The 57,393-nt window shown below is 72.6% G+C and carries 49 protein-coding genes and 1 pseudogene; 7 read left to right on the plus strand and 43 right to left on the minus strand.

Annotated features, from left to right (window positions below):
* Window positions 1-587: 587 nt before the first annotated feature.
* From ACFU9E_RS30885 to ACFU9E_RS30925, 9 genes are all read right to left on the minus strand, one after another.
* Window positions 588-2,111, minus strand: coding sequence for a CoA-acylating methylmalonate-semialdehyde dehydrogenase (locus ACFU9E_RS30885; protein ID WP_380682723.1), 1,524 nt, complete (start codon window positions 2,109-2,111; stop codon window positions 588-590).
* Between the two features lie 246 nt (window positions 2,112-2,357).
* Window positions 2,358-3,137, minus strand: coding sequence for a hypothetical protein (locus ACFU9E_RS30890; RefSeq protein ID WP_380682725.1), 780 nt, complete (start codon window positions 3,135-3,137; stop codon window positions 2,358-2,360).
* A gap of 43 nt (window positions 3,138-3,180) precedes the next feature.
* Window positions 3,181-3,612, minus strand: coding sequence for a bifunctional DNA primase/polymerase (locus ACFU9E_RS30895; protein ID WP_380682726.1), 432 nt, complete (start codon window positions 3,610-3,612; stop codon window positions 3,181-3,183).
* Between the two features lie 152 nt (window positions 3,613-3,764).
* Entirely contained in the window at window positions 3,765-5,159 is a 1,395-nt protein-coding gene (locus tag ACFU9E_RS30900) for an NAD(P)/FAD-dependent oxidoreductase (RefSeq protein WP_380682727.1), read from the minus strand.
* Between the two features lie 80 nt (window positions 5,160-5,239).
* Window positions 5,240-6,043, minus strand: a complete 804-nt coding sequence (locus ACFU9E_RS30905) for an ABC transporter permease (RefSeq protein WP_380682728.1) — start codon at window positions 6,041-6,043, stop codon at window positions 5,240-5,242.
* Window positions 6,043-6,972 carry an ABC transporter permease gene (locus ACFU9E_RS30910; RefSeq protein ID WP_380682729.1) on the minus strand — a complete coding sequence of 310 codons (930 nt, stop codon included), beginning with the start codon at window positions 6,970-6,972 and terminating at the stop codon, window positions 6,043-6,045. Before ACFU9E_RS30910 ends, ACFU9E_RS30905 begins: the two co-directional genes overlap by 1 nt.
* Window positions 6,969-8,111 (minus strand): ABC transporter ATP-binding protein, encoded by a 1,143-nt coding sequence (locus ACFU9E_RS30915; protein ID WP_380682730.1) that lies wholly within the window; start codon window positions 8,109-8,111, stop codon window positions 6,969-6,971. The genes ACFU9E_RS30910 and ACFU9E_RS30915 overlap by 4 nt, the downstream gene beginning before the upstream one ends.
* Window positions 8,112-8,150: 39 nt before the next feature.
* The gene (locus ACFU9E_RS30920; RefSeq protein WP_380682731.1) at window positions 8,151-9,407 is read right to left on the minus strand and encodes a PotD/PotF family extracellular solute-binding protein; all 1,257 of its coding nucleotides are present in this window, start codon (window positions 9,405-9,407) and stop codon (window positions 8,151-8,153) included.
* A gap of 51 nt (window positions 9,408-9,458) precedes the next feature.
* Window positions 9,459-10,970, minus strand: a complete 1,512-nt coding sequence (locus ACFU9E_RS30925; RefSeq protein WP_380682732.1) for a gamma-aminobutyraldehyde dehydrogenase — start codon at window positions 10,968-10,970, stop codon at window positions 9,459-9,461.
* A gap of 354 nt (window positions 10,971-11,324) precedes the next feature.
* Between ACFU9E_RS30925 and ACFU9E_RS30930 the strand changes: the two genes are divergently transcribed.
* Window positions 11,325-12,974: a PucR family transcriptional regulator gene (locus tag ACFU9E_RS30930; RefSeq protein WP_380682733.1), complete on the plus strand. Its 1,650-nt coding sequence runs from the start codon at window positions 11,325-11,327 to the stop codon at window positions 12,972-12,974.
* Window positions 12,975-12,995: 21 nt separating this feature from the next.
* Here the strand turns inward: ACFU9E_RS30930 and ACFU9E_RS30935 are convergent, their stop codons facing one another.
* From ACFU9E_RS30935 to ACFU9E_RS30945, 3 genes are all read right to left on the minus strand, one after another.
* Window positions 12,996-14,198 carry a spermidine/putrescine ABC transporter substrate-binding protein gene (locus ACFU9E_RS30935; protein ID WP_380682734.1) on the minus strand — a complete coding sequence of 401 codons (1,203 nt, stop codon included), beginning with the start codon at window positions 14,196-14,198 and terminating at the stop codon, window positions 12,996-12,998.
* Window positions 14,199-14,269: 71 nt separating this feature from the next.
* A complete protein-coding gene (locus ACFU9E_RS30940) occupies window positions 14,270-15,628 on the minus strand; it encodes an aspartate aminotransferase family protein (protein ID WP_380682735.1) in 1,359 nt (452 codons plus the stop codon).
* A 180-nt stretch (window positions 15,629-15,808) separates the two neighbouring features.
* A complete protein-coding gene (locus ACFU9E_RS30945; protein ID WP_380682736.1) occupies window positions 15,809-17,302 on the minus strand; it encodes a gamma-aminobutyraldehyde dehydrogenase in 1,494 nt (497 codons plus the stop codon).
* A gap of 253 nt (window positions 17,303-17,555) precedes the next feature.
* Between ACFU9E_RS30945 and ACFU9E_RS30950 the strand changes: the two genes are divergently transcribed.
* The 4 genes from ACFU9E_RS30950 to ACFU9E_RS30965 all read left to right on the plus strand — a co-directional run bounded on the left by ACFU9E_RS30950 (window position 17,556) and on the right by ACFU9E_RS30965 (window position 21,587).
* A complete protein-coding gene (locus ACFU9E_RS30950; RefSeq protein WP_030243538.1) occupies window positions 17,556-18,029 on the plus strand; it encodes an Lrp/AsnC family transcriptional regulator in 474 nt (157 codons plus the stop codon).
* Window positions 18,026-19,420 (plus strand): aspartate aminotransferase family protein, encoded by a 1,395-nt coding sequence (locus ACFU9E_RS30955; protein ID WP_355369595.1) that lies wholly within the window; start codon window positions 18,026-18,028, stop codon window positions 19,418-19,420. The genes ACFU9E_RS30950 and ACFU9E_RS30955 overlap by 4 nt, the downstream gene beginning before the upstream one ends.
* A gap of 238 nt (window positions 19,421-19,658) precedes the next feature.
* Entirely contained in the window at window positions 19,659-20,423 is a 765-nt protein-coding gene (locus tag ACFU9E_RS30960) for an ABC transporter ATP-binding protein (RefSeq protein WP_380682737.1), read from the plus strand.
* A gap of 12 nt (window positions 20,424-20,435) precedes the next feature.
* Window positions 20,436-21,587, plus strand: coding sequence for a hypothetical protein (locus ACFU9E_RS30965; RefSeq protein WP_380682738.1), 1,152 nt, complete (start codon window positions 20,436-20,438; stop codon window positions 21,585-21,587).
* A gap of 46 nt (window positions 21,588-21,633) precedes the next feature.
* Here ACFU9E_RS30965 and rlmN read toward each other — a convergent pair whose 3' ends face one another.
* From rlmN to rpsB, 6 genes are all read right to left on the minus strand, one after another.
* Window positions 21,634-22,734 carry a 23S rRNA (adenine(2503)-C(2))-methyltransferase RlmN gene (rlmN, locus tag ACFU9E_RS30970; protein ID WP_380690387.1) on the minus strand — a complete coding sequence of 367 codons (1,101 nt, stop codon included), beginning with the start codon at window positions 22,732-22,734 and terminating at the stop codon, window positions 21,634-21,636.
* A 77-nt stretch (window positions 22,735-22,811) separates the two neighbouring features.
* Window positions 22,812-23,954 (minus strand): phosphatidate cytidylyltransferase, encoded by a 1,143-nt coding sequence (locus ACFU9E_RS30975; protein ID WP_380682009.1) that lies wholly within the window; start codon window positions 23,952-23,954, stop codon window positions 22,812-22,814.
* 251 nt (window positions 23,955-24,205) lie between these two features.
* Window positions 24,206-24,763, minus strand: a complete 558-nt coding sequence (gene frr, locus ACFU9E_RS30980; protein WP_355369605.1) for a ribosome recycling factor — start codon at window positions 24,761-24,763, stop codon at window positions 24,206-24,208.
* A gap of 97 nt (window positions 24,764-24,860) precedes the next feature.
* Entirely contained in the window at window positions 24,861-25,625 is a 765-nt protein-coding gene (gene pyrH, locus ACFU9E_RS30985) for a UMP kinase (protein ID WP_355369607.1), read from the minus strand.
* A gap of 261 nt (window positions 25,626-25,886) precedes the next feature.
* Window positions 25,887-26,726 carry a translation elongation factor Ts gene (gene tsf / locus ACFU9E_RS30990; RefSeq protein ID WP_355369609.1) on the minus strand — a complete coding sequence of 280 codons (840 nt, stop codon included), beginning with the start codon at window positions 26,724-26,726 and terminating at the stop codon, window positions 25,887-25,889.
* 129 nt (window positions 26,727-26,855) lie between these two features.
* Complete coding sequence (gene rpsB / locus ACFU9E_RS30995) at window positions 26,856-27,725, minus strand: 30S ribosomal protein S2 (protein WP_380682008.1); 870 nt, start codon at window positions 27,723-27,725, stop codon at window positions 26,856-26,858.
* Between the two features lie 515 nt (window positions 27,726-28,240).
* Between rpsB and ACFU9E_RS31000 the strand changes: the two are divergent.
* Window positions 28,241-28,927 (plus strand): annotated as a pseudogene (locus tag ACFU9E_RS31000) (murein hydrolase activator EnvC family protein); the annotation flags it as partial.
* An 88-nt stretch (window positions 28,928-29,015) separates the two neighbouring features.
* Here ACFU9E_RS31000 and ACFU9E_RS31005 read toward each other — a convergent pair.
* The 18 genes from ACFU9E_RS31005 to proS form a co-directional block, all read right to left on the minus strand.
* Entirely contained in the window at window positions 29,016-29,588 is a 573-nt protein-coding gene (locus ACFU9E_RS31005) for a TetR/AcrR family transcriptional regulator (RefSeq protein WP_380682013.1), read from the minus strand.
* 162 nt (window positions 29,589-29,750) lie between these two features.
* Window positions 29,751-30,656 carry an RNA polymerase sigma factor WhiG gene (gene whiG, locus ACFU9E_RS31010; RefSeq protein WP_380682012.1) on the minus strand — a complete coding sequence of 302 codons (906 nt, stop codon included), beginning with the start codon at window positions 30,654-30,656 and terminating at the stop codon, window positions 29,751-29,753.
* Between the two features lie 393 nt (window positions 30,657-31,049).
* Window positions 31,050-32,318, minus strand: coding sequence for a DNA-processing protein DprA (gene dprA / locus ACFU9E_RS31015; RefSeq protein WP_380682007.1), 1,269 nt, complete (start codon window positions 32,316-32,318; stop codon window positions 31,050-31,052).
* Window positions 32,315-34,042: a YifB family Mg chelatase-like AAA ATPase gene (locus tag ACFU9E_RS31020; RefSeq protein ID WP_380682006.1), complete on the minus strand. Its 1,728-nt coding sequence runs from the start codon at window positions 34,040-34,042 to the stop codon at window positions 32,315-32,317. The genes dprA and ACFU9E_RS31020 overlap by 4 nt, the downstream gene beginning before the upstream one ends.
* A 1-nt stretch (window position 34,043) precedes the next feature.
* Window positions 34,044-34,415, minus strand: a complete 372-nt coding sequence (locus ACFU9E_RS31025; protein ID WP_380682011.1) for a YraN family protein — start codon at window positions 34,413-34,415, stop codon at window positions 34,044-34,046.
* A 348-nt stretch (window positions 34,416-34,763) separates the two neighbouring features.
* The gene (locus ACFU9E_RS31030) at window positions 34,764-35,090 is read right to left on the minus strand and encodes a DUF2469 domain-containing protein (protein ID WP_030056781.1); all 327 of its coding nucleotides are present in this window, start codon (window positions 35,088-35,090) and stop codon (window positions 34,764-34,766) included.
* A gap of 55 nt (window positions 35,091-35,145) precedes the next feature.
* Window positions 35,146-35,619: an NUDIX hydrolase gene (locus ACFU9E_RS31035; protein ID WP_380682005.1), complete on the minus strand. Its 474-nt coding sequence runs from the start codon at window positions 35,617-35,619 to the stop codon at window positions 35,146-35,148.
* A gap of 118 nt (window positions 35,620-35,737) precedes the next feature.
* Window positions 35,738-36,487 (minus strand): signal peptidase I, encoded by a 750-nt coding sequence (gene lepB, locus ACFU9E_RS31040; RefSeq protein WP_380682004.1) that lies wholly within the window; start codon window positions 36,485-36,487, stop codon window positions 35,738-35,740.
* A 148-nt stretch (window positions 36,488-36,635) separates the two neighbouring features.
* Complete coding sequence (gene lepB / locus ACFU9E_RS31045) at window positions 36,636-37,640, minus strand: signal peptidase I (RefSeq protein WP_380682003.1); 1,005 nt, start codon at window positions 37,638-37,640, stop codon at window positions 36,636-36,638.
* Window positions 37,641-37,888: 248 nt separating this feature from the next.
* Complete coding sequence (lepB, locus tag ACFU9E_RS31050; RefSeq protein ID WP_380682002.1) at window positions 37,889-38,788, minus strand: signal peptidase I; 900 nt, start codon at window positions 38,786-38,788, stop codon at window positions 37,889-37,891.
* Between the two features lie 94 nt (window positions 38,789-38,882).
* Window positions 38,883-39,785 carry a signal peptidase I gene (gene lepB, locus ACFU9E_RS31055; protein WP_380715526.1) on the minus strand — a complete coding sequence of 301 codons (903 nt, stop codon included), beginning with the start codon at window positions 39,783-39,785 and terminating at the stop codon, window positions 38,883-38,885.
* Window positions 39,786-39,862: 77 nt separating this feature from the next.
* Complete coding sequence (rplS, locus tag ACFU9E_RS31060) at window positions 39,863-40,213, minus strand: 50S ribosomal protein L19 (protein WP_063347674.1); 351 nt, start codon at window positions 40,211-40,213, stop codon at window positions 39,863-39,865.
* A 153-nt stretch (window positions 40,214-40,366) separates the two neighbouring features.
* Entirely contained in the window at window positions 40,367-41,185 is an 819-nt protein-coding gene (trmD, locus tag ACFU9E_RS31065) for a tRNA (guanosine(37)-N1)-methyltransferase TrmD (RefSeq protein ID WP_380682010.1), read from the minus strand.
* 74 nt (window positions 41,186-41,259) lie between these two features.
* Window positions 41,260-41,880 carry a ribosome maturation factor RimM gene (rimM, locus tag ACFU9E_RS31070; RefSeq protein ID WP_380682000.1) on the minus strand — a complete coding sequence of 207 codons (621 nt, stop codon included), beginning with the start codon at window positions 41,878-41,880 and terminating at the stop codon, window positions 41,260-41,262.
* 173 nt (window positions 41,881-42,053) lie between these two features.
* Window positions 42,054-42,293, minus strand: a complete 240-nt coding sequence (locus ACFU9E_RS31075) for an RNA-binding protein (RefSeq protein ID WP_030056773.1) — start codon at window positions 42,291-42,293, stop codon at window positions 42,054-42,056.
* A 2-nt stretch (window positions 42,294-42,295) separates the two neighbouring features.
* Complete coding sequence (rpsP, locus tag ACFU9E_RS31080) at window positions 42,296-42,724, minus strand: 30S ribosomal protein S16 (protein WP_344337896.1); 429 nt, start codon at window positions 42,722-42,724, stop codon at window positions 42,296-42,298.
* 382 nt (window positions 42,725-43,106) lie between these two features.
* Window positions 43,107-43,685 (minus strand): hypothetical protein, encoded by a 579-nt coding sequence (locus ACFU9E_RS31085; RefSeq protein ID WP_030306744.1) that lies wholly within the window; start codon window positions 43,683-43,685, stop codon window positions 43,107-43,109.
* A gap of 448 nt (window positions 43,686-44,133) precedes the next feature.
* Window positions 44,134-45,546, minus strand: a complete 1,413-nt coding sequence (gene proS, locus ACFU9E_RS31090; RefSeq protein ID WP_380681999.1) for a proline--tRNA ligase — start codon at window positions 45,544-45,546, stop codon at window positions 44,134-44,136.
* Window positions 45,547-45,744: 198 nt separating this feature from the next.
* On the opposite strand from proS, the gene ACFU9E_RS31095 reads away from it, so the two are divergent.
* Window positions 45,745-46,581: an SAM-dependent methyltransferase gene (locus ACFU9E_RS31095; RefSeq protein WP_380681998.1), complete on the plus strand. Its 837-nt coding sequence runs from the start codon at window positions 45,745-45,747 to the stop codon at window positions 46,579-46,581.
* Between the two features lie 200 nt (window positions 46,582-46,781).
* Here ACFU9E_RS31095 and ftsH read toward each other — a convergent pair whose 3' ends face one another.
* The 7 genes from ftsH to ACFU9E_RS31130 form a co-directional block, all read right to left on the minus strand.
* Window positions 46,782-48,701: an ATP-dependent zinc metalloprotease FtsH gene (gene ftsH / locus ACFU9E_RS31100; RefSeq protein ID WP_380681997.1), complete on the minus strand. Its 1,920-nt coding sequence runs from the start codon at window positions 48,699-48,701 to the stop codon at window positions 46,782-46,784.
* 67 nt (window positions 48,702-48,768) lie between these two features.
* Window positions 48,769-49,308: a GNAT family N-acetyltransferase gene (locus tag ACFU9E_RS31105; RefSeq protein WP_380681996.1), complete on the minus strand. Its 540-nt coding sequence runs from the start codon at window positions 49,306-49,308 to the stop codon at window positions 48,769-48,771.
* A gap of 127 nt (window positions 49,309-49,435) precedes the next feature.
* The gene (ffh, locus tag ACFU9E_RS31110; RefSeq protein WP_380715533.1) at window positions 49,436-51,001 is read right to left on the minus strand and encodes a signal recognition particle protein; all 1,566 of its coding nucleotides are present in this window, start codon (window positions 50,999-51,001) and stop codon (window positions 49,436-49,438) included.
* A gap of 156 nt (window positions 51,002-51,157) precedes the next feature.
* Window positions 51,158-53,713 (minus strand): [protein-PII] uridylyltransferase, encoded by a 2,556-nt coding sequence (locus tag ACFU9E_RS31115; protein WP_380715528.1) that lies wholly within the window; start codon window positions 53,711-53,713, stop codon window positions 51,158-51,160.
* A gap of 12 nt (window positions 53,714-53,725) precedes the next feature.
* A complete protein-coding gene (locus tag ACFU9E_RS31120; protein WP_355369639.1) occupies window positions 53,726-54,064 on the minus strand; it encodes a P-II family nitrogen regulator in 339 nt (112 codons plus the stop codon).
* Window positions 54,061-55,452 (minus strand): ammonium transporter, encoded by a 1,392-nt coding sequence (locus ACFU9E_RS31125; protein WP_380682754.1) that lies wholly within the window; start codon window positions 55,450-55,452, stop codon window positions 54,061-54,063. The genes ACFU9E_RS31120 and ACFU9E_RS31125 overlap by 4 nt, the downstream gene beginning before the upstream one ends.
* 221 nt (window positions 55,453-55,673) lie before the next feature.
* A complete protein-coding gene (locus tag ACFU9E_RS31130) occupies window positions 55,674-57,128 on the minus strand; it encodes a hypothetical protein (RefSeq protein WP_380682753.1) in 1,455 nt (484 codons plus the stop codon).
* Window positions 57,129-57,393: the final 265 nt, after the last annotated feature.

Here is a 57,393-nt window from a genome sequence, read left to right on the forward strand (position 1 = left end):
CCCGCGGTGAGCGGCACGGCAACCACCGGAATAGGGCGGTCCCGCGCACTGCGTCCTCGCTAGTGTTATTTCAAAAGGAATCTCCAACCCCAGAACAAGTCCGAGGCCGGGGATGTCAACATATCTGGCGTTGACTTTTGGCACGCTGTTGAGTTCTCAAGGAAAGGACGCTTCCTTCAGGCGGCTTTCACACCGGCCCTCCGGGCGCTTCGTTCTTTCGTGTTTCCAGCTTACCAGATGTTTTCCGTGCCGTTCCCGGCGCTTCCTTCATCCAACTCGCTGATGTCTTCTGCGGCTTGACGCCCCGTCCGACGTTTCAAACTCTAGCCGATCACCGCTCCGAAAAGCGAATCCGGCCGCAATTCCCGAAAATGCACACGCCGAATAAACCCCGTGCCGGGGAGGCTTGGACATTTCCAGAGGATTGGCCGCTCCGGGACCGTCCGCGCCGATGCGTGTCCGGTGCTCCCTGCCGAGCGACTAGGGAACACTACGCCGGTTCTCGGCCGAAGGCAAACGTCAGGGAAACTTCCGGGCATGCCGCAGGCCGGCCCGCGCACCCGCGGACCGGCCTGCGTCGCCCCGACTCAGCTGTTGGTCGGGAAGCCGAGGTTGATCCCGCCGTGCGACGGGTCCAGCCAGCGCTGGGTGACCGCCTTGCCGCGGGTGAAGAACTGCACGCCGTCCTGGCCGTACGCGTGGGTGTCGCCGAACAGCGAGGCCTTCCAGCCGCCGAAGGAGTAGTAGGCGACCGGGACCGGGATCGGCACGTTGATGCCGACCATGCCCACCTCCACCTCGTACTGGAAGCGCCGGGCCGCACCGCCGTCGTTGGTGAAGATGGCGGTGCCGTTGCCGTACGGGTTGGCGTTGATGAGGGCGAGGCCCTCCTCGTAGGAGGCGACCCGCACCACGGAGAGGACCGGGCCGAAGATCTCGTCGGTGTAGACGGACATGCCGGGCTTCACGTGGTCGAACAGCGTGGGGCCGAGCCAGAAGCCGTCCGCGGTCGGCGTGCCGTCGCGGTCCTCGGCGGTGACCGGGTGCTTGCGGCCGTCGACGGCCAGCTCGGCGCCGTCGGCGAGGCCGGACTCCACGTAGGAGGTGACCTTGTCCCGGTGCTGACCGGTGACCAGCGGGCCCATCTCCGACTCGCCGTTGCAGCCAGGGCCGACGGTGAGGGTGGCCATCCGCTGCTTGATCTTCTCCACCAGCTCGTCGCCGATCGGGTCGACGGCGACCAGGACCGAGACGGCCATGCAGCGCTCGCCGGCCGCGCCGAAGCCCGCGTTGACGGCGGCGTCGGCACTGAGGTCGAGGTCGGCGTCGGGCAGGACCAGCATGTGGTTCTTGGCACCGCCGAGGGCCTGCACGCGCTTGCCGTAGCGGGTGCCGGTCTCGTAGACGTAGCGGGCGATCGGGGTGGAGCCGACAAAGCTGACCGACTTGATGTCGGGGTGCTCCAGCAGGCGGTCGACCGCGACCTTGTCACCGTGCACGACGTTGAAGACGCCGTCGGGCAGGCCGGCCTCCTTCCACAGCTCGGCGAGGAAGTTGGCGGCGGACGGGTCCTTCTCGGAGGGCTTGACGACCACGGTGTTGCCGGCCGCGATGGCGATCGGGAAGAACCACATCGGCACCATGGCCGGGAAGTTGAACGGCGAGATGATCGCGACCGGGCCGAGCGGCTGGCGGATCGAGTAGACGTCGACGCCGGTCGAGGCCTGCTCGGTGTAGCCGCCCTTGAGCAGTTGCGGGATGCCGCAGGCGTACTCGACGACCTCCAGGCCGCGGGCGATCTCGCCGAGCGCGTCCGAGTGCACCTTGCCGTGCTCGGCGACGATGATCGAGGCCAGCTCGTCCTTGCGGGCGTTGAGCAGCTCGCGGAACGAGAAGAGCACCGTGGCGCGCTTGGCGACCGAGGCGGTGCGCCACTCGGTGAAGGCCGAGGCGGCGGCGGCGACCGCCTGGTCGACCTCGACGACCTCCGCGAAGTCGACCTGGCCCGTGACCCGGCCGGTGGCCGGGTCGAAGATGTCACCGCGGCGGGGCGCGGCACCGGCGGTGGCGACCGGCCGGCCGCCGATCCAGTGGGTGATGTGCTTGCTCAAGGTCCGTCTGCCTCCGAAGTCGGGGCGGCCTGACGCCACCGGTCCCTGGTGTGACACCACCCGTCCGGGAACGGGCGGCGGGGTCACGGGGCTACCGCGCTCACGGTCCAGTCTGCTGGCCGCTGCGGGCGGTCTCAACGAACAGGCTGACGGGGATCGGGGATTCAGCCTTACAGGTCGTCGGACGAGTCCGTCCTTCGGGTGGCAGGCGTCGGGTGACGGACGTCCTGGTGGCCGAGCGGACGCTCAGGCCTCCTCCTGGTCCTCCAGGTAGGGATCGTGCAGGCCGTCCGCCGCCTCCTGCGTCTCCAGCAGGTCCAGCCGGAGGTCCTGGGCCCAGGCCAGTGCCCACCGCTTCAGGTCGTCGACCTCCCCGGCGGGCAGACCGCGCGCCCGGAACCGGCCGTCGGCGGCCTCGGCCAGCGTCTCCAGCCGCTCGGCGAGCGCGGTGGGCTGGAACTCGGCGTCCAGCCCGGTGGCCAGGGCGAGCAGTTCGCCCTCGCGGTAGCAGGCGGTGAGCGCGTGCACGTCGATCAGGTCGCGGGGCAGGGCGCGGTCGACGAGCAGCGCGGTGGAGAGGGCGGCGGCGTCCTCCAGGGCGACGACGGCCAGAGCGACGACGGCCACCGTCGGCGGGGTGTCGGACGGTCCGCCGAGGTCGGTCCGGACCGGGAGGTGGCCCAGCGGCTCCTTGCGCAGCTCGACGGTGTGCGCCCGTCCGCCCAGGACGAGCCGCACCGAGAGCTGTTCCAGCCGGGGCGTGCCGGGGCGCTCCACGACCCCGCCGCCCGCCGCGCGGTAGGCGGCGGCCAGCTCGGCGGCGGCCTGCGGCAGGTCGGTGGCACCGGCGGCCACCAGGGTGAGTCCGTCCTGGTCGCAGGCCCGGACGCCGTAAGCGCGCAGCGCGTGGCCGCCGGCCAGGGCGAGCCCGTGCCGGTCGCACACCGGCCGGGCCAGCTCGGCGAGGCGCAGCTGGGCCGGGCCCGGGTGGAGGGACGCGCCGACGGCGTCCGGGGCGGTGGTCACCCCTCCAGTCTGGCGCGCCGCGCGCGAAGGCGCGGCCGGACGGTCACCGGTCGCCGAGTGCGGCGGCGGCCTCGTGCAGGGCGAGCTCCAGGAGGACCGGGTCGCTGAGCCGTCCGGTGCCGTCGGGCGGGACGAGCCAGCGCACGCCCCCGCCGCGGCGGTCGGGGTGGGGCACGACGACCCAGGTGCCCTCCCCCGCACAGCGCACGCCGGTGCCGATCCAGCGGGCGGCGGTGCCGGCGGGCACCAGGAAGCCGATGTGCTCGTCGCCGAAGTCGGCGAGGACCGGCCCGCAGGCGCCGGCGCCGAGGAGGTCGACGGCCGGCCGGCCGAGTCGGGCGGGGACGGAGAGGACGTCCCAGCGCCGCCCGGCCGGGAGCAGCACCAGCCCGAGGCCGGTGCGCTCCCACTGCTCCCGGAAGGCCGCCGGGTCGGGTGCGGCCTGGGTCAGCCAGTCCAGTCCGGTGATCTCCATGTGCTGTCCCCGCTCTGCGCGTCGGTGCGTTCGGTGGCGGCGGAACGCGTGGAGACCCGCCGTCACCAACGAGAGGGGGACGGCGGGTCTCTCTTACACGCTTCGCGCCGCCGTCGACCCGTTCGGGGCAGCGGCCGGGGAAGCGGCGGGAATCAGCTGTCGAAGCCGAGCCCCATCCGGTCCAGGGTGCGGAGCCAGAGGTTGCGCCGCCCGCCGGTCCGGTCGGAGTGCTCCAGCGAGCGGGTGGTGATCCCGATGCCGGCCCAGCGGACCGGCTCGGGCGGGAACGGCAGCGGCTTGCGGCGGACCATCTCCAGTTCGGTGCGCTCGGTGCGCTCCCCCGCGAGCAGGTCGAGCATGACCTCGGCGCCGAACCGGGTGGCGCCGACGCCGAGGCCGGTGAAGCCGGCGGCGTAGGCGACCTTGCCGCGGTGGGCGGTGTCGAAGAAGGCGGAGAACCTGCTGCAGGTGTCGATCGCGCCGCCCCAGGCGTTGGTGAAGCGCAGGCCCTCCAGCTGCGGGAAGCAGTGGAAGAAGTTCCGCGCCAGGGTGCGGAAGGTCTCCGGCCGCTGGTCGTACTCGTGCCGGAGGTGTCCGCCGAAGTGGTAGACGGCGTCGTAGCCGCCCCAGAGGATCCGGTTGTCGGCGGAGAGCCGGAAGTAGTGGAACTTGTTGGCGCTGTCGCTGAGTCCCTGGCGGCCCTGCCAGCCGATGGCCGCGAGCTGCTCGGTGGTCAGCGGCTCGGTCATCAGCGCGTAGTCGTACACCGGGACGATGTACGGCCGGACGCGCTTGAGCAGGGACGGGAAGGCGTTGGTGCCGAGCGCCACCTTGCCGGCCAGGACCCGGCCGTAGGGGGTGCGCACGGCCATGCCGGCGCCGTGCTCGCTCAGGGCGGTGGCCGGGGTGTGCTCGAAGATCCGCACGCCCTGGGCCAGGCAGGCCTGCTTGAGGCCCCAGGCGAGCTTGGCGGGGTGGACCATGGCCACGCCGTCCTTGTCCCAGATCCCGCCGAGGAAGGTCGGCGAGTCGACCTGGGCGCGCAGTTCGTCGCGGTCGAGCACGGTGATGTCGAGGCCGTAGCGGGCGACGGCCTCGGCCACCTCGTGCAGTTCGTCGAGCTGGTGCGGCTGGGTGGCGATGTCGATCTCGCCGGTGCGCTCCCACTCGGCGTCGATGCCGTAGCGCTCCAGGGTGGCCCCGATGCCGTCCAGGTTGGCGGCGCCGAGGCGTTCCAGCTGTCCGAGTTCGGAGGGCCAGCGCTGCAGGCCGTTGCCGAAGCCGTGGGTCAGGCTGGCCGCGCAGAATCCGCCGTTGCGCCCCGACGCGGCCCACCCCGCCTCCTTGCCCTCGACCAGGACGACGTCCAGTGAGGGGTCGCGCTCCTTGGCGATGAGCGCGGTCCAGAGGCCGGAGTAGCCGCCGCCGACGACCAGCAGGTCGCAGGTGGTGTCGCCGACCAGGGCGGGCAGTGCCGCCGGCCGGCCCGGGTCCTCCAGCCAGAAGGGGGTGGGCCTGGCGTCACTGAGTGCGCGGGCGGAATCCATGCATTATCAGCCACTTTCTACACATTGGTGATGGTGGTCGGCCGCCTCCCGACGGTACGCCGGGCGGGCGGCCGGGTGGGTCAGGCGGTGGCCTTGCGGCGGTTCCCGAGCCACTGGCCGCCGATGGTGAGCGCGACGGCGGCGATGAACATCGCGGTGCCGATGACGTTCACCTGGACCGGGATGCCGCGCTGCGAGGCGCCCCAGACGAACATCGGGAAGGTGACCGTGGTCGGACCCGAGTTGAACTGGGTGATGATGAAGTCGTCGAAGGAGAGCGCGAAGCTGAGCAGCGCGCCGGCCGCGATGCCGGGGGCGGCGAGCGGCAGGGTGACCCGCAGGAAGGTCTGCACGGGGGTGGCGTAGAGGTCCTGGGCGGCCTGTTCGAGCCTCGGGTCCATGCTCATCACGCGGGCCTTGACCGCCGTCACCACGAAGCTGAGGCAGAACATGATGTGCGCGATGAGGATGGTGGTGAAGCCGAACGGGATGCGCATGTTGAGGAAGAGGGTGCCCAGCGAGGCGGCCATCACGACCTCGGGCATGGCCATCGGCAGGAAGATCATCGCGCTGGTGGCAGCCTTGCCGCGGAAGCGGTAGCGGGCCAGGGCGAAGGCGACCATGGTGCCGAGCACGGTGGCGCCGATGGTGGCGGCGACCGCGATCCGCAGGCTGAGCGAGAGCGACTGGCACATGTCGGCCACGCCGCAGGGGTCGGTCCAGGCGTCGGTGGAGAACTCGTTCCACTCGTAGTTGAACTTGCCGACCGGCTTGTTGAACGAGAAGGCCAGCACGACGAGGTTGGGCAGCACCAGGTAGGCGAGGGCCAGCAGGCCGGCCAGCACCACCAGGTTGCGGCGGATCCAGGCGATCACTCGGGACATCAGACCAGTTCCTCCGTCCCGGCCTTGCGCATGTAGACCGTCACGATGCCCAGGATCAGGGCCATCAGGATGAAGCTCAGCGCCGCCGCGGTGGGGTAGTCGAGCACGTTCAGGAACTGCTTCTGGATGCCGTTGCCGACCATCTGCTCACTCGGCGAGCCCAGCAGCTGGGCGTTGATGTAGTCGCCGGAGGCGGGGATGAAGGTGAGCAGGGTGCCGGCGACCACCCCGGGCAGCGAGATCGGGAAGGTCACCTTGCGGAAGGTGGTGAACGGACGGGCGTAGAGGTCGCCGGCGGCCTCGTGCAGGCGCGGGTCGATCCGCTCCAGCGAGGTGTACAGCGGCAGGATCATGAACGGCAGGAAGTTGTAGGTGAGGCCGCAGACCACGGCGAGCGGGGTGGCGAGCACCCGGTCCCCCTCGGTGAGGCCGAGGGCGGAGGTGACGTCGAGGACGTGCAGGGCGTCGAGCGCGCCGACCACCGGGCCGCCGTCCGAGAGGATGGTCTTCCAGGCGAGGGTGCGGATCAGGAAGCTGGTGAAGAACGGCGCGATGACCAGGATCAGCATGACGTTGCGCCAGCGCCTGCTCACCTTGAAGGCGATGGTGTAGGCGAGCGGGTAGCCGATGGCGAGGCAGAGCACGGTGGCGGTGGCGGCGTAGCCGAACGAGCGCACGAAGTGCCACTTGTACTCGACCAGGGCGTCCCAGTAGGTGGCGAGGTGCCAGGTGACGCGGAAGCCGTCCTCCAGCGAGCCGGTCTGGAGCGAGGTCGAGCCCTGGTAGACCAACGGCACCGCGAAGAAGACGACCAGCCAGGCTATGCCGGGCAGCAGCAGCCAGTACGGGGTGAGCCGGCGCCGGGGCTTGGGCTCCGCCGCGGGGAGGGGGACGACCCGGGGTGGCGCGGCCGGGGTGGTGGCGGTCATGCGGCGGCCTCCCCGGTGCCCGCGTCGATCGCCTGGGCGGCGTCCAGGGCGAAGGAGTGGGCCGGGTTCCAGTGCAGCACGACGGGGGCGCCGGGCACGATCCGGGCGTCGCGCTCCATGTTCTGCTCGAAGACGGTGACCTCCTGGCCGCCGTCGGTGCGCACCAGGTACTGGGTGGAGACGCCGATGAAGCTGGAGTCGACGACCGTGCCGGCGAGCCGGTTGCGGCCGTCGGCGACCTCGGCGGAGCCGTGCTCGATGGTGATCTTCTCCGGCCGCACGCCGAGGTGGACCCGGGTGGCGCCGGTGGCGCAGCGGGCCCTGGGGACGGTGAGCCGGGCGCCGGCGGCGGTGAGCAGCAGGTCCTCGCCGGCGCCGCCGGTGACCTCGGCGGCCAGCAGGTTGGACTGGCCGAGGAAATTGGCCACGAAGGTGGTGGCGGGGTTCTCGTAGAGCTCGGCGGGGGCGCCCAGCTGCTCGACCCGGCCGCCGTTCATCACCGCGATGGTGTCGGCCATGGTCATGGCCTCCTCCTGGTCGTGGGTGACGTGCACGAAGGTGATGCCGACCTCGGTCTGGATCCGCTTGAGCTCCAGCTGCATCTGGCGGCGGAGCTTGAGGTCGAGGGCGCCGAGCGGCTCGTCGAGGAGCAGCACCTGGGGGTGGTTGATGAGCGCGCGGGCGACGGCGACGCGCTGCTGCTGGCCGCCGGAGAGCTGGTGCGGCTTGCGCCGGGCGTACTGGCCGAGCTCGACCAGTTCGAGCATCTCGTCGACCTGCTTCTTGACGTCCTTCTTGCCGCGGCGGCGCAGGCCGAAGGCGACGTTCTCGAAGATGTCGAGGTGCGGGAAGAGCGCGTAGCTCTGGAAGACGGTGTTCACCGGCCGCTTGTACGGGGGGAGCGCGGTCACGTCCTGGCCGCCGATCAGGACGGTGCCGCTGGTGGGCTCCTCCAGGCCGGCGATCATCCGCAGGGTGGTGGTCTTGCCGCAGCCGGAGGCGCCGAGCAGGGCGAAGAAGGAGCCCTGCGGGACGGTCAGGTCCAGCGGGTGGACGGCGGTGAAGGAGCCGTAGGTCTTGCCGATGCCGGTGAGGCGGACGTCGCCGCCGGCGGCCGCGGAGCTCTGCTGCTCTGTCATGGGTGGTGTCTCTCTGGTTTTCTCTGCCGTCAGTGGGGGTCAGGCGCCGATGAGCTTGGAGAACTTCTCCTCGAAGTCGCTCTCCTCGGTCTCGGTGAGGGTCCGGAAGACGTGCGCCTTGGCCGCCATCTCGGGGGTGGGGACGACCAGCGGGTTGGCCGCGCTGTCCGGGGCGATGGCGGCCAGCTCCTCCTTCATGCCGGCGACGGCGGAGACGAAGCCGATGCCCGCGGTCAGCTGGGCCGCGATCTTCGGCTGGTAGTAGAAGTCGATCAGCTTCTCGGCGTTCGTCTTGTGCTGGGCCTTGGCCGGGACCAACAGGTTGTCGGTGCTGCTCACGAAGCCCTTCTCGGGGATGGCGAACTCGATGTCGGGGTTGTCGGCCCGCAGCTGGATCAGGTCGCCGCCCCAGGCGACGCAGGCCGCGATGTCGCCGGAGGAGAGCTCCTGGCCGTAGTCGTTGCCGGTGAAGCGGCGGATCTGCTTGTTGTCGACGGCCTTCTGCAGCCGGGCGACGGCGGCCCCGTAGTCGTCGGCGGTGAACTTCGCCGGGTCCTTGCCCATGTCCAGCAGGGTGATGCCGATGCTGTCGCGCATCTCTGAGAGGAAGGTCACCCGGCCCTTGAGGTCGGGGTCCTCCAGCAGCTGGGCGACGCTGGTGACCTCCTTCCCCTTGGTGGCCCGCTTGTTGTAGGCGACGACCACCTGGATGCCGGCCCACGGGTAGCTGTAGAGCCGGCCCGGGTCCCAGTCCGGGGCGCGGAAGCGGGAGTCGACGGTGGTGATCGCGGTGGTGACGTTGGCCGGGTTGAGCTTCTGCGCCCAGCCGAGGCGGATCATCCGGGCGGCCATCCAGTCGGTGAGCACCATCAGGTCACGGCCGGTGTCCTGGCCGGCCGCGAGCTGCGGCTTGACCTTGCCGAAGAACTCGACGTTGTCGTTGACGTCCTCGGTGTACTTGACCTTGATCCCGGTGGCGGCCGTGAAGGCCTCCAGGGTGCCGTGCTTCTCCTTGTCGTTCTCGTCGGCGTCGATGTAGAGCGGCCAGTTGGAGAAGTTCACCTCCCGCTCGCTCTCCGAGAGGTCCTTGGCGGCGTTCGCGGTGGAGTCGCCGGTCCCGTTGACGGTCCTGGCCGGCGGGATGCCGCAGGCGGCCAGGGAGCCCGCGCCGGCGGTGAGGGCGGCGGCGCGCAGCACGGTCCGCCTGCTGAGGGCGGCCCGGCCACTGGTCAGGCTGCGTTCCCAGGCCTTGCGGACCGGTTCCGACAGTCCGTCGGTGAGCTCGTTGAACGCCATGGGACGGGCCTCCTGGGGGGCGAAGGGGGTGTGGGGGACCACCCGGTCCGGTTATCTGTCTCCGAAGACGGTGCGGTGCCAGTCCTTGCGGGCGACCGCGGTGGTGTCGAACATGACGTGCTTGACCTGGGTGTACTCGTCCAGCGAGTACTGCGACATGTCCTTGCCGTAGCCGGAGGACTTGTAGCCGCCGTGCGGCATCTCGCTGATGATCGGGATGTGGTCGTTGACCCAGACGCAGCCGGCCGCGATCTCGCGGGTGGCGCGCAGCGAGCGGTGCACGTTGCCGGTCCAGGCCGAGGCGGCCAGGCCGTAGGGGGTGTCGTTGGCCAGCCGCAGGCCCTCGTCGTCGCCGTCGAAGGGCAGCACGACCAGGACCGGCCCGAAGATCTCGCCCTGGACGACCTCGCTGTCCTGGGCGGCGCCGGTGATCAGGGTGGGGCGGTAGTAGGCGCCGCGGGTGAGGTCGCCGCCGTCGTGGCCCTTCGCGGGGGCGGCTCCGCCGGTGACCACGGTCGCGTAGCCGCGGGCGCGCTCGACGAAGCCGGCCACCCGGTCGCGGTGGGTGAAGGAGACCAGCGGGCCGAGGTCGGTCCGCGGGTCGAGCGGGTCGCCCAGCCGGATCGCGCCGTACAGCTCGGCCACGCCGGCCACGAAGGCGTCGTAGAGCGGCCGCTGGACGTAGGCGCGGGTGGCCGCGGTGCAGTCCTGGCCGCCGTTGATCAGCGAGGCGGCGACCGCGCCGTGCACGGCGGCGTCCAGGTCCGCGTCGTCGAAGACCACGAACGGGGCCTTGCCGCCGAGCTCCAGGTGGGTGCGCTTGACGGTCGCGGTGGCGAGTTCGGCGACCCGCTTGCCCACCGCGGTGGAGCCGGTGAAGGAGACCATGGCGACGTCCGGGTGCGCGACCAGGTGCTCCCCCGCGCCCCGCCCCGCGCCGGTGACGACGTTGACCACGCCGTCCGGGATGCCGGCCAGCGTGCAGGCCCGGGCGAACATCAGCGAGGTCAGCGGGGTCAGCTCGGCCGGCTTGAGGACGATGGTGTTGCCCGCCGCGATGGCCGGCAGGACCTTCCAGGCGGCCATCTGCAGGGGGTAGTTCCAGGGCGAGATCGAGCCGACCACGCCGATCGCCTCGCGCCGCACGTACGAGGTGTGGTCGCCGGAGTACTCGCCCGCGGCCTTGCCCTCCAGGTTGCGGGCGGCCCCGGCGAAGAAGGCGGTGTTGTCGATGGTGCCGGGCACGTCGAACTCGGTGGAGAGCTTGATCGGCTTGCCGGTCTGGGCGGTCTCGACCCGGGCCAGGTCCCCGGCCGCGTCGGTGAGGATCGCGGCCAGCCTGGTCAGGGCCTCGGAGCGGGTGCCGGGGGTGGCGCCGGCCCAGCCGGGCAGGGCGGCCCGGGCGGCGGCCACGGCCTCGTCGACCTGCTCGGTGGAGGCCAGGGCGACCTCCTCGACGACGCTGCCGTCGGCCGGGTTGACGACCTGGAAGGGAGCGCCGCTCCCCCGGCTCCACCGGCCGGCGATGTACTGCGCGCCCGCGCCGAAGTCGGTCAGGTCCATAACTTCCTCCAAGTCCCGGTGGTTCGTGTGCCGCACGGACGGCCGCGCCGGCCCCGCCGTGCCGCACTCGTCGACGGGCCGAGGGCCGCACCGGCGCCCTCCGACCGAACGGGCCGGGTGCGGGGGCGCGGGGTGCGGGGATCCGGTGCGGGGCATCAAACCGGCTGATCACCGGTGCTGTCCAGGTCTCGCCATTGCCGACCCGCTGACCATGCCCGCTGCCGACGGGGCGTGACAAGGGTCACTGCGACAACCTCGGCGCGAAGCGCCTTACAGGGTGCAAGGCTTCAGGCAGGGCAACAGATCGTCGCCGCGATGGATGATTGCCTGACACTCTGAACCCTGGAGGCCGCGTTGCTCCCCACCGTCGCCCATGTGCTCGACCTGGAGGTGATGCGCCGCGGCCTGCCCCAGGTGGTGGCCGGCGCCGACCACCTGGAACGTCCGGTCCGCTGGGTGCACGTCAGCGAGCTGCCCGACGTCGCGGGCATGCTGCAGGGCGGCGAGCTGGTGCTGAGCACCGGCATCGCCCTGCCCGAGGACCGCGAGGGGCTGGCCCGGTACGTGCGCGAGCTCGCCGACATCGGCGCCGCCGGGCTGGTCATCGAGTACGGCCGGCGCTACTTCGACACCCTGCCGCGGGCCCTGGTGCACGCCGCCGAGCAACGCGGACTGCCGCTGATCGCGCTCCGCCGCGAGCTGCGCTTCGTCGCCGTCACCGAGGCGGTGCACGCCCTGGTGGTCAACGCCCAGCTGGAGCAGCTGCGCACCTCGGAGGCGATCCACCAGGTCTTCAACGAGCTGGTCGTGGAGGGCGCCGAACCGTCCGAGGTGGTCCGGCAGGTGGCCCGGATCGCGGGCTCGCCGGTCGTCCTGGAGAACCTCGCCCACCAGGTGCTCACCCACGACCCCGCCGGGCGGCCCGAGGCCGAGCTGCTGGAGGACTGGGAGCGCCGCTCACGCGGAGTCCGCCCGGCCGGGCGCACCGGCCACGACCCCCGCAGCGGCTGGCTGGTCACCACGGTCGGCGCCCGCGGCCAGGACTGGGGGCGGCTGGTGCTGGTGCAGGAGCCGGGACCGCTGCCCGAGGGCGGCCCGCATCCGTACACCATGCTGCTGGAACGCGGCGCCTCCGCGCTGGCGCTCAACCGGCTGGTGGTCCGCGACCGGGAGAGCCTGGAGCGGCAGACCCACCGCACCCTGCTCTCCGGCATCCTCACCCACGCGCTGACCGTCTCCGAGGTCGCGCTGCGCGCCCAGGCGCTCGGCGTCCCGCTGGAGGGCCGGCGGCTGGTCGGCGCGGTGCTGCGCCAGCGGCGCGGCCCGATCCCCGCCGCGCTGGAGGCACAGGCCCGGCTGCGCGACTTCACCGAACTCGCGGCGAGCGCCGTCCGCACCTGCCGGCTCTCCGCGCTGGTCGGCGCGCTGGACGACGAGGGCGTCGGCGTGCTGATCGCGCTCGGCCCGCAGCAGGACGAGCACGCCGCGCTGGACGCCTTCGCCGCGGCGCTGCGCCGGCTGGCCGCCGAGGCGGCCCGGGACCCGGCCGCGCCGGCGCCGGTGGTCGCGGTCGGCTCCTCGGTCGGCTCGGTCCGCGACGCCCGGCGCACCCTCCTGGAGGCCACCCAGGTCGCCGACGCCGCGCTGCACGACGGCCCCGGCGGCCGGGCGTCGTCGTACTACCGGCTGCCCGACGTGCGGCTGCGCGGCCTGCTGCACCTGCTGCGCGACGACGCCCGGCTGCAGACCTACGTGGAGCGGGAGCTGGGCCCGCTGCTCGCCTTCGACGCCGAGCACAACGGCCAGCTGGTGCAGATGCTGCGGATCTACCTGGAGCAGGGCCGGAACAAGTCTGCGGCCGCCGACGCCGCGCACCTGTCCCGGCCGTCCTTCTACGACCGGCTGCACAAGGTCGAACGGATCCTGGGCGTCGACCTCGACCAGGTCGAGTCCTGCCTCTCCCTGCACGTCGCCCTGCTCGCGCTGGACGCCGTGCGCCGGTGACCGCGCCGCGCCGGCGGATGCCTAGACGCCGGTGATCCGGGTCCACACCTTGTGCAGGGCGGGCCGCTCGGCCGAGGTGACGTCGCGCATGGTGTGCAGCCGGGCGCGCATCTCCTCGGTCGGGAAGACCAGCGGGTGCTCCGCCAGCTCCGCCTTCTCCCGGTCCCCGCTGGCCGCCAGCACCTCGCGGGCGGCCGGCACCGGGCAGATGTACTGCACGGCGGCGGCCAGCTCGGCGGCCACCTCGGGCCGGTAGTAGTGGTCGATCAGCAGCTCGGCGTTGCGCTTGTGCACGGCCCGGTTGGGGATCAGCAGGCTCTCCGCCCACAGCTCCCCGCCCTCCTCCGGCACCACGAAGGCGATGTCCGGGTTCTCGGCGGTGAGCTGGACGGCGTCGCCCGAGTACGCCTGGCAGGCCAGCGCGGCGCCGGAGGCCAGGTCGCTGGTGTAGTCGTTGCCGGTGAACCGGCGCACGTGCCGGCTGTCGACCATCCGCTGCACCAGGTCCATCGCCCGGTCGGCGTCGTCCTCGGTGAAGGCCGTGATGTCGGCGCCGTGCGAGAGCATCAGCAGGCCCAGTGCCTCGTCCAGCCCGGCGAACAGGGTGACCCGGCCCTTCAGGTCCGGCGCCCACAGGTCGGAGACGGACTTCAGCTCGCGGCCCAGCTCCTTGCGGTTGTAGGCGATCCCGGTGATCCCGGACTGCCAGGGCACGCTGTGCCGGCGCCCGGGGTCGACCGCCGGGTCGGCCAGCTGCGGGTCCAGCTGCGCCGTGACGTTCGGCAGGTTGGCCCGGTCGACGGCCTGCACCCAGCCGAGCCCGATGTAGCGGCCGACCATCCAGTCGCTGACCACCATCAGGTCGCGACCGGGGTCGGTGCCCTGGGTGAGCACCGGCCCCATCTTGCCGAAGAACTCGTCGTTGTCGTTGATGTCCTCGGTGTAGGTGACCTTGATCCCGGTCCGCTCGGTGAAGTCGTCCAGGGTCGGGCGCCCGCCGTCGTCGTCGACGTCGATGTACTGGGTCCAGTTGGAGAAGCCCAGCCGCTTCTCGCCCTCCGAGCGGTCGGGGGCGGAGCGGCGGTCCTCGTCCACGTAGGCGGCCGGGATGCCGCAGCCGGTCAGGGCCGCGGTCCCGAACAGTCCGGCGCTGGCGCCGAGCACCCGGCGGCGGGTCGGACGGCGGGCCCCGCTCGGGCGGCGGGTCGGGGTGGTGCTGGGCATGGTGGGGCCTCCGGGGCGTGGAACGGCCCCGGACGCACGGGGGTGGCGCCCGGGGCCGTTCTGTCGGTGGGTCAGACGGTGTGCGCGTCGGTGAGCGACAGCACCTCGTCGAGGACGGCGAGGCCGGTCTTCGCCTCCTCCTCGGTGACGGTGCACGGCGGGACGACGTGGAAGCGGTTCATGTTGACGAACGGCCACAGCCCGCGCTGCTTGCAGGCGGCGGCCAGCTCGGCCATCGGCGCGTTGGCGGCGCCGGCCGCGTTGTACGGCACCAGCGGCTCGCGGGTCTCCCGGTCCTTCACCAGGTCGAGCGCCCAGAAGACGCCGAGGCCGCGCACCTCGCCGACCGACGGGTGGCGCTCGGCCAGCTCGCGCAGGCCGGGGCCGAGCACGGTCTCGCCGATGTGCTTGGCGTTCTCGACGATGCCCTCCTCGGCCATCGTGTTGATGGTCGCCACCGCGGAGGCGCAGGCCAGCGGGTGGCCGGAGTAGGTGAGCCCGCCGGGGAACGCCCGCTCGGCGAAGGTGGCGGCGATCTCGGCGCTGATCGCCACGCCGCCGAGCGGCACGTAGCCGGAGTTGACGCCCTTGGCGAAGGTGAGCAGGTCCGGGGTGACGCCCCAGTGGTCGGCGGCGAACCACTCACCGGTGCGGCCGAAGCCGGCCATCACCTCGTCGAGGATGAAGACGATGCCGTGGCGGTCGCAGATCTCCCGCACGCCGGCCAGGTAGCCGGGCGGCGGGACGAGGATGCCCGCGGTGCCGACCACGGTCTCCAGGATGATCGCGGCGACGGTCCCGGGGCCCTCGAAGGCGAGGATCTGCTCCAGGTGGGCCAGCGCGCGCTCGCACTCCTGCGCCTCGTTCTCGGCGTGGAAGTTGGAGCGGTACGGGTACGGGCCCCAGAAGTGCACGATGCCGGAGACGCCGGTCTCGTTGGCCCACCGGCGCGGGTCTCCGGTCAGGGCGATCGCGTTGGCGGTGGCGCCGTGGTACGAGCGGTAGGTGGAGAGCACCTTCTGCCGGCCGGTGTGCAGCCGGGCCAGCCGGATGGCGTTCTCGTTGGCCTCGGCACCGCCGTTGGTGAAGAAGATCTTGTCGAGGTCGCCCGGGGTGCGCTCGGCGATCAGCCGGGCGGCCTCGCTGCGCGACTCGACCGCGAAGCCGGGGGCGATGGTGCAGAGCTTCGCCGCCTGCTCCTGGATCGCCGCGACCACCTTCGGGTGCTGGTGCCCGATGTTGGTGTTGACCAGCTGGGAGGAGAAGTCCAGGTAGCGGTTGCCGTCGTAGTCCCAGAAGTACGAGCCCTCGGCGCCGGCCACCGCGAGGGGGTCGATCAGCGCCTGGGCGGACCACGAGTGGAAGACGTGCGCGCGGTCGGCGGCCTTGACGGCCTGGCCGGCGGCTGAGTCAGCGGTGGGGATGCTCATGCGGCAAGGCTAGGGACTCGTCGGACCGAAATGGAGGTCCATCCTGTCAGCCGGTCGTGCCGCCCGCCGACAGGGTGCAAAGACAGAGGGCCCGGGTCACGAGGACCCGGGCCCAACGTCCGATCACACGATCAATGTCTCATCAGATCGCTGTCATGCAGCGCCGATGGTCACGACCCGCTAGATCGCGGTCATGACGTGCTTCACGCGGGTGTAGTCCTCGAAGCCGTAGGAGGAGAGGTCCTTGCCGTAGCCGGACTTCTTGAAGCCACCGTGCGGCATCTCGGCGACCAGCGGGATGTGGGTGTTGATCCAGACGCAGCCGAAGTCCAGGCGGCGCGACATCCGCATGGCACGGGCGTGGTCCTTGGTCCACACCGAGGAGGCCAGCGCGAACTCGACACCGTTGGCGTAGCCGACGGCCTGCTCCTCGTCGGAGAACTTCTGCACGGTGATGACCGGGCCGAAGACCTCGTTCTGGATGATCTCGTCGTCCTGCCGCAGGCCGGAGACGACGGTCGGGGCGTAGAAGTAACCCTTGTCGCCGACCCGGTGGCCACCGGCCTCGACCTTGGCGTGCTCCGGCAGGCGCTCGACGAAGCCGGAGACCTGCTTCAGCTGGTTGGCGTTGTTCAGCGGGCCGTACAGCACGTCCTCGTCGTCCACACCACCGGTCTTGGTCTCGGCGGCGGCCTTGGCCAGCGCCTCGACGAAGGCGTCGTGGATCGACTCGTGCACCAGCACGCGGGTGGCGGCGGTGCAGTCCTGGCCGGCGTTGAAGAAGCCCGCCACCGAGATGCCCTCGACGGCCTCGGCGATGTCGGCGTCCTCGAAGACCACGACCGGGGCCTTGCCGCCCAGCTCCAGGTGGACACGCTTGACGTCCTTGGAGGCGGACTCGGCGACCTGGATGCCGGCGCGCACCGAGCCGGTGATGGAGGCCATCGCCGGGGTCCGGTGCTCGACCATCAGGCGGCCGGTCTCGCGGTCGCCGCAGATCACGTTGAAGACGCCGGCCGGCAGCTCCAGCTCCTTGAGCACGCCGCCGATGATCTCGGCCAGCAGCACGGTGGAGGCCGGGGTGGTGTCGGAGGGCTTCAGCACCACGGTGTTGCCGGCGGCGATGGCCGGGGCGAACTTCCAGACCGCCATCATCATCGGGTAGTTCCACGGCGCGACCTGGGCGCAGACGCCGACCGGCTCGCGGCGGACGATCGAGGTCATGCCGTCCATGTACTCACCGGCGGCCTTGCCCTCCAGCAGGCGGGCGGCACCGGCGAAGAACCGGATCTGGTCGACCATCGGGCCGATCTCCTCGGAGAGGGTCAGCGCCCGCGGCTTGCCGGTGTTGCGACACTCGGCGTCCACCAGCTCGTCGGCCCGGGCCTCGACCCGGTCGGCGATCTTGAGCAGCACCTTCTGCCGGGTGCTCGGGGTGGTGTCCCGCCAGACCGGGAACGCGGCCGCGGCGGACTCCATGGCGGCGTCCACGTCGGAGGCACCGGACAGCGGGGACGTCGCGTAGACCTCACCGGTGGTGGGGTCGACGATGTCGAGCGTGCGGCCGTCGGCCGCATCGACGAACTCACCGTTGATGTAGTTGCGCAGCGTGCGAAGGTCGCTCACGGGTCTCTCCTCGGTCTCGGCCTGCGGCGTTGCAGAATCCGGCGCCATGGTACGTCGGCCGGACCGGCCGACGAAGGGCGCCGAGTGGCCGCGCCGCAAGTGCCGCGGTCCACTGGTTTGGCGGAATGCGCACGGCGCTGCGGGGCCGCGCGCGTACCGTAGCCAGGGTAGCCCGACGACTGCCGGTATCGACAGGCCGACGGCGCGCGGACGATGAAATCCGCATACGTTTTCCAAGATCGCGACGAAATCAGCAGTTTCCTCGCTTGCGAACACGGGAACGATCGGGCACAGTGGCGGCGTGGCCAACCGCGACCGGAACGCCAGCGTTCCCCTCGACGCCGCCTCCAAGGCGATCATCGAGCAGCTCCAGGAGGACGGGCGCCGCCCGTACGCCGCCATCGGCAAGGCCGTCGGCCTGTCCGAGGCAGCCGTGCGGCAGCGCGTCCAGAAGCTGCTCGACCAGGGCGTGATGCAGATCGTCGCCGTCACGGACCCGCTCACCGTCGGCTTCACCCGCCAGGCGATGGTCGGAATCCGGGTCGAGGGCGACATCGAACCCGTCGCCGACGCGCTGGCCGCCCTCGACGAGGTCGACTACGTCGTCTGCACCGCGGGCTCGTTCGACCTCCTGGCCGAACTGGTCTGCGAGGACGACGAGCACCTGCTCGAACTGATCAACAAGCGCATCCGCGCGCTTCCCGGCGTGCGGAGCACCGAGAGCTTCGTTTACCTGAAGCTCCGGAAACAGACCTACACCTGGGGCACCCGATGACAGCCGACCCGGCGCAGAAGGACCTTTCCAAGACCGCCTACGACCACCTGTGGATGCACTTCACCCGCATGTCGTCGTACGAGAACTCTCCCGTGCCGACCATCGTCAAGGGCGAGGGCACCTACGTCTGGGACGACAAGGGACGCAAGTACCTCGACGGCCTCGCCGGCCTGTTCGTCGTCCAGGCCGGCCACGGCCGTGAGGAGCTCGCCGAGGCCGCCGCCAAGCAGGCCAAGGAGCTCGCCTTCTTCCCGGTGTGGAGCTACGCCCACCCGAAGGCCGTCGAGCTGGCCGAGCGCCTGGCCAACTACGCCCCGGGCGACCTGAACAAGGTCTTCTTCTCCACCGGTGGCGGCGAGGCCGTCGAGACCGCCTGGAAGCTCGCCAAGCAGTACTTCAAGCTGACCGGCAAGCCGACCAAGTACAAGGTCATCTCGCGCGCGGTCGCCTACCACGGCACCCCGCAGGGCGCCCTGTCGATCACCGGCCTGCCGGGCCTGAAGGCCCCGTTCGAGCCGCTGGTGCCGGGCACCCACAAGGCGCCGAACACCAACATCTACCGCGCCCCGGCCTTCCTCGAGGGCCCCGACGGCACGGTCGACCCCGAGGCCTACGGCCGCTGGTGCGCCGACGAGATCGAGGTGGCCATCCTCAACGAGGGCGCCGAGACCGTCGCCGCCGTCTTCGTCGAGCCGGTGCAGAACGCGGGTGGCTGCTTCCCGCCGCCGCCCGGGTACTTCCAGCGCCTGCGCGAGATCTGCGACCGCCACGACGTGCTGCTGGTCTCGGACGAGGTCATCTGCGCCTTCGGCCGCCTGGGCACCATGTTCGGCGCCGACAAGTTCGGCTACCAGCCCGACATGATCACCTGCGCCAAGGGCATGACCTCGGGCTACTCCCCGATCGGCGCCACGATCATCTCGGACCGCCTGGCCGAGCCGTTCTACAAGGGCGACAACACCTTCCTGCACGGCTACACCTTCGGTGGCCACCCGGTGTCCTCCGCGGTGGCGCTGGCCAACCTCGACATCTTCGAGCGCGAGGGCCTGAACCAGCACGTGCTCGACAACGAGTCGGCGTTCCTGAACACCCTGGGCAAGCTGCGCGACCTGCCGATCGTCGGCGACGTCCGCGGCAACGGGTACTTCTACGGCATCGAGCTCGTGAAGGACAAGGTCACCAAGGAGTCGTTCAACGACGAAGAGGTCGAGCGCGTCCTCTACGGCTTCCTGTCGAAGGCCCTCTTCGACAACGGCCTGTACTGCCGCGCCGACGACCGTGGCGACCCGGTCATCCAGCTGGCCCCGCCGCTGATCTCGAACCAGTCGACCTTCGACGAGATCGAGCAGATCCTGCGGACCAGCCTGACCGACGCGTGGGCGAAGCTCTGACCCTTCGGCTTTCTTCCCCACCCTCAGTCACAGGGCGGTCCCGCTTCGGCGGGGCCGCCCTGCGGCGTTCCGTCCAACGGCCGCCGGGCAGTGCGTTCATCGGACCGCACTTCGGATCAAACACGCCTGATTAAGGGTGATTTGCCCCGGATGGAGCAGTGTGCCGCGCCCGCGCCCAGGCCCGATCGTTCTAATCTGACGACTGTCATATCCCTGCGGCCCCCCAGGACGGAACCTCATGGCAGCGGCCCCTCCTGACAACGACGTGCTGTGGGCCCGGGGGATCGTCAAGTCCCATCGCGGCACCCCCGCGCTGCGCGGCGTCTCGCTCGGGGTCCGGGAGGGCGAGGTCCTCGCCGTCACCGGCCCGCGCGGCTCCGGCAAGAGCACCCTGCTCGGCTGCCTCTCCGCGCTGCTCCCGGTCGACGAGGGCGAGGTCTGGTTCAACAGCGCCCCCGTGCACACCCTCGGCCGGGCGGGCCGGGAACGGCTGCGCCGCGACCGCTTCGGCTTCGTCGGCTCCGAGCCGCACCTCGTCCCCGAACTGACCGCCCGGGAGAACGTCGCCCTGCCGCTGCTGCTGGCCGGTGCCGGCGGCAAGGCCGCCCGCACCGCCGCCGACGAGTGGCTGGAGCGCCTGGACATCGGCGAACTCGCCAAGGTCCGGCCCGACCGGCTGCTGCAGAGCCAGCGCCAGCGGATCGCCGTCGCCCGGGCCCTCGCCCCGCTCCCGACGGTCGTCTTCGCCGACGACCCCACCGCCCCGCTGCACCGCGACACCGCCGAGCAGGTCCTGCGGATACTGACCAGCGCGGCCCGCTCCCACCAGCTCACCCTCGTGCTGGCCACCCACGACCCCGAGCTCGTCCGGTACGCGGACCGTGCCGTCGCCCTCGTCGACGGACGCCTCACCGGCCCGGTCACGCCCGTGCCGCGCACCGCCGCCACCGGGACCGCCGCCGGCACCGCCGGGGTCACCGCCGTCCCGGCCGCCGGCCGCTGAGGGGGGGCCGAGGTGTTCTATCTCCGTCTGGTCCGCGGCTACCGGGCCCTCGATCTCGGCCGCTGGCTGGTCACCGCCCTGGCCGGCGCGGTCGTCGCGGCCTTCCTGCTGCGCGCCCTCGGCCGGGCGATGAGCGACCCGGCCGCCGGCCCCGACGCGCTCGTCCGGCTGCTCTGGTGCCTGCCGCCGCTGGCCGCGGTCGCCTGGTTCGCCGCCGTCGCCGCCCGGGCGCTGCCCGCCCGGCGGGCCGACCGGATCACCGGCCTCACCACCGCCGGAGCCGGAGCAGGCCGGATCCGCGCCCTGATCGCCGGCGAGGTCGCGCTCGCCTGCGGCACCGGCGCCGGCCTCACCCTGCTGCTCTTCCTGGTCCTGCGCAACGACATCGCCGGACCCGCGCTGGCCCACGAACTCGGCATGGGCGTGGCCCTCCCGGCGGCCGCGCCGGTCGTCCTGCTCGCGCTCGTCCCGCTCACCGCCGGCCTCGCCGCGGCCGGCGCCGTCCCGCACGCCGAGACCCTGCCCGGTCGCTCCCGCCCCGAGCCCACCGGTTTCGGTCCGTGGCGGCTCGCGCTGCCGATCGGCCTGGCCGTCATCGGCCTCGCCCTGGAACTCATCGCACTGCGCCCCGGCGCCGCGGCCGACGGCCGTCCGGTCCACCTGCCGGCCGGGCTCGGCACCACCAGCACGGCCGCGCTCGGCGGGTGGGCGGCCTCCGCGCTCGGCCTCGCCATGCTCACCGGCCCGCTGCTCGGCTGGGCCGGCCGGCTGCTGGCGCTCGGTCGGCCGACCCCGCTGCGGCTGCTCGCCGGACGCGGCCTCACCGCGCAGGCCCGCCGCCTCGGGGCGCCGCTGGCCGTGCTGACCCTGGCGCTCGCGCTGGTGCTCACCACCGTCCGCTACTGGCTCGGCGAGCCCGGCAGCGCCGACCTGCTGCCCGCGATCGAGGCCGGACTGGTACTGGGCTGCGCGGCGGGCGCGGTGGCCGTCCGGCTGGCCGAGCTGCGCGCCGCCCGCCGGAGCGTCGGCGAGGCGCTGCTGCGGCTCGGCACGGCGCCCCGGCTGCTGTTCGGCGCCGTCGTGCTGCGGACCCTGATGGCCGGCACCGTACTGCTGGTCACCGGTGGGGCGACCGCGGCCCTGGCCGCCGCCGGGCTGCGCTGACCCGGCCCGCGGTCCGCAGCTCGCGGACCGCGGGCCGTCGCTGCGATCAGCCGGCCGCCGCGAGCTGGCCGCAGGCGCCGTCGATCTCCTGCCCGCGGGTGTCGCGAACGGTGGTCGGCACGCCGTGCGCCTGCAGCCGCCGGACGAACTCGCGCTCGTCCTCGGGCCGGGAGGCCGTCCACTTGGAACCCGGGGTGGGGTTCAGCGGGATCAGGTTCACGTGCACCCGCTGGTTCTTGATCAGCCGGCCGAGCAGGTCCGCCCGCCACGCCTGGTCGTTGATGTCCTTGATCAGCGCGTACTCGATGGAGATCCGGCGGCCGGACTTCTCGGCGTAGTTCCACGCCGCGTCCAGCACCTCGGCGACCTTCCAGCGGGTGTTGACCGGCACCAGCTCGTCGCGCAGCTCGTCGTCCGGGGCGTGCAGCGACAGCGCCAGACGGCAGCTGAGCCCCTCGTCGGCGAACCGGTGCATGGCCGGGACCAGGCCGACCGTGGAGACGGTGATGCCTCGCTGGGAGAGGCCGAAGCCGTCCGGCGCCGGGTCGGTCAGCCGGCGGATCGAGGCCAGCACCCGGTTGTAGTTGGCCAGCGGCTCGCCCATGCCCATGAAGACCACGTTGGACAGCCGCGCCTCGCCGCCCGGGATCTCGCCGGACTTGAGCGCGCGCATCCCGGCGGCGATCTGCTCGACGATCTCGCCGGTGGACAGGTTGCGGGTCAGCCCCGCCTGGCCGGTGGCGCAGAACGGGCAGTTCATGCCGCAGCCGGCCTGCGAGCTGATGCACATGGTGACCCGGTCCGGGTAGCGCATCAGCACCGACTCGACGAGCGTGCCGTCGAACAGCTTCCAGAGCGTCTTGCGGGTGGCGTCGTCGTCGCAGGAGACGTGCCGGACCACCGACATCAGCTCGGGCAGCAGGCTCCCGGTGAGCTTCTCCCGGCTGGCGGCGGGGATGTCCGTCCAGCTCGCCGGGTCGTTCGACATCCGGCCGAAGTAGTGGTTGGAGAGCTGCTTGGCGCGGAACGGCTGCTCGCCCAGCTCGGCGACGGCCTCCTTGCGCTCGGCGGGGCTCAGGTCGGCGAGGTGTCGCGGGGGCTTGGCGCCGCGCGGCGCGACAAAGGTGAGTTCTCCGGGCTTAGGCATGGTTGTTCCAGTGTCGCAGACGCGCGGAGGCCCCGGACGCCGTGCGTCCGGGGCCTCCGTGTGCGGGTGCTGTCGGCTCAGCTGCCGACGAAGGCCGCCAGCAGAAGCCAGACCACCGGGGCGGTCGGCAGCAGCGAGTCCAGCCGGTCCATGATGCCGCCGTGGCCGGGCAGCAGTGTGCCCATGTCCTTGATGCCCAGGTCGCGCTTGATCATCGACTCGCCCAGGTCGCCCAGGGTCGCGGTGACCGCCGCGCAGCCGCCCAGGATCAGGCCCTGCCACCAGCTGCCGCCGTCGATGATCAGTTCCATCAGCAGCGCGCCCGCCAGCATCGACAGGCCGATGCCGCCGGCCAGGCCCTCGCGGGTCTTGCCTGGGCTGATGGTCGGAGCCAGCTTGTTCTTGCCGAACTTGTAGCCCACCGCGTACGCCCCGGTGTCGCTGCACACCGTGACGATGAGGAAGAGCACGATCCGCTGCGGACCGTCGTCGGCCGCCAGCATCATCGCCACGAAGGTGGCGAGGAACGGGACGTAGAAGGCGGTGAAGATGCCCGCCGTTATGTCCCGCAGGTAGTTCTCGGGCGGCTCGGTCATCCGCCAGACCATCACCGCGAGCCCGGTGAGCGCGAGCGAGGCCGCCGCCCACTGGATCCCCGACCAGTAGCCGGTGGCGACCATCGCGATGCCGCCCGCGACCAGCGGGATCAGCGGCGCCTTGATCTCCTTGCGCTCGGCCAGCCGACTGGTCAGCTCCCAGACACCGACCGACACCGCCGCGATCACCACGACCAGGAACAGGGCCTTGACGACGAACAGCGAGGCGACGATCACCGCGCCGAGGCCGACGCCCACGCCTATCGCGGCCTGGAGGTTGCGGCCACCGCGCTGTTTGCGCTGCGGCGGCTGAGGCTGCGGATCGGCCTGGGCCACGGGTGTCTCCTGCCCTGGGTGGGACGACGGCACGAGGAAGGGCTGCCCCGCCGCCGGTCCGCCCGGCGTGCCGGGGTACGGCCCGCCCGCGGGAGCGGGAGGCGGGGTGTCGTCGGTGATCGCGCGCAGCACGACCGTCTCCGACGCACCCGGCTCCACCGTTCCGGGCTGCTCGTCGCGGAACAGCGGTCCGCTCAGCCGGCCCGTCTCCCGGGCCGGCCCCTCGGCGGGGTCGGCCCCGGGCGGGGGCACGGGCCGCGGGCCCGGGTCGGCCGGTACGGGAGGCATGACCTGAGTCTCCTCCGCGTCCGGGTCCCAGTACACCGGAGGCTGCTGGGAGTGACCCGTTCGGTGGCCGGGGTCGCCGGCGCCGTACGGCCCGTGCGGCGCGGGATGACCGGCGGGCTGCGCCGGGTGTCCGGGTATGCCGCGAGCCTGCGCAGGTGCGACGGGCGCCTGCGCAGGCTGGTACGGCCGGAACGGCTGGTACTGCTGGTCGGACGGGCCCCAGTAGCCAGGGGCGTCAGGGGCGTCGTTCATCAGACCTCGAGCAGCTCGGATTCCTTGTGCTTCAGCAGCTCGTCGATCTGGGCCACGTACTTGGCCGTGGTGTCGTCGAGCTCCTTCTCGGAACGGCGGCCGTCGTCCTCGCCGACCTCGCCGTCCTTGACCAGCTTGTCGATGGCGTCCTTGGCCTTGCGGCGCACCGAACGGATCGAGACCTTGGCGTCCTCGCCCTTGGTACGGGCGATCTTGATGAACTCCCGGCGGCGCTCCTCGGTGAGCTCCGGCAGCACCACGCGGATGATGGAGCCGTCGTTCGACGGGTTGACGCCCAGGTCGGAGTCGCGGATCGCCTGCTCGATCGCCTTCAGCGCGGTCTTGTCGAACGGCGAGACGACCGCCATCCGCGGCTCCGGCACCGAGAACGAGGCCAGCTGGTTGATCGGCGTCTTGGCACCGTAGTACTCGGCGACGATCTTGGCGAACATCGCCGGGTGCGCACGGCCGGTGCGGATGGCCGCGAAGTCGTCCTTGGCGTGGGCGACGGCCTTCTCCATCTTCTCCTCGGCCTCGAGGAGGGTCTCTTCGATCACTGTGATCTCCCTGTCCGGTTCATCTGCGGTTGTTCCGTCCGGTGTCTGGCGGTGGCCGGTCGCGGCTCCCGCGCCGTTCCGTACGGCTGGTTGCTGCTCAGGCCCGGACAGAATCCTGGCTGATGAGTGTGCCGATCTTCTCACTCTTCACTGCCCGCGCGATATTGCCCTCCGCGAGCAGCTCGAAGACCAGCATCGGCAGGTTGTTGTCCTTGCACAGCGTGATCGCGGTGAGGTCGGCGACCTTGAGGTCGCGCGCGATGACCTCGGAGTACTCCAGCGCGTCGAACTTCACCGCGTCCGGGTTGGTCCGCGGGTCGGAGTCGTAGACGCCGTCCACGCCGTTCTTGCCCATCAGCAGGATGTCGGCGTGGATCTCCAGGGCCCGCTGCACGGCCGTGGTGTCGGTGGAGAAGTAGGGCATGCCCATACCCGCGCCGAAGATCACCACACGGCCCTTCTCCAGGTGCCGGACGGCGCGCAGCGGCAGGTACGGCTCGGCGACCTGGCCCATCGTGATGGCGGTCTGGACCCGGGTCTCGATGCCCTCCTTGACCAGGAAGTCCTGGAGCGCCAGGCAGTTCATGACCGTGCCGAGCATGCCCATGTAGTCCGAGCGGGCCCGGTCCATTCCGCGGACCTGGAGTTCGGCGCCCCGGAAGAAGTTCCCGCCGCCGATCACGATGGCGACCTCGGTGCCCGCGCGGACGACCGTGGCGATCTCGCGGGCGATCGCGTGCACGACGTCCGGATCGACGCCGAGCCCGCCGCCGCCGGCGAAGGCCTCACCGGACAGCTTCAGCAGCACCCGGCGGCGCGTGCCGTCGTGGGTGTCCTGCGCGGTCTCCTGCGTCTCCTGCATGGACTTCTCCTTCTACACCTACTGGTTCACAGGCGCGGACGTGCGGATCCCCGGCCTGCGCGTACACGAGAGGAGGCCACTGCCGCGGGAACCGGTTCGGTGTCCTGCACGGCAATGGCCTCCTCGTCGTTCATGCTGCCGACGCGGCTCGCCCATGAACGGATGGCGCTGGGTGAGCCCGTACGGCGCGTTCCCTGCCGCCCTGGTCAGCGGGCGGGGGCGGCTTCCAGCCTACGGCCGGAAGCGCGGGTGGAACGTGGCTCAGGCGCCGACGCGGAAGCGGGCGAAGCGCTTGAGGGCGACGCCGTTCTCCTCGAGAACCTTGGCGACGGACTTCTTGTTGTCCTTCGCGAAGGCCTGCTCCAGGACGGAGTTCTCCTTGACGAAGCCGGTGACGCGACCCTCGACGATCTTCGGCAGGGCGGCCTCCGGCTTGCCCTCCTCGCGAGCGGTGGCCTCGGCGACGCGGCGCTCGTTCTCGATGTCCTCGGCCGGGATGTCCTCGCGGGACAGGTACTTCGGCGCGAAGGCGGCGATGTGCTGCGCGACGTCCTTGGCGACCTCGGCGTTCTCCTTGTCCAGCTCGACCAGGACGCCGACGGCCGGCGGCAGGTCGGGGCTGGTCTTGTGCAGGTAGACCGCGACGAAGCCGTCACCGTCGAACTGCGCGAAGCGACGGAAGACGATCTTCTCGCCGAGGGTCGCGTTGGCCTCGTCCACGAACTGCTGGACGGTCTTGCCGGCCTCGATCTCGGAGGCGAGAGCGGCGTCCAGGTCGGCCGGGGCGGTGGCGGCGACGTGGGCGGCGATCGCGTCGGCGACCTGGACGAAGTTGTCACCCTTGGCAACGAAGTCGGTCTCGCAGTTCAGCTCGACCAGGACGCCGGACTTCTTGTCCTCGGCGATGAGCGCGGCGACGGCACCGTTGGAGGCGTCACGGCCCTCGCGCTTGGCAACGCCCTTCTGGCCCTTGATGCGAAGGATCTCGACGGCCTTCTCGACGTTGCCCTCGGCCTCGTCCAGGGCCTTCTTGCAGTCCATCATGCCGGCGCCGGTCAGCTCACGGAGCTTCTTGACGTCCGCGGCGGTGAAGTTCGCCATGGTGTGAATCTCTTCTCGCGTCTCGCGTGTCTGCGTGGGGTAGCACCGGGGCCGGTGATTCGGCCCAGGCACGGGAGAGAGGGGCACCGACCGGCGTCGTACCGGCGGGTGCCCCTCACCCTTGGTACGTCAGGCCTGCTCGGCCGGAGCCTCGGTGGCCGGAGCCTCGGCGGCGGGGGCCTCGGTGGCCGGCGCCTCGGCGGCGGGGGCCTCGTCGGCCTTCTTCTCACCCTCCAGGAGGTCCTTCTCCCAGTCGGCGAGCGGCTGGTCGGCGCCCGGCTCGGCCTTGACGTCGCCCTTGGCGACACCCGCGCGGGCCTTGAGGCCCTCGGCGACGGCGTCGGCGATCACACGGGTCAGCAGGGTGACGGAGCGGATCGCGTCGTCGTTGCCCGGGATCTTGTAGTCGACCTCGTCGGGGTCGCAGTTGGTGTCGAGGATGGCGACGACCGGGATGTTGAGCTTCCGGGCCTCGCCGACCGCGATGTGCTCCTTCTTGGTGTCCACGATCCAGACGGCGCTGGGAACGCGCTGCATGTCGCGGATACCGCCGAGGGTCTTCTCCAGCTTGTCGTGCTCGCGCTGGAGGACCAGGAGCTCCTTCTTGGTGAGGCCGGAGCCGGCCACGTCCGAGAAGTCCAGCTCGCCCAGCTCCTTGAGGCGCTGCAGGCGCTTGTAGACGGTCGAGAAGTTGGTCAGCATGCCGCCGAGCCAGCGCTGGTTCACGTAGGGCATGCCCACGCGGGTGGCCTGCTCGGCGATGGCCTCCTGGGCCTGCTTCTTCGTGCCGACGAAGAGGACGCTGCCGCCGTGGGCAACGGTCTCCTTGATGAACTCGAAGGCGCGGTCGATGTAGTTCAGCGACTGCAGGAGGTCGATGATGTAGATGCCGTTGCGCTCGGTGATGATGAAGCGCTTCATCTTCGGGTTCCAGCGGCGGGTCTGGTGACCGAAGTGGACGCCGCTCTCCAGCAGCTCCCGCATCGTGACGACGGCCATAGCCGTGCTCCTCAGGTGTTACGCCCGGCTCCGGCGCAGCGGCGTCACGGTCGGCGCACGGTGGCGCTTCCCGCTCGGCGCGTGCGAACGGCCGGGTCAGGCTCGGTTGTCCGTGGCGGCCAGGTGGCAGCCACGCCTGACGCCCCGAACGTGCCGAGCCGCTTCCACCCGGCGGTCCGGGGACCGGCCGGGCTCGGCGGACCGAGCGGCACTCGCACCTGGCGGAGGTGGCGGCGGAGCCGCTTCCGTCCACCGGTGGCGGGGCGTGCGAAGTCGACCCGGCGGACCGGGTCGCGTGTGAAGTGTACGGGAAGCGCCGCGCGCCGGGCGACTCCGCGGCGGGCGGGCGGCCGGGGACACGCCTGGTCCGGGCTGCCCGGGCGGCCCTGTGGGGCCCGCGTGAACCCGGCGGGGTACACCCGTTGGAGGGACGGCCACGGTCCACAGGGGCCGGTTGTCCACAGGAATCGGGGCGGGGGTGGCCGGGCCGGTGCGGGCCGGGGAACCTCGACGGCATGACTGCTGCTGACGGGGTTGCAGGCGGTGCTGTGGTGGCGGGTGGGGTGGACCGTGCGGGCGGTGCGGGCCGGGTGGGCGGCGTGGGTGGTTGCGGCGCTGCGGATGGTCGGGGCGGTGCGCCGGTCGGGCTGCGGTCCGGTCGGCGGGTGCTGGTGGTCGTGCTGGTGGTGCTGGGCACGCTGCTTCCGTTCGGGTGGCCCGGAGCCCTCGGCCATGCGGCGGGCGGTGGGGGTGGCGGCAGCGGGGGCAGCGGAGGCGGGGAGGGTGGAGGCAGCGGCTCCGGCGGCGGGCGGGCATGGCCGGTGGACGGGCCGGGCGGCCGCCCGGCCGTCGTGGTGCACCGCTTCGAGGCGCCGGCGCGACCGTGGGGCGCGGGGCACCGGGGCGTCGACCTGGCCGCCGGCCCCGGGGCGGAGGTGCGGGCGGCGGCTCCCGGTGTGGTCACGTTCGCCGGCCCGGTGGGCGGGCGGCCGGTGGTCACGGTCACCCATACGATCGTCGCCCGTGCGAGCGCCGCCGCTCCCCCGGCGCCCCCGCTGCGGACCACCTATCTACCGGTCGCCGGCACCGTTCCGGTGGGCACCTCGGTGGCGGCGGGCCAGGTGATCGGACGGCTCGCCGACGGGACCGGCCACTGCGCCGACGGTGTCTGCCTGCACTGGGGCCTGCTGCGCGGACGGCGCTACCTCGACCCGCCGTCCCTGTTCGGGACCGGTCGGGCCAGGCTGCTGCCGCTCACGGACCCGCCCTCCGAGGACCCGGGGCAGCCGGTCAGCTCGGACCGAGTCCGTGCAGGGCGAGGGAGACGGCGGCGTCGGCGATCACCTCGGGGCTCTCGGCCCGACCGCCCGCCGCCCGCTGCTCCGACTGCCGGACGGCCGCCTCGACGATGCCCTGGAGCAGCGCGGCCGCCAGCCGGGGCTCTTCGTGGCCGAGGTCCTCCAGCGCCTGGACCACGAGCCCGACCAGCGTCCCGTGCGCCGCCCTGATGCGCTCGCGGGCCGCGTCGTCCAGTTCCAGGGCGGAGATCGCGGCGACGGCCCGGTGGCGGGGGTCGGCGGCCAGCGCGAGCTGGCCCCGCACATAGGCCTCGATCCGCTCGGCCGCGGTGTCGCGGCTCGCCATCCCGGCCTCGATCTCGGCGGCCCAGAGCGGGAAGTCGGTCTCGCAGAGCGCCTCGACCACGGCCGCCCGCGAGCGGAAGTACTCGTACACCGAGGAGCGCGCGAGTCCCGTGCGCGCGGCGAGCGCGGGGAAGGCCAGGGCCTCCATGCCTCCCTCGGTGAGGAGACTGCGGGCAGCGTCGAGGAGGGCTGCCCGCTGCATCTGACGGTGCTCGGCCACACTGGCCGCTCGGATCTTCGGCACGCACTCCACTGTACGGAGCCCTACATCCCACCGGTACGGTGCCGCACACCGGCACGATGCGGAGGGTTGCGTACCGGGGCGCAGAGTGCCGGCCGGGCGTACGCGGCGCACCCCGCCGGGGTTCCGGCCGCCGTGCCGCTACCGGATGTCCGACAGCTTGGCGCGCAGCTGGAGCACCGACTTGGTGTGGATCTGGCTGACCCGGCTCTCCGTCACCCCGAGCACCTGGCCGATCTCGGCCAGGGTCAGGCCCTCGTAGTAGTAGAGCGTCACCACGGTCTTCTCCCGCTCGGGGAGCGTGTTCACGGCCTGCGCCAGCAGTCGGCGCAGTTCGCGGTCCTCGGCCACCTCGACCGGGTCGTCGGCACCGTGGTCCTCCAGGGTGTCCATCAGGCTGAGCCGGTTGCCGCCCTCGCCGACCGGGTGCAGCAGTTCGTCGAGCGCCACCACGTTGGCGAGCGAGAGCTGGCTGAAGATGGCGTGCAGGTCCTCGATGGCGATGCCCATCTCGGCCGCGACCTCGGGCTCGTTCGGCGTCCGCCGCAACCGGGCCTCCAGCGTCGCGTACGTGCGCTCGACCGCCTTCGCCTTCTGCCGCACCGAGCGCGGGATCCAGTCCAGCGCCCGCAGTTCGTCGATGATCGCGCCGCGGATCCGGCTGATGGCGTAGGTCTCGAACTTGATGGCGCGTTCGATGTCGAACTTCTCGATCGCGTCGATCAGCCCGAAGACCCCGGAGGAGACGAAGTCGGCCTGTTCCACGTTGGAGGGCAGGCCGACCCCGACCCGGCCCGCCACGTATTTGACGAGCGGCGAGTAGTGCAGGATCAGCTGCTCCCGCAGCCGCTGGTCGGCCGTCTCCTTGTAGGCGCGCCAGAGCTCTTCGAGCGCCGTGCGCTCCCGGCCGGCCGCCGCCCGGCGGGGCCCAGGCGCCTCGGGCGGTTCGGGGGCGGCCGGGTCGGCGGAAGCGCCGGGCGCGTCCGGACAGTCGTCGTGCGCCCCGGAGTGCGCCGTACGGCCGCCCTGCCGCGCGAGGGCCCCCATCCCGCCCGCGGCCTTGGGCGGGAACTCGGTCACGGTGCGCCGCTCGGTGCGCGGCCCTCCCGAGGACCGGGCGCCACCGGTCACTCGGTGTCCGGGAATGTGTGTGGGCATACGTTGGTCTGCGCCGTTCTGCCGAGTCATGTGCTGATAGGGAAGGCATGGCGAGCGTAGCGTGACCGACTCGCTGCACAGTGCTACCGCCACTCGGTCGTCCCCCGATCCGGTGGCTTCGTGTCACCGCCTCGGGGTACCGGAGGCAGACGGACGGGGGCCGCACCCCGCCGCACCCCGCCGCGCCGGGCCGCTCCGTCAAGCCCCGTCCTCCCTCCACTCGTCCGTGTGGTCCGCTCCCCGGTTGTCGGCCTCCCGGTTGTCGGCCTCCCCGACCTGCCGTCACCTCCTGCGCACCAGGCGCCAGTGCGCCCCGTGCCGTTCGACGTGGCCGAGCGAGCCCAGCTCGTAGAGCCGCTGGAGCACCTCGTCCGGCGGGAGCCCGGACTGCCGGGCCAGCCGCTCCACCGGCGCGCCGTCCGGCGTGGCGGGCACCGCCTCCAGGACCCGGGCCGCCGCCGGCTCCAGGAGGTCCCGGGGCAGCACCGGTCCGCTGCGCTGCGGCGCGAGGTCGTCACCGATCGCGCCGATCAGCTCGACGACCTCGGCGGCGTCGGTGACCACGGTCGCGGCGCCGCTGCGGATCAGGGCGTGCACCCCGGCGGACAGCTCCGAGGTCACCGGGCCGGGCACGGCCATGGTGTGCCGGTTGAGGTCGCGGGCGCGTCTGGCGGTGCTGAGCGCCCCGCTGCGCAGCGCCGCCTCGACCACCACCGTTCCGCGGGTCAGCGCCGCGATCACCCGGTTGCGCAGCACGAACCGGAACCTGGTCGGGTGCTCCCCCGGTGGGAGTTCGCTCAGCAACAGCCCCTGTTCGGCGATCCGGCGGATCAGCCCGGTGTTGCCCCTCGGGTAGGCCACGTCCACCCCGCAGGCGAGGACACCGACGGTCGGGCCGCCGACCGCCAGCGCGCCCCGGTGGGCGGCCGAGTCGATGCCGTAGGCCCCGCCGGAGACGACCACCCAGCCGCGTTCGGCGAGTTGGGCGGCGAGGTCCCCGGCGACGTGCGCACCGTACGCCGTGCAGGCCCGGGCGCCCACCACCGAGACCGAGCGCAGCGCGAGCAGGCGCAGCGAGCCGGTGCCGACCACCCAGAGGCCGGTGGGCCTGGTCTCCCCGAGGTCGTCCAGCTGGCTGGGCCACTCCGTGTCGCCCGGAATGATGAAGCGCCCACCGGCCGCCCGCACCCGTTCGAGGTCGGCGACCGGGTCGAGGCCGGTCAGCCGGGCCCGGTAGGCCGCCAGCCGGGCGTCGTCCGGGCCCGGTCGGCCGGGCACCGTGCCGTCCCCGATCGCCCGGACCACGTCGAGCGCGTCGGTGTGGGCGAGCCAGCGACCGAGCGCGGCGTCCCCGGGCTCGCCGAGCCGGCTGAGCGCCGCGCGGGCCAGACGCTCGGGCTCGAATTCGTGCTCGAATTCGTGCTCGGGCTCGTGCTTGGGCTCGTGCTCGGGCTGCGGCCTGGGCACCGGCTCGGGCGGCGCCCCGGGCCGAGGGGCGGCGCCCGGTTCGGCGGGCGGGCCCTGGGCGAGATCGTTCGCGGTGCGGTTCACGGGGCGGCCTCCTCGGGCTCGGGCTGCGGATCGGCGGTGCGCCGGGCGGAACGGGGGCGGGCCGGGCGGCGCTCGGCCTTGCCGCCCGGCCGGTCCGGGGCGGGGTCTGCCCGCCCGAAGAAGCGCTCCGTCAGCGGATTTCCCTGCTCCACGCCGGCGCGCAGGACGAGGGCCGTCCGGACGTCACGCTGTTCCGGGCGCTCCCGGCCGGCCAGGTCCGCGACCGTCCAGGCGACCCTCAGCACCCGGTCCAGACCGCGGGCGGTCAGCAGGCCCCGCTCCAACTGGCGCGCGGCGTCGTTCAGCGCACCCGGTGCCAGCTGCCAGCGGGTGCGCAGCTCATGGCCGGGGACCTCGGCGTTGGTCCGCCACGGTGTGCCGGCCAGCCGGGTCGCCGCACGCTCTCGGGCCGCCAGCACCCGGGCCGCGACGACCTCGGTGGTCTCCGCCGAGGTGTCGCGCTGCATCAGCTCGGCCCTGGTCACCGGGGCGACCTGGACCTGGAGGTCGACCCGGTCGAGCAGCGGTCCGGAAAGCCGGCCCTGGTACCGGCTGACCATGGCGGGCGTGCACTCGCAGCCCTCGCCCCGCCGTGAGTGGCGCCCGCACGGGCAGGGATTGGCGGCCAGGCAGAGCAGGAACCGGGCCGGCAGCCGCATCGATCCGGCGGACCGGGCGATCACCACCTCGCCCGATTCGAGCGGCTGGCGCAGCGCGTCCAGCACCCGGACGGGGAACTCCGGTGCCTCGTCGAGGAACAGGACGCCCCGGTGGGCCAGCGAGACCGCACCCGGTCTCGGCAGCCCGCTGCCACCGCCGACGATCGCCGGCATGGTGGTCGAGTGGTGCGGGGCGCAGTAGGGCGCCCGGTCGACCAGCGGCCGCCCGACCGGCAGCAGCCCCGCCACCGAGTGGACCGCGGTGACCTCCAGGGCCTCCTTCTGGGTGAGCGGCGGGAGCAGCGCGGGCAGCCGCTCCGCCAGCATGGTCTTGCCCGCGCCGGGCGGCCCCTTGAGGTAGAGGTGGTGACCGCCGGCGGCGGCGATCTCCAGGGCCCGGCGGGCCTCGTACTGGCCGGCCACGTCGGCGAGGTCCATCCGGGCGGCCGCCTCGTCGGGCAGGCCCCGCACCCCCGCGCTGGGGAGCATCAGGCCGGCCATCAGCGGGTCGGGGTGCCCGCCGGGGCGGTCGGCGGGCTCCTCCGGTTCGGGGGCTCCGGTGAGCAGCGCCATCAGCTGGCGCAGGCTGCGCACGCCGAGGACGGTCACCCCGGGGACCAGCTCGGCCTCGGCGGCGGTCTGGTCGGCGACCACCACGCGCCGGTAGCCGGCGTCCGCGGCGGCCAGCACCGACGGGAGCACCCCGCGCACCGGGCGCACCCGCCCGTCCAGCCCGAGTTCGCCGATCAGCAGCAGGTCCGCGATCGCGGCCGGGTCGAGCCGTTCGGCGGCGGCCAGCACGGCACAGGCCACGGCGAGGTCGAAGCCGCTGCCGCTCTTGGGCACCGAGGCCGGGCTCAGCCCGACGGTCAGCTTCCGCTGCGGCCAGGCCTCGCCACTGTTGACGACCGCCGCGCGCACCCGGTCGCGGGCCTCGGAGAGCGCCTTGTCGGGCAGGCCGACCAGGGTGAACGCCGCCACCCCGGGCTCCAGATCGGCCTGGACCTCGACGATCACCCCGTCGACGCCGACCAGGGCCACGGAACACGTCCGGGCGAAGGCCACCTCAGACCACCCCCCGCAGGTGGTCGACCGACGCGGCGCCGCGGGACCGGTTGATGACGGCGACCAGGTCGATCCGGACGCCGCCGGGCGGCACGGGCGCCCACGGCGGGTCGCCGACGCCGGGCCGGTACTCGGGACCGGCCAACCGGGCGAAGTGGCCGGGCCAGCGCTCGGCCATCCAGCGCTCGGCCAGTCGGCGCAAGCGGTCCGCCTTGGTCGGACCGATGGCCTCGCTGGGCTGCTGGAAGCCCCGCTCGGAGCGGGTCTTGACCTCGCAGACCGCCACGGTGTCGCCGTCGAGGGCGACGATGTCCAGCTCGCCCTCGACGCAGCGCCAGTTGCGGTCGAGGATGCGCAGCCCGTCCTCGGCCAGCCGACGGGCGGCGACCTGCTCGCCGTAGCGGCCGAGGCCGGCGTTGGTCGGCCGCGACGGGGGCGACGCGGCCGACGGGGGCGGACCGCCCGCCGGGGCCCGCGTCGTCCTCCGGCGCGGCTGCCCGTCCTGCCGGGCCGTCGCGGTCCTCTTGCGCGTGGCGCGCTCGATCTCCTGCACGGTGACCACCTCCGCCGGGGAGGTTGCCGTGCGGTCCGGGATCGGACCAGAGAGTTGTCCTTTCCTGTGGACAACTCGGGCCTGTGGATAACTCCTGTCACCTGCGGGAGTGATTATCCCGGAATACCCGGAATTCCCCTGGACATCCGGGGGCCGGGCGGTCCACCGTCAGTTCCCGAAGCCGGACTCGTCCGAGGGCAGCTCCAGGTCGCTCTTCGCGAGTTCCTCGATGTTCACGTCCTTGAAGGTCAGCACCCGGACCTTGCGGACGAACCGGGCCGGCCGGTACATGTCCCAGACCCACGCATCCGCCATCGACACCTCGAAGAACACCTCGCCCTGCACCGAGTGCACCTGCAGCTCGTAGTCATTGGTGAGGTAGAACCGTCGCTCGGTCTCGATCACGTACTTGAACAGGCCGACGACGTCCCGGTACTCCCGGTAGAGCTTGAGCTCCATCTCGGTCTCGTACTTTTCGAGATCTTCGGCACTCATCCAGGCGTCCCCTCAACTTGTCACGTCCACCCATTGTGGACCACCGCACTCACCCTCAGAGCCTTACCGGGGCTGCCGGCGGCCCCTCGGTCAACAGCCGCTGCAGAAAGTCCACCAGCCCGACCGGATAGACGGTCTCGGCGGTGGCCCGCAATTCCCCGACCGTCCACCAGCGTGCCGCGAGCAGCTGGGCGTGCTCGTCCTCGCCCATGCCCGAGTGGTCCAGCACCGTGTCCGTCGTGCGGGCCAGGTGGAACCACTGGTCCTGCTCGTAGCGCCGTCCCCGATAGGAGAACGAAGCCTTGCCGTACGCCACCACCGGCCCCAGCTCCACGCCGCGCAGCCCGGTCTCCTCCAGGAGTTCGCGCTCGGCGGCGTCCCGGAGGTCCTCCCCCGGCTCCAAGCCGCCGCCGGGGGTGAACCACCAGGTGACGCCGGGGACCGCCGGGTCCGAGCCGTGGAACAGCAGCACCCGGTCCTGCCCGTCGAACAGCAGGATCCGCGAGGCCCTGCGCCGCTGTGCCGCCATGACGAGCCTCCACGCTCCCTTCGTCCGCCCCGGTCGCTCCCCCGATCCTGCCACCCGGCGCGGTCGTCCGGGGCGAGGTTGGGCAGAGCGGCCCCGGCGCGAACCGCGCCGGCCGGGGTCAGGTCGTGCGGCGGCGACGGCGCGCCAGCCCTGCCACCCCGTTCACCGCCGTGGTCACGAGGATCGTCGCCGCGCCTACAACGCTCGCCCAGAACGCGGGTTCCAGCGGTCCCGGGCCTGCCGAGCCCTCCCCGCCGACCACCTCGAACGCCGAGGTGCCGGACAGCAGGCCGGCCCGGCCGAGCGGAAGCACGGTGGCCTCGACCCGGGCCTCCACCCCGGTGGCCGGGACGGTCCCGCCGTCGACCTCCAGGTGGACGCGGGAGTCGAGCGAGCCGAGCCGGTTGTCGCCGAGCAGGAAGAGACGGCCGGGCGGCACCTCCACGCTGAAGGCGGTTCCCTGGGCGCCCTGCGCCGCGAGGTACGGCTCGTCCACCGGCTTGCCGTTGACGGTCAGCCGCTGGTCACCGGTGGCGACGGCGACGGTGTCGCCGCCGATCGCGACCACGCGCTTGACCATGAGCGGGCCGCCCCAGGCCTGGTCGCGGAAGACCACCACGTCACCGCGCCGGACGTCCGCGCCGTCGGTCTTCCGCGCCAGGACGGTGTCCCCGGTCCTGAGGGTCGGCTCCATCGAACCGGTCGGGATGTTGTACGGCCGGTAGCTCACGGCGATCACCGCGAAGCCGCCGATCAGCAGGACCAGGCCGACGGCGAGCAGCACGCCCTGGACCACGGCCCCGGGGGCGCGCCGGGGGCGGACCGCGGCCGGGGGATCATCGGTCGTCCGTTCCACGACACTGCTCATCGACACCGTCCAACCCCTGACCGACCCGGAAACGCTCACGGCGGCGTACCGGGGCCACGGGCGGAAAACCCGGCGGGCCGTGGCACGTCCGAGCAGATTACTCGTCGGTACCACGGCCCGCGCAAGACCCGGGAGCCCCCGGTCGGGATCAGGACCGCCGGTCGCGGTCCGGCCGGTTCCGCAGCCTGCGGACCAGCGGGAGCAGGGCGACGGCGCCCACGGCACCGGCTGCGGCCGGCACCGCCGGCGCGGCCGCCGCCAGGCCCTTCTGGTCGAAGGTGTCCGGCACCGGCAGCGTCGACCAGTGGTTGACCGGCCAGGCCACCACGAAGGCGCGCCCGATCACGTCGTCCACCGGGACGGTCCCGCCACCCGGCTGGTCCATGTGGAAGCGCGAGTCGAGCGAGTCCGCGCGGTGGTCGCCCATCACCCAGATCCGGCCGTCGGGAACCTTCACCGGACCGAACGGCTTCGTCCCGCACGGGGTGTTGCCGGCGTAGACGTACGGCTCGTTGAGCGCGACGCCGTTGACCTTCACCGGCCCCTCGCCCTCGCACTCGACGGTGTCCCCGCCAACCGCGATGACCCGCTTGATGAGGTCCTTCTCGTTGTCGGAGGGCATCAGACCGACGAAGCTCAGCACGTCCTGGACGCCCCGGACGAAGGCGTTGCTGCTCTCCTTGGTGGGCTCGTCGGCCAGCCAGCCGCCCGGGTCGTGGAACACCACGACCTCGCCGCGCTCCGGCTCGGCGCCGAACCACGGGGTGAGCTTGTCCACCAGCACCCGGTCACCGACCTGCAGCGTGTTCTGCATCGACTCCGACGGAATGGAGAACGCCTGGACGAAGAAGGTCTTGATCACCAGCGCCAGGACCAGGGCGATGCCGATGAGGATCGGCAGCTCCTTCCAGAACGAACGCTGCTTGCGCTCGTTCCGCGGCGGCTGCTCCTCGGTACCGTCCGCCGGGCCGGAGTCGCCCGGGAGGGGCGGCGGGGTGTCACCCGTGCCGTCGCCGTGCCCGTCCGCGGACTGGGCCGCCGTGTCCTCGGCCGAGGACGAGGGCGCCGCGGCCTCCGCGGACCGGTCTGCCCGGCCGCCGGAGCCCTCGGGCTCGCCGGCGCCTGACCGGGCGCCGATCACCAAATCCCCCACAACGTCTCCTCCCTGCTGTGCGGACGCCCGTGCGCCCGCGCTCACAGTGCCGCACAGCGGGCACCACGCTCCATCACCGACCGCGCCCCCGCCAGGACCGGCCCCCGACGGGCCTCCTGACACCGGCACAGCCTTCGGGTGCGACCCCTCGACACCGAGTCGGCCGCACCCAGCACTTCTCTATCACTCCCGGGCATCCGGCTCGCGGTCCCACACGCCCGGTCCGATCACGACCGGCCTGTCCGGACCTACGCCCGGGGCCGCCCCATCCGGCGGCCGATGAGCGGAAGGATGCCCAACACACCCATAACGAGCGGAGGTTCCTCGGGAACCGGCCCGCCGCCCATCGAGTCCGTTGCGGTCGTGCCGTCGGCCGGAACCCGCGCCACCGAGGAGAGTGAAACCGGCACCTCAAGTTGATGAACCCGGCCCACCGGCCAGGCGATCATGAACGCCCGCCCCACCACGCCGCTCACCGGAACGGTGCCCTGCCCCGGATTGCCCATGTGGAAACGGGAGTCGGCGGACACGTCCCGGTGGTCGCCCATCACCCAGAGCCTGCCCTGCGGCACCTTCACCTTGAACGGCTGCCGGGAGGGCGGGTTGCCCGGAGCGAGGTAGGGCTCGTCCAACGGCCTGCCGTTGAGGCTGATCCTGCCCTGCTCGTCACAGCACTCGACGGTGTCCCCGCCGACCCCGATCACCCGCTTGATGAGGTCCTGCTCGCTGTCGGACGGCAGCAGTCCGACGAAGGTCAGCACCTGCTTGGCCGCACGCAGGACCGGCCCGTCCTTCGACGACCCGTGCTCGTTCTCCAGCCAGCCGCCCGGATCCCTGAACACCACCACCTCGCCGCGCTCCGGCTCGGCGCCGAACCAGGGGGTGAACTTGTCCACCAGCACCCGGTCCCCGACCTGGATGGTCTGCTCCATCGAACCGGAGGGGATCACGAAGACCTGCACCAGGAAGGTCTTCATCACCAGCGCCACGACCAAGGCCACCACGACGACCAACGGGATCTCGCGCAGACGGGAGCGTCGGCGGCGGCGGGCCGCCCGGCGGGCGGTGCGACGGCGCTCGGCGCGCCCGCGCACCACCGGGACGGCAGTGGGGGCGGCAGGGGCCGCGTCCTCCTCCAACCCGGTCACGCCATCGGTGACAGCACCCGTTTCGGGGCCGGACGCGGGGCCGGTCGGGGACCCGGGGTCGGTTCCGGCGGCCGGGCGGTCGGCGAGCCGTCCCCTACCTCTGGTCCCCATGGCCACCGGTCCCCCCTGTCGCGGCAAAGGCCGCCGGCCGGTCGACCGAGTCCCAGTGCCCGACCGGGTAGACCACCCAGGCCGCCCGGCCGATCACCCTGGACTCGGGGACGAACCCGCCGCCGGGGTCACCGAGGTGATCGCGGGAGTCCCGGGAGGCGCTGCGGTGGTCGCCCAGCACGAAGAGCTTGCCGGACGGCACCACCACGTCGAAGGCCACGGCGGACGGCTCGTCCCCGGGGTACAGGTAGCCGGACTCGTCGACCGGCACACCGTTGACGGTGAGCGGGCGGCCCGGTCCCGCGCTGGTCACGCGGTCGCCACCGACGCCGATGACCCGCTTCACGTAGACCGAGTCACCGGCCGGGACCAGCCCGACATCACGGCCGAAGGAGCGCAGCGAGGTCCAGACGCCGTCGCGTTCCAGCGGCTTGCGCAGAAAGGAGCCCGTACCGTCGAACACCACCACGTCACCGCGCTGCGGGCGGCCGCCGAAGGCGTAGGACAGCTGGTTCACGATCAGGCGGTCGCCCGGTCGCAGGGTGTTCTCCATCGACCCGGAGGGCACCGAGAACGGCCGCGCCACGAAGGCGTTCACCAACAGCAGCACGAGCAGGCAGATGCCGGCGAGCAGCAGCAGGTCACGCACGCCCGAGCGCCCGCGCGCGGTCTCCGCGCCGTCACTCTCCTCGGAAGCGCCTTCCTCGGAACCGTTCTCCCCGGAACCGTTCCCCTCGGAATCGCTCTTCTCGGAGGCGCTCTCCCCCGAGTCGGCGCCGCTCTCCTCGGCGGGGGCCACGGAAACGACCGCGGACCGCGCCGGCGAGTCCGCACCGATGGGTGCGGGACTGCCGTCGCGGTCCGCGGGTGGTTCGTGCGTGCTCATCGGGGGCTGAGCTTACCGTGCGGCAGCCCGGCCCCCCAGAGCGATCCGATCCCCCGGCAGCGCCGGGGGCCGGTGGATCAGCGGTCGCGCTTCTCCTTGATCTTCGCGGCCTTGCCGCGGAGGTCACGCAGGTAGTACAGCTTGGCGCGGCGAACCGCACCGCGGGTCACGACCTCGATCTTCTCGACGACCGGGGTGTGCACCGGGAAGGTGCGCTCGACACCGACGTTGAAGCTGACCTTGCGAACGGTGAAGGTCTCACCGACGCCGGCGCCGTGGCGGCGGATGACGACGCCCTGGAAGACCTGGACACGGGAGCGGTTGCCCTCGATGACCCGGACGTGCACCTTCAGGGTGTCACCGGCGCGGAACGCCGGGATGTCGCTACGCAGCGAGGCCGCGTCGACAGCAGCGAGCTTGTTGCTCATGTTGCTCTCCATCGCAGGCGCCACGGGCCGCCCACGGAAGTCGTCACAATGGGGTTCGCTGCGGGCCGCACCGGCTACCGGCGATCCCCCCGTGGCGGGGGCGCCGAACCACGTGACCCCTACAGGAGGAGCCCAGCGACAGACAGCAGCGGCCTATTCTTCCACACCACCGGCCGCAGACCGAAATCGGCCGAGCCCCTCGTCCCAGGCGAGGCCGAGCACGTCGAGCGCCGCGCGGTCCTTCTTGTCGAAGTCGGCGTGCCGCCACCGCGCCACCAGGTCCGGCCGGTTGGCCAGGGTACGGGCGAAGGCCTGCTCGCGACGCCAGCGGGCGATCTTGCCGTGGTTCCCGCTCAGCAGGATGTCCGGCACCGTACGGCCGCGCCACTCGGCGGGCTTGGTGTAGACCGGGCCCTCCAGCAGGTCGGCCATCGCGCCGGGCGCGAAGGAGTCGTCGCGGTGGGACTCGGCGTTGCCGAGCACGCCGGGCAGCAGCCGGGCGATCGCCTCGACCATGACCAGCACCGCGACCTCGCCGCCGGCCAGCACGTAGTCGCCGATCGACGCCTCGACCACCGGCATCCGGGTGGCCGCCTCCTCGATCACCCGCCGGTCGATGCCCTCGTACCGGGCCGGGGTGAACGCCAGCCACGGCCGGCCCGCCAGCTCCTGCGCGAGTTCCTGGGTGAACGGCCGGCCGCTGGGGGTGGGCACCACCAGGGTCGGCAGCTCCCCCTCGGGGCCCCGGGCGAGCACCGCGTCGAGGGCCTCGCCCCACGGCTCGGGCTTCATCACCATGCCCGGGCCGCCGCCGTACGGGCTGTCGTCGACGGTCCGGTGCACGTCGTACGTCCAGTCGCGCAGGTCGTGGACGTGCACGTCGAGCTGACCGCGGGCGCGTGCCTTGCCGACCAGCGAGATGTTCAGCGGCTCCAGGTACTCGGGGAAGATCGACACGACGTCGATCCGCATCCCGTGCCGCACGACCGGGGCCGAGGCCTCCGCAGGCTCCGGGGAGCCCACGGCCTGCACGGACTCCTCGGAGCTCACTGCGACTCCTCCGCCGAATCAGCCGAATCAGCCGAGCCCGCCGACTTCCCCGCGGACTCTGCGGACTCCGCGCCCGGCGCGGACTCGCCGAGCGCGACCTCGGCGCTCTCCGGGTCGATCAGCCCGGGCGGCGGGTCGATGACCGCGCGCTGGTTCTCCAGGTCGATGGTCGGCACGATCCTGCTGACGAAGGGCACAAGCGCCTCCGTCCCGTCCGGCTTCTTCACGGTGAGCAGGTCCTGGTACGGCAGGTGGATCACCTCGGTGAGCTCGCCCACCAGGGTGCCGTCGAGCAGGACCACGTCCAGACCGATCAGCTGGTGGTCGTAGTACTCCTCCGGGTCGTCCGGACGCTCCTCCGGGTCGACCTCGGCGATCAGGATCGTGCCGCGCAGCGCCTCGGCGCCGTTGCGGTCCTTGACGCCGGCGAACCGCAGCAGCAGCCGCCCGCTGTGCACCTTGCCGGACTCGACGGTCAGCGGTCCGGCCGAGGCCGGGTCGGTGAGCAGGACGGCACCGGGGCCGAGCCGGAGCTCCGGCTCGTCGGTGCGGACCTCGACACTGACGTCCCCCCTGATGCCGTGGGCGCGGCCGATCTTGCCGACGACGAGCTGCACGGTGATCGTTCTCCTGGATGAGTGCTGCTGAGTGCTGCTGCTTGCGTGAGTGCTTGGGGCTGAGGAGTACTGCGGAACCGCCGCGGGGAAGCCGCCGAGAACGGCGAAGGCCGGCCGGGACGACATGCGTCCCGGCCGGCCTCGAAACCCTGACGGCTGAACGAGCAGCCGGGTCAGCGAATGTTGTCCACGTCGACCAGGTCGACCCGGACGTTGCGACCGCCGAGGGCGCCGACCACGGTGCGCAGGGCGCGCGCCGTGCGGCCACCCCGGCCGATCACCTTGCCGAGGTCATCGGGGTGCACCCGCACCTCGATGGTGTTGCCCCGACGCAGGTTGCGCGAGCGCACCTGCACCTCGTCGGGGTGCTCGACGATGCCCTTCACCAGGTGGTCGAGGGCGTCCTCGATCACGATCAGGCCTCGGCGGCGGCGTCGGCCTCAGCCTCGGCCTTGTCCGACTTCTTGGCCTTCGGGGTGATGGCGACACCGGTGGTGGCGTCCTCGAAGCCGGCGACGGCCTTGGCGAACAGGTGCGAGAAGTCCTCGACCTTCGGCTCGGCGACCTTCAGCGGCTCCGGAGCCGGCAGGCCCTTGAACTTCTGCCAGTCGCCGGTCAGCTTGAGGATGGCGAGCACCGGCTCGGTCGGCTGGGCGCCGACGGACAGCCAGTACTGGGCGCGGTCGCCGTCGACCTCGATCTTCGAGGGGTTGTAGGTCGGCTGGTAGATGCCGATCTCCTCGATCGCACGGCCGTCACGCTTGGTGCGGGCGTCGGCGACGATGATGCGGTAGTGCGGGGAGCGAATCTTGCCGAGACGCTTCAGCTTGATCTTGACTGCCACGGGAGTGGAATCTCCTGGTGTTGACGTGGGTGAGCGGCCCCGCCCTCGCGTGGGGTTGCGCGGTGGGCCGTTCAAGGGACACGCCAGCCGAAGGAGAGAGGGGTCCTGCCCGGCTGCCGAGTACTCAGCGGTCCATTCTGCCACACAGGGCGCCGACCCCCGAAAACAGGTCGACCGGGAGCCCCCGCTCCCGGTCAGCCCAACGCGCGCACCTGCTCGGTGCACCTCACTGGCGAATCATCGCTCGATCATCGTGGTCCATCGCGATCCATCGCGGTCCTGCGGTGGATCTTGGCGCCCTCGGTTCCCCGAGCCGTGAGGCTCCCCGGGTCGCCCGACGGACCGCGAGCCGAGCTGTCAACTACGAACGACGTGCTGCGAACTACGCGATCTTGAACGGCTGCTGGCACGCACCGCAGACGATGGACGCCTGCGCGAGCACCGACGGCACGACCCGGACGTTGCGCCCGCACCCGCAGACCGCCTTCACCCGGACGCCGCCCCCGGAGGAGCCGTGCCGGGCCGCCGGACCGCGGAAGGCGCGCGAGGCCCCCTCACCGGCCACCGCTTCCTGGTGCGCGCCGAGGGCGCGGTCCAGGCGCTCGATGGTCTCGGCGTACCGCTCGCGGGTCTCCTTGAGCATGGTCACCTGGGAGAAGCCGCTGCTGGCGTGCGGCTCGACCGGGTGCGCCAGGCCCAGCTCGGAGGCCAGGAGCAGGAAGCGCCGGTTGTGGTAGCGGCCGGCCCGCGAGGTGTCCCGGATGTCCCGGGCCGCGGCCAGACCATGGGCAGCCTCGTGGAGGAGCCGCTCGAAACCGAGCCGGGTGCCACAGGCCGAGGAGGACTCGCCGATCAACGCCTCGGGCGAGGCGAGGTCGGGGAGGTCCTGGTGGTAGGCCTGGATGTCACTCCAGGCGGCGGCCAGTTCGGCCGCGAGAACGAGGGGCTGTGTCGTGCTCACGCTAGACCAACGATGGAGTAGGAGCCGATGTTCCGCGTGTTCCGCTTCCCCTGGAATTCCCAGGAAACTCTCAGGAATGTGCGACCACGCGCGAAATGCGCGTTCCGGATCTGACGCAAGACCAACCCCCTGCAGGTTTGGGGCCGCCGGCTCGGCGGCGGCTCGTCATTTCCGTCCGGGGGCGGGCTGTCGCCCCCAGGACGTACGGCCCGTGTCCTGTCGAGTTGACAGGGCCACGGGCCGTACACCGTACCGCTATTCCGTTAATACCGGCAGTTGACCGACCAGTAGGGATGTCGGCATGTGAGACATGCACGCAACAAGGCCGGTCACCGGGCATCCGAATTCCTCGCCGAGCAGGTCGGCGACCCTCGGAACGGGTCGCCTGACGCTGTTTTACGGTGAGATCCTTCGTGGTCGTCCGCAGCCCCGAGAGGCGACCGAACGGTCAGTAGGCGCGCGCGACGAGCGCGACGTTGCCCTCCTGGTCGTCCGTCTGCGGCACCGAGCCGTCGGCGGCCACGATGCAGCGCACCGAGACGCCCTGCTCGGCCAGCTTGGCCTCGCCCTCCGGGCCGAGCTCGGCCCAGGAGATCCGGCCCCAGCCGGTGGTGGCGGCCTCGACGGCCTCGTCGATGGTCTTCACGTCGACCGTGCGGGACTCACGGCGCTCGCGCGACTGGCGCAGCAGCAGGGCCTGGTCCTCCTCCAGGATGCCCGGGAGGGTCGCCGCCAGGGCGTCGATCGAGACCGGCTCCTTGCCGCCCGGGATCCGGCGGGCCAGCATCGCGGTGCCGTTCTCCAGGTCGCGCGGGCCGACCTCGATCCGCAGCGGCACGCCCTTGAGCTCCCAGTCGACGGCCCGGCGGCCGAACGGGGTGTCGGTGCGGTCGTCGACGACCACGCGGATGCCGACGGCCTCCAGGGCGGCGCCGATCTCACGGACCTTGGCGATCACCGCGTCGTCACCCTTGATGGCCAGGACGACGGCCTGGACGGCGGCCAGCCTCGGCGGGACGCGCAGGCCGCTGTCGTCGCCGTGCGACATGATCAGGCCGCCGACCATGCGGGTCGAGACGCCCCACGAGGTCTGCCAGACGTACTCGCGCTCGGCGCCCTGCAGCTGGTAGGTGGTGTTGAACGCCTTGGCGAAGTTCTGGCCCAGCTCGTGGCTGGTGCCCATCTGCAGCGCCTTGCCGTCACCCATCATGCCTTCGAGGGTGAGGGTGTTGATGGCGCCGGCGAAGCGCTCCTTGGCGGTCTTGCGGCCGAGCACGACGTCGATGCCGAGCACGTTGGTCATGAAGTCGCCGTAGACCTGGGTGTGGATCATCGACGCGTACTCACGGGCGTCCTCGTACGTGGCGTGGGCGGTGTGGCCCTCCTGCCAGAGGAACTCGGTGGTGCGCAGGAAGACGCGCGGGCGCAGCTCCCAGCGGACCACGTTGGCCCACTGGTTGATCAGCAGGGGCAGGTCGCGGTGGCTCTGCACCCACTTCGAGAAGTACTCGTTGATGATCGTCTCGGAGGTCGGCCGGACGACGACCGGCTCGTCCAGCTGCTTGCCACCACCGTGCGTGACCACCGCGAGCTCGGGGGCGAAGCCCTCGACGTGCTCCGCCTCCTTGGTCAGGTACGACTGCGGGATGAACATCGGGAAGTAGGCGTTCTGGGCGCCGGCCTTCTTGATCCGGGCGTCCATCTCCTGCTGCATCCGCTCCCACAGGCCGTAGCCGTACGGTCGGATGACCATGGTGCCGCGCACCGGACCGTTGTCGGCCAGCTCGGCCTTGTTGATGAGGTCCTGGTACCAGCGCGGGAAGTCTTCCGCCTGAGGGGTGAGAACGGGTGCCTTAGCCATGGGCGAATCGTACGGGGAGCGGGCCTCCGACTTCGAATCCGTTCCGGGCAACGGGACGCCCGGGGCGCACGCCCCCGACCCGCGCGCACCACCCCGCACCCCTCTGGACGCCGTGCCCGAGCCGCTGTTCGCTGGAGTGGGGGCGGGACGTCGAGGGGGGTCCGAGCAGCACACCGAAGGACCGGATGGGAGGCCGCGATGGCTTCAGCGCGGGTGACCGGCACGACCGCAGCACCCCCCGGCGCAGGGCGGCCCGCCGCCCGGGCCCGGGACTGGGCGGAGATCCAGGAGCGGATGCTGGTGCCGCTCTACGAGGCCGTCCACGACCGCCTGGAGGTCGGTCCGGCGACCAGCCTGCTGGGCCTGGGCTGCCGCTCCGGCCTCGCCCTGCTGCTGGCCGCCGGCCGGGGCGCACAGGTGGCCGGGCTGGAGGCCGACGACGAGCTGCGCGCGCTGGCCCGGAAGCGCCGTCTGCGGGTCGACCCGGACGCCCGGACGGCGCCCGACGGCCGGACCGCGGCGGACGGCCGAACGGAGGCGGACGTCGCCCGCTCGGCCTATTCGCTGGTGACCGTTTTCGAGCAGCCGCCGCCGGGCGCCGAACCACGCCGGACGGTGGCCGGGGCGGCCCGGCTGGTCCTGCCCGGCGGGCACGTGGTGCTGGCCGCCTGGGGACCGCGGGAGCGCTGCGAGAGCGCGGCCGTGCTGGACGTCGCCCGGCGGATGGCCCGGCGCAGCGGCGCGCCCGACCCGTTCGAGCTGAGCCCGCCCGGCGCGCTGGAGGACCTGCTCGCCGGGACCGGTCTGCGCCCGGCCGGCGGCGGCCGGGTCGGCTGCCCGTTCGCCTACGCGGACCTGGAGAGCGCGCTGCGCGGGCTGCTCTCCACCGGGCTCTACGACGCGGCGTCGGAGTTCTCCGGGCCGGCGCTGGTCGCCAAGGAGCTGGAGGAGGCGCTGCAGCCGTACCTGCGGCCGGACGGCACGGTGCGGATGACGAACGTCTTCCGCTACCTGATCGCCGAACGGCCCCGCTGAACCCCACTGAACCCCGGGGGCCGACCCGGGGGACAACGGTACGGGCCGCAGCACGGAACGCCGGAGGGGCGCGCGCCACCACGGCACGCGCCCCTCGTCGCAGACCTTCGTCGCAGGCCTTCGTCGCAGGCCCTCATCGCGGGCCCTCATCGCGGGCCCTCCTCACGGACCCCCACCCCGTACCGCGAGCCCGCCGGCCCTCAGGCCTGGTCGAGCGCCTTCCGGGGCACCCCCGCCGCCCGGTAGGCCTCCTCCTCGTCCAGCGTCTCCGCCTCCAGCAGCGCCGCCGCCAGCGCGTCCAGCCGGGGCCGCTGCTCGGTCAGCAGCCGCACCGCCTCCTCGTAACACTCCGCGACGATCCGCCGGGCCTCCTCGTCCACCGCGTCCAGCGTGGTCGGTGCTGCGGAGAGCCCGTACGCGCCCTGCGGGTCGGACGGGACGGCGGTGAGCCGGCCGACCCGCTCGCTCATCCCCCACCGCCCGGCCATGCCGCGGGCGATGTTGGTGACCTGCTCCAGGTCGCTCTCCGCGCCGGTGGTGACGACCCCGTAGACCACCTGCTCGGCGGCCATCCCGCCGAGCGCGCCGATGATCCGGCCGCGCAGGTAGGGCTCGGTATAGGAGTACCGGTCGGCCTCCGGGGTGGAGAGGGTGACACCGAGGGCACGGCCGCGCGGCACGATGGTGATCTTGCGGACCGGGTCGGCGCCCGGCTGGAGCATGCCGAGCAGGGCGTGGCCGCTCTCGTGGTACGCGGTCCGCTCCCGTTCGGCCTGCGGCATCACCAGCGGACGGACGGCGCCGAGCTGGACCTTCTCCAGCGCGTCGGAGAGGTCCCGGTCGTTGACCGCGTCCTGACGGCGCTTGACCGCGAGCAGGGCGGCCTCGTTGACCAGGTTGGCCAGTTCGGCGCCGGTCATCCCGGGGGTGACCTTGGCGAGCCGGGTCAGGTCGGCGTCGCCGGCCAGCGGGACGTCCCGGGAGTGGATGCGCAGGATGGCCGCGCGGCCGTCGCGGTCCGGCGGGCTGACGGTGATCCGCCGGTCGAACCGGCCGGGGCGCAGCAGCGCCGGGTCGAGCACGTCGGCCCGGTTGGTGGCGGCGATGACGATGACGCCCTCGGAGCCGGTGAAGCCGTCCATCTCGGTGAGGATCTGGTTGAGCGTCTGCTCGCGCTCGTCGTGGCCGCCCATGCCGCCGCCGCTGCCGCGCTGGCGGCCGATGGTGTCGATCTCGTCGATGAAGATGATCGCCGGGGCGACCTTGCGGGCCTCGGCGAACAGTTCGCGCACCCGGCTGGCGCCGACGCCGACGATCATCTCGATGAACTCGGAGGCGGACGCGGAGAAGAACGGAACGTCCGCCTCGCCGGCGACGGCCCGGGCCAGCAGCGTCTTGCCGGTGCCGGGCGGGCCGCTGAGCAGCACGCCGCGCGGCATCTTGGCGCCGAGCCGGCGGTAGTGCTGCGGGTTCTTCAGGAAGTCGACCACCTCGGTGAGCTCGGCCTCGACCTCGTCGATGCCGGCCACGTCGGCGAAGGTGGTGCGCCGGCCGGACTCGGCGGTGACCGGCTTGGGCGGGGCCTTGCGGCCGAGCGCCCCGCCGCCGAGCCCGCCGGCCATCCGCCGGGCGAGCAGCACCCAGATCAGGATCAGCAGCAGCATCGGGGCCAGTGAGATGAGCAGGTTGGCGAGGAAGCTGCGCTGCTGGACGACCGGCTCGGCGGTGACCTCGACGCCCTGCTGCTGGAGGGTGGTCCAGAGGTTGTCCCCGGCGAAGACCGGCCGCTGGGTCCGGAAGTCGGTGTACGTCCCCTTGTCGCCGTCCGGCTTCGGCTCGGCGTTCTTGAGGGTGCCCTCGATCGCGTCGCCCTTGGAGTAGATCTTGGTGATGTTGCCCTTGTTCAGCTGGTTGTTGAACTCGGTGTAGGAGATCGTGGTGGCGCCGCCGGGGCCGAAGAAGGACAGCAGCACGTCGCTGATCAGGAACACCACGAGGGCGGTGAGGACGAGGCCCAGCCAGCCGCCGGGCATCCTGCGCCGCGGGGGCGGCGGGGGCGGGGCACCCTCGGATCGCCACGGCTGGTCGGGGGTCTGGCGCGGTGGCACGGGATCAGTCACTCATCGGACAATACGGACATCTGCTCGGCTCCTCCAACCGCAACGCCGCGCCCTGCCCCGCGCCCGGTCAGCCCTGCCGCTGCGCGTCGGCCGACCCCGGCCACTCCTCGGCGGTCAGCGCGAACCGCTCGTGGTCCCGCCACGCCCCCTGGAGGAACAGCATCCGCGGGGTGAACCCCTCGTGCCGGAAGCCCAGCCGCTTGGCCAGCGCGATCGAGCGGTCGTTGTCCGGCTGGACGTTGATCTCCAGCCGGTGCAGGCCGAGCCCGCCCTCCGACTGCGCGGCGAAGCAGCGGTCCAGCACCAGCCGCATGCCCTCGGTCATCCGCCCGGTGCCGGCGAACGGCAGGAACGAGTCGTAGCCGAGCGCGCCGTTGCAGAACCGGCCCATCACGATGTTGGCCACGTTGACCTTGCCGACCAGCCCGTCCGTCTCCCGGTCCACCACCAGGAAGGTCCGCAGGCCCGGCCCCTGGCGCTCCATCAGGTCCGGCAGGGCGTCCGGCTCCACCGGGTTCCACCGGCCGATGTGCTCGGCGGACCGTCGGACCGCCTCGGCGTACGCCACCTCGTCCCCGGCCCGCGGGGCCCTGATCGTCACTCGCATCGGACCATCATCTCGGACGACCATCGGGCATGCGAACGGCCCGCCGTCCGGTCGCAACCGGTCGGCGGGCCGTTCATCGCACGTCCCGGGAGCCCGCGGGCCCCGGAGGGATCCGAGGAGGGAGGACCTACAGCAGGTCCTTGAACTCCTTCGGCAGCTCGAAGTCGGCCGGGCCCTTGCCCGCGCCGAGGCCGAACGCGCCGCCCTCGGCGGGCGCCTGGCCGCCGCCGGCACCGAGCGCGCGGCGCTCGGCGGCCGCGGCCTCCTCCTGCGCCCGCTTCAGCGGGTTGCCGCTCTTGCGCTTGCCCTTGGCGACCGGGGCCTTCTTGGCGGACTTCTTGCCGCCGCCGCCCATGCCCGGGATGCCCGGCATGCCGGGGACGCCCTTGCCGGAGGCCATCGCCGACATCATCTTGCGGGCCTCGAAGAACCGCTCGACCAGGTTCTTCACCTCGCCGACCTGGACGCCCGAGCCCTTGGCGATGCGGGCCCGGCGGGAGCCGTTGATCAGCTCCGGCTCGGCGCGCTCGATCGGGGTCATCGACTTGATGATCGCGCCGACCCGGTTGACGTCCTTGTCGTCGATGTTGTTGATCTGCTCGCGGATCTGGCCCATCCCCGGCAGCATGCCCAGCAGCTTGGAGATCGAGCCCATCTTCTGGACCTGCTCCAGCTGGGACAGGAAGTCGTCCAGCGTGAACTGCTTCGGGCCGCCGCGCAGCTTGGCGGCGATCTTCTCGGCCTCGGCCTGCGAGAAGGTCTGCTCGGCCTTCTCGATCAGCGAGAGGACGTCACCCATGCCCAGGATGCGCGAGGCCATCCGGTCCGGGTGGAAGGCGTCGAAGTCGTCGACCTTCTCACCGTTGGAGGCGAACATGATCTGCCGGCCGGTGACGTGCGCGACCGACAGCGCGGCACCGCCGCGGGCGTCGCCGTCGAGCTTGGAGAGCACCACACCGGTGAAGTCGACGCCCTCGAGGAAGGCCTGCGCGGTGGTGACCGCGTCCTGGCCGATCATCGCGTCGACGACGAACAGGACCTCGTCCGGGTTGACGGCGGCCCGGATGTCGGCGGCCTGCTGCATCAGCTCGGCGTCGATGCCGAGGCGGCCGGCGGTGTCGACGATGACGACGTCGTGCTGCTTCTGCTTGGCGTACTCGATCGAGTCCCGGGCCACCTGGACCGGGTCGCCGACGCCGTTGCCCGGCTGGGGGCCGTAGAACGCCACACCGGCGCGGTCGGCGACGACCTGCAGCTGGTTGACGGCGTTGGGGCGCTGGAGGTCGCAGGCGACCAGCAGCGGGGTGTGCTTCTGCGTCTTCAGCCAGTGGCCGAGCTTGCCGGCGAGGGTGGTCTTACCCGCACCCTGCAGACCGGCGAGCATGATCACCGTCGGGCCGTTCTTGGCGAACCGCACCCGGCGGGTCTCGCCACCGAGGATGGCGATGAGCTCCTCGTTGACGATCTTGATGATCTGCTGCGCCGGGTTCAGCGCGCCGGAGACCTCGACGCCGAGCGCGCGCTCCTTGACCTGCTTGATGAAGGCCCGGACGACCGGCAGCGCGACGTCCGCCTCCAGCAGCGCGATGCGGATCTCGCGGGCGGTGGCGTCGATGTCCGCCTCGCTCAGGCGGCCCTTGCCCCGAAGGTTCTTGAACGTCGCTGCGAGGCGATCGGAAAGGGTGTCGAACACGTCGTCGCGGGTCCTCTGCGGCATCGGTCTGAGTACGGTCGTCGCTCCCAAGGGTATCCGGCCGCCCCGGGGACGGTCTCCACCCGGGTTCGACCGAACCTTCGCCGGGCCTCGGCCGGGCCTCCGCCGGGTCCCGGGGCAGGCCTCCGCCGGGCCTCAGCCCAGCGCCGCCCGGACCGCCGCCGCCACCTCCCCGGCCCGCCGGGCATCGAGCGGACGGCCCGCCGCATCGGTCAGGTAGAAGGCGTCCACGGCCTCCGCGCCGAGCGTCGAGACGTGCGCGGTCCGCACCCGCACCCCGGCGCCGTCCAGCGCCCGGCCGATCCGGTGCAGCAGCCCCGGGGCGTCGTGCGCGCGCACTTCCAGCACCGTCGCGCTCGCCGAGGCCGCCGACGGCGCCACCGCGACCACCGGCGGCGGAACGGGGACGCCGCGTCGGCGCGGGGCCGCCGCGTCCCGCTCGGCCAGCCGGCGGGCGACGTCCAGCGAGCCGTCCAGCGCCCGGCGCAGGTCCGCCCGGAGCCTGGCCGCCTCGGGCAGCTCCCCGAACTGCGCGGTCACCGTCCAGGAGAGCAGCAGGACCGGCCCGGCGCCGATCGGGTCCAGCTCGCGCAGCCCCGCCGAGCGGACCGCCAGCCGGTGCAGGGCCAGCACCCCGGCGACGGTGCCCAGCAGGCCCGGCCGGTCCGGGACGGCCAGCAGCAGCCGCACGCCCATCGGCCCGGTGCCGTCGCCGTCGATGCCCGAAGACGCGCCGGCGAGCGACGCGGCCCGCATCGACGCGGCCGAGAGCGACGAGGCCGACAGCGACAGCGCCGGCCCGCCGGTGCGGGCCGCCTCCACCGCCAGCCGCTCCTGTTCGGCGGTCGGCTCGGCCTCGACGGGGCCCGGCCGCCCGCCGTGCTCCCCGGTCAGCCGGGCGGCGGCCCGGGCGGTCAGGCCGTCCACCAGCGCGGCCCGCCAGGCGCTCCACGCGGCCGGGCCGGTGGCCAGCGCGTCCGCCTCGGTCAGCGCCCGCAGCAGCTCCAGCCGCGTCACCGAGCCGACCGCCTTGGTGACCGCCTCCACGGTCGCCGGATCGTCCGGGTCCCGCCGGGTCGCGGTGTCCACCAGGGTCAGGTGGTGGCGGACCAGCACCGCCAGGGTCTCCACCGACTCCGGGTCGAAGCCCATCCGGGCGGCCAGGGCGCGGACGAGCACCTCGCCCGCCTCGCTGTGGTCGCCCGGTCCGCCCTTGCCGAGGTCGTGCAGCAGCGCGGCGACCAGCAGCAGGTCCGGCCGGGCCACCCGGCGGGTCATCGCGGCGGCCCGCACCGCGGTCTCCACCAGGTGCCGGTCCACCGTCCAGCGGTGCACCGCGTTGCGCTGCGGCCGGCAGCGCACCCGCGCCCAGTCCGGCAGCAGCCGGGTGACCAGCCCCTGCGCCTCCAGCGCCTCCCAGACCGGCAGGCAGGCCTCCCCCGCACCCAGCAGGGTGACCAGCTGCTCGCGCGCCTCGGCCGGCCAGGGCACGGGCAGCGGACGGCACTCCGCCGCCAGCCGTCGCACCGTCGCATGGGAGAGGGGCAGGCCGGCCTGCGCGGCGGCGGCCGCGGCGCGCAGCGGCAGCACCGGGTCCGCGGCCGGGCGGGCGCCGCGGGCGAGCACCGCCTCGCCGTCCTGCTCGACCACGCCCTCGGCGAGCGGCCGGCGCTCCACCGCGCCCCGGGCCGTCGCGCCCCCTCCGGACCCACCGAACGCACCGGCGGCCGGGCCGGTGAACGGGAAGCGCCGTTGCGGACGGCGGCCCCGGCCCGAGCGGGCGGCGAGCACCCGCTCCACCGACCGCCAGGCGACGTCGGAGGCGTACCCGACGGTCCGCGCCGCCTCGTAGACCAGGCGCAGCAGGGCGTCCGCGTCCGGCACGCCCAGCCGCTCGGCGATCCGGTCCTGGTCCTGCAGGGCGAGCCGCTCGGTGGCCCGGCCGGTCACCAGGTGCAGGGCGTCGCGGACGTCCGCCAGCCGGAGCGCGGCGGCCTCCAGCCCGTCCCGGGGCGCGTCGGCCAGCCAGCTCGCGGCGATCGCACGGAGCGCGACGACGTCCCGCAGGCCGCCGCGGGCCTCCTTCAGATCGGGCTCCAGCAGGAAGGACAGCTCGCCGTGCCGCTCGGCCCGCTCCCGGCCCAGCTCACGCAGCTCGGGCAGCCGCCGAGGGGCGGCCGCCCGCCAGTCGGCGAGGACGGTGGAGCGCAGCGCGGCGGTGAGCGCCGGGTCGCCGGCCACGTGCCGGGCGTCCAGCAGGCCGAGCTGCGCCTTCAGGTCGGCGCCGGCCACCGCCCGGGCCTCGGCCGGGGTGCGGACCGCGTGGTCGAGCGGGACGCCGGAGTCCCACACCGGGTACCAGAGGCGCTCGGGCAGGGCGCGGTCCAGCCGGCCCTCGTGCAGCAGCAGGACGTCGAGGTCGCTGCGCGGGGACAGTTCGCCGCGCCCGTAGCCGCCGACCGCGACCAGGGCGGTCCGGGCGGGCGTGCCGGCCTCGGCGAACAGGGCGGCCAGCCAGTCGTCGGTGAGCGCGGACAGCGCGGTGCGCCGCTCCCGGCCGCCGGGGCCGGGAGCGGCGAGCAGCCGGGCCCGCGCGGCGGCGGGCCCGGACGGGCCGTCGGAAGCACCGGAACCGGCGGGGCCGGTGAAACCGGTGGAACCGGGCCCGGGGGCGTCGGGGGCGGTGGCCATCCGGTCGGACCCTCAGAGGGCGTCGGGGCCGCGCTCGCCGGTGCGGACCCGGACGGCGGTGTCGACCGGGATCGCCCACACCTTGCCGTCGCCGATCTTGCCGGTCCGGGCCGCGTTGACCAGGACCTCGATCAGCGGTTCGGCGTCCTCGTCCTCGACCAGCACCTCGACCCTGACCTTGGGTACCAGGTCCACGGTGTACTCCGCGCCCCGGTAGACCTCGGTGTGGCCGCGCTGCCGGCCGTAGCCGCTGGCCTCGGAGACGGTCAGGCCGTGCACGCCGAAGGCCTGCAGGGCGGCCTTCACCTCGTCCAGGCGGTAGGGCTTGATGACGGCGGTGATGAGCTTCATCGGGCGTCCACCTCGGTCTTCTCGGTGCCGTGCGCCGACGTCGGCGCGGGTGCGGGTGACGGCGCGGTTGCGGTTGCGGGTGCGGAGGCCGCGGCGACCAGCGCCGCCGCCGGGGCGGCCGTCCGGCCGAGGGCCGAGCCCAGCGCGCTGAAGTCGTAGGCGGACTCGGCGTGCTCGGCCTGGTCGATGCCGGCCAGCTCGACCTCCTCGGCGACCCGGAAGCCGATCACCCGGTCGACCGCCTTGGCCAGCAGCCAGGAGAGCACGAAGGAGTAGACGGCGACCACCGCCACGCCCATCGCCTGCTTGCCCAGCTGCCCGAACCCGCCGCCGTAGAACAGTCCCCTGGCGCTCTGGCCGACCGTCCCGGTGGCGAACAGGCCGACCAGCAGCGAGCCGATCGCCCCGCCGACGGCGTGCACACCGACCACGTCGAGCGAGTCGTCGAAACCCCATCGGTACTTGAGGCCGATCGCGGCCGCGCAGACGGCGCCGGCGACCAGACCGATCACCACCGCGCCGAGCGGGGAGACCGAGCCGCAGGCCGGGGTGACGGCGACCAGCCCGGCCACCGCGCCGGAGGCGGCGCCCAGCGTGGTGCAGGCGCCGTGCCGCAGCCGCTCGTAGACCAGCCAGCCGACCAGCGCGGCGCCGGCGGCGACCTGGGTGTTGAGCAGGGCCGTCGCCGCGACGCCGTTGGCGGCCAGCGCCGAGCCGGCGTTGAAGCCGAACCAGCCGAACCAGAGCAGCCCGGAGCCCAGCATCACCAGCGGCAGCGAGTGCGGGCGCATCGGGTCCTTGCGGAAGCCGATCCGCTTGCCGAGCACCAGGCACAGCGCCAGGCCCGCGACCCCGGCGTTGATGTGGACGGCCGTCCCGCCGGCGAAGTCGATCACGCCGTTGCGGTCGCCGAGCCAGCCGCCGTGGCCGCCGTCGAAGAAGAACACCCAGTGGGCGACCGGGAAGTAGACCACGGTCACCCAGAGCGCCACGAACAGGCCCCAGGCCGTGAATCTCGCGCGGTCCGCGACCGCCCCGCTGATCAGCGCCGGGGTGATGACCGCGAACATCAGCTGGAAGGCGGAGAAGGCGGTCACCGGGATCGTCCCGGTGAGGTCGGCGAGCCCGACGCCGTGCATCCCCAGGAAGTCCAGGTTGCCGATCAGGCCGGCGCCCGCGTCGGGTCCGAAGCTGAGCGAGTAGCCGTAGAGGACCCACAGCACGCTGACGATGCCCAGCGACAGGAAGCTCATCGCCAGCATGTTCAGCGTGCTCTTGGCCCGGACCATCCCCCCGTAGAAGAAGGCCAGCCCCGGGGTCATCACCATGACCAGGGCGGCGCTGACGAGTACGAAGGCGGTGTCGCCCGCACTGAAACCGTCCGGCATCGGCTCTCCTCCTCACTGGAAGCCGATCCGCACCCGGGTCCTGTCCCGTGCACCCGGGGCGTCGGCGTTGTCCAGGAGCGTGCCGAAGGCCGGTTTCAGCCGATGCGACCGGGTGTTTCACCACCGTGACGAGGGCGACCGCGGGGTTACACCCACGTGAACGCAGCACCGACCGTGCCGTCGGCGGCCGGCACGGTCGGTGAGGGTGTCGCGGTGGCGGCTCAGACCACCGAGACGTACTCGGGGATGTCCTGGACCACCCGCTCCTTGAGCCGGCTGACCGCGTCCACGCCCTTGTACCGGGAGGCGGCGGCCTCGGTGGTCTTGCGGACCCGCGAGTTGAGCCGCTCGGAGCGGACCTTGGTGGCGATGTCCACCGCCTGCTCGGCGAAGACCGCCGCCTCCTCCGGCTCGTTCTGCAGGAGGTGCACGCTGGCCATGCCGACCAGGTTGAAGGCATAGGAGCGGACGTGGTCGCCGTCCTGCCGGAACAGGTCGACCGCGCGCTCCATCACCGGCGCCGACATCGAGGCGTACAGCTCGGAGTTGTCCGAGTGGTAGGCGAGGTCGCGGAAGGAGTGCGCGTTCTCCGCGTTCAGCTCGGCCGGCGAGAAGAACTTCAGCCAGTCCGGGTCGCCGTCGCCCTCGCGGATGTCGGTGAAGGTGTCCTCGGCCAACCGGATCGCCCGGGCGCACCGGTTCACCTCGCCGATCGTGGCGTACGCGCGCGCCTCCATCGCGTACAGCAGGGACTGCTGGCGCGGGGTGGCGGTGTCCCGGCTGCCGTACTGGGCGAGGTGGATCAGCTCCAGCGCGTCCTCGCCGCGGTTGAGGTGGATCATCTGCCGGCTCATGTCGGTGAGGATCAGCGCGCCGAACGGGCGGTCGCCGGCCTCCTTGGCGGCGTGCAGCGCCAGCACGTAGTACTTCTGCGCGCTGGGGTGCATGCCGACGTCGTAGGACATCCAGCCCGCCAGGTGGGCCAGCTCCGCGGTGAGCCGGAACAGCCGCTTGGTGGTCTGCTCCGGGTAGGTCTCCTGGAGCAGGTCGGTGACCTCGTGGAGCTGGCCGACCACGGCCTTGCGGCGCAGCCCGCCGCCGTTCTGCGCGTCCCACTGCCGGAACATGACGGTGGTCTGCTCCAGCAGTTCCAGCTCGGGCTCGGAGAGCCGGCCGGTGAACGGCTCTCCGCCGTTGGCCGCGGTCAGGATCGGGGTGGGCGCGCCGGTCGGACCGGGCGCCAGCCAGCGCTGCATCGGCTCGATCAGCGCGGCACCGGCGGTCAGGGCGAGCGAGGTGCCCAGGAAGCCGCGCCGGTTGAGCATGAGGTCGCTGCGCGAGTAGTCGCTGATCAGCTGGACGGTCTGCGGCGCGCTCCACGGCAGGTCGACGCCGCCGCCGACGGTGGAGACCGGCACGGCGGCGCGCAGGCCGAGGTCCTCGATGGAGACCACCGAGCCGAACCGCTCGGAGAACAGCTCGGACATGATCTTCGGAATGGGCTCGCGCGGCTGTTCGCCGTCGAGCCAGCGCCGCACCCGCGAGGTGTCCGTGGAGACGTGGTGGGCCCCGATCTGCCGGGCCCGACGGTTGACCTGGCGGGCCAACTCTCCCTTGGACCAGCCGCTGCGGGCGAACCACGTGGTCAGCTTCTCGTTGGGTTGCTTCTCTGCCATGGGTCCGTCCCCATCCCGCCCGGGCCCCCGGGGCCCCGATCGTGACCGCCCGACGGTTGCGGGCTCTTGCCAGACGTGTCGTACCGGACTGCGGCGCTCGCACCGCAGACGGACCGTCAGTTCCCCAACTCCCGGCCCGCCATGGCCGGAAGCGGACACCCCGACGAGGTCCGTGTGCTGAACGTAACGCCCCGCGCACCGCCCCGGGGAGCGGCCCTGGCGAAACGCCACCTTTCGCCACCCCCAGGAGTGAACCGAACCGTGT

Origin of the sequence: Kitasatospora sp. NPDC057595 (assembly GCF_042800875.1) — a bacterium.
Lineage (GTDB): Bacteria > Actinomycetota > Actinomycetes > Streptomycetales > Streptomycetaceae > Kitasatospora.

Coding starts and splice junctions, on each gene's coding strand:
- ACFU9E_RS30895 (WP_380682726.1), bottom strand. CDS start 3,612: ATGGAGATCACCGGACTGGACTGGCTGACCCAGGCCGCACCCGACCCG.
- ACFU9E_RS30900 (WP_380682727.1), bottom strand. CDS start 5,159: ATGGATTCCGCCCGCGCACTCAGTGACGCCAGGCCCACCCCCTTCTGG.
- ACFU9E_RS30905 (WP_380682728.1), bottom strand. CDS start 6,043: ATGTCCCGAGTGATCGCCTGGATCCGCCGCAACCTGGTGGTGCTGGCC.
- ACFU9E_RS30910 (WP_380682729.1), bottom strand. CDS start 6,972: ATGACCGCCACCACCCCGGCCGCGCCACCCCGGGTCGTCCCCCTCCCC.
- ACFU9E_RS30915 (WP_380682730.1), bottom strand. CDS start 8,111: ATGACAGAGCAGCAGAGCTCCGCGGCCGCCGGCGGCGACGTCCGCCTC.
- ACFU9E_RS30920 (WP_380682731.1), bottom strand. CDS start 9,407: ATGGCGTTCAACGAGCTCACCGACGGACTGTCGGAACCGGTCCGCAAG.
- ACFU9E_RS30925 (WP_380682732.1), bottom strand. CDS start 10,970: ATGGACCTGACCGACTTCGGCGCGGGCGCGCAGTACATCGCCGGCCGG.
- ACFU9E_RS30935 (WP_380682734.1), bottom strand. CDS start 14,198: ATGCCCAGCACCACCCCGACCCGCCGCCCGAGCGGGGCCCGCCGTCCG.
- ACFU9E_RS30940 (WP_380682735.1), bottom strand. CDS start 15,628: ATGAGCATCCCCACCGCTGACTCAGCCGCCGGCCAGGCCGTCAAGGCC.
- ACFU9E_RS30945 (WP_380682736.1), bottom strand. CDS start 17,302: ATGGCGCCGGATTCTGCAACGCCGCAGGCCGAGACCGAGGAGAGACCC.
- ACFU9E_RS30955 (WP_355369595.1), top strand. CDS start 18,026: ATGACAGCCGACCCGGCGCAGAAGGACCTTTCCAAGACCGCCTACGAC.
- ACFU9E_RS30960 (WP_380682737.1), top strand. CDS start 19,659: ATGGCAGCGGCCCCTCCTGACAACGACGTGCTGTGGGCCCGGGGGATC.
- rlmN (WP_380690387.1), bottom strand. CDS start 22,734: ATGCCTAAGCCCGGAGAACTCACCTTTGTCGCGCCGCGCGGCGCCAAG.
- ACFU9E_RS30975 (WP_380682009.1), bottom strand. CDS start 23,954: ATGCCTCCCGTACCGGCCGACCCGGGCCCGCGGCCCGTGCCCCCGCCC.
- pyrH (WP_355369607.1), bottom strand. CDS start 25,625: ATGCAGGAGACGCAGGAGACCGCGCAGGACACCCACGACGGCACGCGC.
- tsf (WP_355369609.1), bottom strand. CDS start 26,726: ATGGCGAACTTCACCGCCGCGGACGTCAAGAAGCTCCGTGAGCTGACC.
- rpsB (WP_380682008.1), bottom strand. CDS start 27,725: ATGGCCGTCGTCACGATGCGGGAGCTGCTGGAGAGCGGCGTCCACTTC.
- whiG (WP_380682012.1), bottom strand. CDS start 30,656: ATGGGGGCCCTCGCGCGGCAGGGCGGCCGTACGGCGCACTCCGGGGCG.
- ACFU9E_RS31030 (WP_030056781.1), bottom strand. CDS start 35,090: ATGAGTGCCGAAGATCTCGAAAAGTACGAGACCGAGATGGAGCTCAAG.
- ACFU9E_RS31035 (WP_380682005.1), bottom strand. CDS start 35,619: ATGGCGGCACAGCGGCGCAGGGCCTCGCGGATCCTGCTGTTCGACGGG.
- lepB (WP_380682004.1), bottom strand. CDS start 36,487: ATGAGCAGTGTCGTGGAACGGACGACCGATGATCCCCCGGCCGCGGTC.
- lepB (WP_380715526.1), bottom strand. CDS start 39,785: ATGAGCACGCACGAACCACCCGCGGACCGCGACGGCAGTCCCGCACCC.
- rplS (WP_063347674.1), bottom strand. CDS start 40,213: ATGAGCAACAAGCTCGCTGCTGTCGACGCGGCCTCGCTGCGTAGCGAC.
- trmD (WP_380682010.1), bottom strand. CDS start 41,185: ATGCGGATCGACGTCGTGTCGATCTTCCCCGAGTACCTGGAGCCGCTG.
- proS (WP_380681999.1), bottom strand. CDS start 45,546: ATGGCTAAGGCACCCGTTCTCACCCCTCAGGCGGAAGACTTCCCGCGC.
- ACFU9E_RS31095 (WP_380681998.1), top strand. CDS start 45,745: ATGGCTTCAGCGCGGGTGACCGGCACGACCGCAGCACCCCCCGGCGCA.
- ACFU9E_RS31105 (WP_380681996.1), bottom strand. CDS start 49,308: ATGCGAGTGACGATCAGGGCCCCGCGGGCCGGGGACGAGGTGGCGTAC.
- ACFU9E_RS31115 (WP_380715528.1), bottom strand. CDS start 53,713: ATGGCCACCGCCCCCGACGCCCCCGGGCCCGGTTCCACCGGTTTCACC.
- ACFU9E_RS31120 (WP_355369639.1), bottom strand. CDS start 54,064: ATGAAGCTCATCACCGCCGTCATCAAGCCCTACCGCCTGGACGAGGTG.
- ACFU9E_RS31125 (WP_380682754.1), bottom strand. CDS start 55,452: ATGCCGGACGGTTTCAGTGCGGGCGACACCGCCTTCGTACTCGTCAGC.
- ACFU9E_RS31130 (WP_380682753.1), bottom strand. CDS start 57,128: ATGGCAGAGAAGCAACCCAACGAGAAGCTGACCACGTGGTTCGCCCGC.